This is a genomic window from Amycolatopsis azurea DSM 43854 (assembly GCF_001995215.1).
Lineage (GTDB): Bacteria > Actinomycetota > Actinomycetes > Mycobacteriales > Pseudonocardiaceae > Amycolatopsis > Amycolatopsis azurea.
Genome location: NZ_MUXN01000022.1, coordinates 170115 through 226235 on the forward strand (window position 1 = coordinate 170115; position 56121 = coordinate 226235).

Below are 56121 nucleotides of genomic sequence, written 5' to 3' on the forward strand. Positions count from 1 at the left end.
AGTTCGGCCTCCTCGGCGGCGACGATCTCCAGCGCCTGCTCGACTTCGCCGCGACGCTGACGGGCGACGCGCTCGTCGGCCTCTTCCTTGGCGATGCCCGCGCGCTGGGTGACCAGGTCGTGGGCGAACAGCCGCAGCCGGGCGTCCCGCAGTTCGGACTGCACCCACTGTGCCTTGCGGGCGATCTCGGCCTGCTTGCCCAGCGGTTTGAGCTGACGGCGGAGCTCGGTGGTCAGGTCGCCGAGGCGGTCGAGGTTGCCCTGCATGTTCGCGAGCTTGCGCAGGGTCTGTTCCTTGCGCTTGCGGTGCTTGAGGACACCGGCCGCCTCTTCGATGAAGGCGCGGCGCTCCTCCGGCTTGGATTCGAGGATCGCCGAAAGCTGGCCCTGCCCGACGATGACGTGCATCTCGCGGCCGATACCGGAGTCCGACAGCAGTTCCTGCACGTCCATCAGACGGCAGCGGTCGCCGTTGATCTCGTATTCGCTCGCGCCGTCACGGAACATCCGGCGGGTGATCGAGACCTCGGAGTACTCGATCGGCAGCGCGCCGTCGGCGTTGTCGATGGTGAGGGTGACCTCGGCGCGCCCGAGCGGGGCACGGCCGGCGGTCCCGGCGAAGATGACGTCCTCCATCTTGCCGCCGCGCAGGTCCTTCGCGCCCTGGGTGCCCATGACCCAGCGGAGCGCGTCGAGGACGTTCGACTTGCCGGAACCGTTCGGTCCGACCACACAGGTGATGCCCGGCTCGAAACGCAACGTCGTCGCCGAGGCGAAGGACTTGAAGCCCTTGAGCGTCAGGCTCTTCAGGTGCACGTCGTGCTGACCCCTCTGGCTGCGGGAACCGGTCGTTCAATCGGTCCAGGCTACCTGTGTGCTCACGGTGATCGTGGGACGCGGGGCCTCAGCGCTCCACGAACCCGCTGATGCCGCCTTTCGCGGGCGACCAGCGCTCGACCACGTGATCCACACTTCCGGGTGATTCGCCGGATCTCAAAGCCGCCAAAAGCCGCTCACAGTGGTCCCGAACACCCTCCGCTACCACCTCGACACGCCCGTCGGGCAGGTTGCCCGCGCTGCCGACCAACCCCAGCTCAAGCGCCCGGCTGCGGGTCCACCAGCGAAAACCGACCCCCTGCACCCGGCCGTGCACCCACGCGGTCAGCCGGATCTGCGTTACTTCTTCACTCACGTCCCCCATCGTGCACCATGCGGATGAACGCGGAGGGTGAACACAACGTTCGCAGCGGTTCGCAGACAGTGAGGCCACGGTGATAATCTCCGCGCCGGGTCCCCACTTTGGGCTACCTCGCCCGGGTAGCCGGAAGCGTCTCGGTGTCTCTCACCAGTCGCTTCACTCCCCGAAGTCCCCCATCCGAGGAGCCAGCCCATGCCCCGTCCCGACGGGTCTGATCCGAGCGCACGCGTGTCCGTGGCACCCCCGCGCGGCGCCACCGGCAAGCTCAACCGTGCCGGCTATGCCGTACTCGGCGTCAGCGGCCTCGTGGTGGCGACGGCCTTCGCCGCGATCGCCGAACTCGCGGGCCCCGGCGTCTCCGCCACCGCGGGCGGTACCGGCGTCCCCGGCGGCGGGCAAGGTGTCGCCCCCGCCGGTGCCCAGATGGTCCCGGGCAACGCCGTCCCCGGCGGCCCGATGACCGTCAGCGGCTCGCCGATCCCCGGCGCGTCCTCCAGCTCCACGGCGCCGCCGACCACGGTGACGTCGGTCGGCCCGGACGGCAGGCAGACGACGAGCGTCGTCACCCCGCCGCCCGTGGTGCCCCCGCCGGGTGGCGGCGAGCCGCCGGTAGTGGTGCCGCCGGTGACGCAGCCGACCAGGCCGTCGAGCCCGCCGCCGACCACTCCGACCACGCCGACGCCGACGAAAACGACCACCCCGACCACGCCGACCACGCCGGAGTCGTCGACTCCGCCCGGCGGTGGCTCCAGCACCAGTGGCGCCCCGGGCTCGTCGCCGGGCGGGTCCAGCACCTCCGGCACCGACACCTCGACCAGCGGCGCCCGGTAAGACCAAGAATCCGTGAAGGCCCCCTTCCTTGCTCTAGGCGCAAGGAAGGGGGCCTTCATGTACTTCAGGACCTCACCGGTCACATCTCGAAGCGGTAGCCCATGCCGGGTTCCGTCAGGAGGTGCCGCGGCCGCGAGGGTTCCGGTTCCAGCTTCCGCCGCAGCTGCGCCAGGTACACCCGCAGGTAGTGCGACTCGGTCTCGTAGGTCGGCCCCCACACCTCGTGCAGCAGCTGTTTCTGCGCCACCAGACGGCCCCGGTTGCGCACCAGCAGTTCCAGCACGCCCCATTCGGTCTTGGTGAGATGTACTTCCTTGCCGTCCCGGCGCACCTTCTTCGCCGCCAGGTCGATCCGGAACGAGCCCGTGTCCACCACCGCGTCCGCACCGTCCACACTGGACGTCGCCGAGCGTCGCACGGCCGCGCGGAGCCGCGCGAGCAGTTCGTCCATGCCGAAGGGTTTGGTGACGTAGTCGTCGGCGCCGGCGTCGAGGGCCTGCACCTTGTCGGCCGAGTCGCCGCGCGCGGACAGCACGATGATCGGCACCGTGGTCCAGCCGCGGAGCCCGGCGATCACCTCGGTGCCGTCGAGGTCGGGCAGGCCGAGGTCGAGCACGACGACGTCGGGTTTGGTCTCGGCCACGGCCTTCAGCGCGGCCGTCCCGTCGTGCGCGGTGATCACCTTGTAGCCGCGGGCGGACAGGTTGATCCGCAGGGCTCGCACGATCTGCGGTTCGTCGTCGACGACCAGAACGGTCGCCGACGCGGTGTCGGCGCTCATCGCACTCGCTCCTCCTCTTCGTTTTCCAGGCCCTCGTCGTCGAAGGCGAGGAGGCTCTTTTCCGGATCCTGACCAACATATGCGGGCAGCGAGATGACGACGGTGAGCCCGCCGCCGGGCGTGTCCTCCGCCCGGATCCGCCCGCCCATCGCCTCGGTGAACCCCTTGGCGACCGACAGCCCCAGTCCCACGCCCGGCACGCTGTCCCGGTCTCCCCCGAGCCGCTGGAACGGCGCGAACGCCGAGTCCGCGGTGCCCTTCTTCAGCCCGCGCCCGTGGTCGATGATGCGCAGTTCGACGTGTTCCGAATGCGTGCTGGCCCGCGCCGAGACCGGCTCGCCGGACGCCCCGTGCCGCAGCGCGTTGTCGACCACGTTCGCCACGACCCGCTCCAGCAGGCCGGGGTCGGCGCACACCGACGGCAGCCGCGAGTCGATCGCGACCACGACCGACTCCGAGTTGTCCACATTGGACAGCGCGTGCGAGACGACCTCGTCGTAGCCGACCGGGCGCAGGAGCGGGCGGACGGCGCCGGTCGCCAGCCGCGACGAGTCGAGCAGGTTGTCGATCAGCCCGGCGAGGCGGTCCGACGATTCCTCGATCGCTTCGAGCAGCTCGTCGGTGTCCTCTTCGGACAGTGAGATGTCGGTCGCGCGCAGGCTGCCGATGGACGCCTTGATGGACGTCAGCGGGGTCCGGAGGTCGTGTCCGACCGCCGACAGCAGGGCCGTGCGCAGTTCGGTCGCCTCGGCCTTGCGTTCGGCGCGGACGGCCGCCTTCGCCGTCCGCTGCTGCCGCAGCGCGAGCAGGGCCTGCCCGGCCACGGCTTCGAGCACTCCCCGGTCCGACGCGGGCAGCGCGCGGCCCCGCAGCGTCAGGTGGACGTCGGCGGTGACCGCGATGTCGGCGTCGGCCTGATCCGGGTCGGCGCAGGGATCCGTGCCGGCGTTCGCCACCCGTTTCCACTTCCCGTCGCGCTTCTCCAGCAGGGTCACCGAAGTCATCCCGAAGTTCTCGCGGACCTTCTCCAGCAGCCGCTCGATCGGGTTGGTGTGCGTGAGCACCGTCCGCGCGTAGGAGGCGAGCAGCGCCGCCTCGGTCCGCGCCCGCGCGGCCTGCGTCGCGCGCCGGGCGGCGGTGTCGACGACCGCCGCGACGAGGATCGCCACCAGCACCATCGCGACCAGCGTGATCACGTTGCGCGGTTCGTGGACGGTCAGGTTGTACAGCGGTGGGGTGAAGAAGAAGTTCAGCAGCCCGGCCGAGACCACCGCCGCGAGCAGGGCGGGCCCGAGCCCGCCCACGAGCGCGACCAGCACCGTCGCGAGGACGTAGTCGATCACGTCGGTGGAGAAGTCCAGCTGATCCCTCAGCACGACACCGAGCAACGTCGCGAGCGCGGGCAGCACCAGCGAAAGCGCCCAGCCGGTCAGGCGGCGTGATGGCGTCAAAGGGCTCCGGTTGAACCGGGCGCGCAGGCGCCCGCCCGCCTGGGCGTGCGTGACCATGTGGACGTCGATCGGGCCGGACCGCTGGACCACGGCCGCGCCGATACCTTCGTCGAACAGCCGCGCCACCCGCGACCGCCGCGAGGTCCCGACGACCAGCTGGGTCGCGTTCACGCCCTGGGCGAAGTCGAGCAGGGCCGTCGGCACGTCGTCGCCGACGACGGTGTGGAAGGTCGCGCCGACCTCTTCGGTCAGCTTCCGGTACCTGCCGACCGCCGTCGGCCCCATCCCGGCGAGCCCGTCCCCGCGCAGGATGTGCAGCACCTGGAGTTCGGCGCCCGCGCGGTTCGCGATGCGGCTCGCGCGGCGGATCAGCGTCTCGCTCTCCGGGCCGCCGGTGATCGACACGACCACCCGTTCGCGTGCTTCCCACGTGTCGGTGATCTTCTGCTCGGCCCGGTACCGCTGCAGCGCCACGTCGACCTGGTCGGCGACCCACAGCAGCGCGAGCTCCCGCAGCGCGGTGAGGTTGCCTGGTCGGAAGTAGTTGCCCAGCGCCGCGTCGATCCGCTCCGCCGGGTAGACGTTGCCGTGCGCCAAGCGCCGCCGCAGTGCCTCGGGCGTGATGTCGACCAGCTCCAGTTGCCCGGCCCGCCGCACGACCTCGTCGGGCACCGTCTCCTGCTGGGTGACACCGGTGATCCGCTCGACGACGTCGTTGAGGCTCTGGAGATGCTGCACGTTGACCGTGGACAGGACGTCGATCCCGGCGGCGAGCAGTTCGTCGATGTCCTGCCAGCGCTTCTCGTTGCGCGAACCCGGCACGTTGGTGTGCGCGAGTTCGTCGACCACGGCGACCTCGGGGGCGCGGGCGAGCAGCGCGTCGAGGTCCATCTCCTCGAACTCGTGGTCCCGGTGCTCGGACCGGCGGCGCGGCACGGTCTCCAGCCCGTCGACGAGCTCCGCGGTCTTCTTGCGCCCGTGCGTCTCGACCAGGCCGATGACCACGTCGGTACCCCGGTCGAGGCGGCGTCGCGCCTCGCCGAGCATCGCGTAGGTCTTGCCGACGCCCGGGGCCGCGCCGAGGTAGATCCTCAGCTCGCCCCGGCGCGGCTTGGTCGTGTTCTCGTCCACGTCTGTCAGTGTGCTCCTCCGGCCGCGTCGCGCACGGCCAAGTTGACCTTCAGCACAGTGACCCCTGGCGCACCGATCCCGGCGCCGCTCGTGTTGTCGGCCACGAGCTGCCGGACCTTCTCCTCGGACAGGCCGGTGTTCCGCGCCACCCGCGGGATCTGCAGGTCCGCGTAGGCGACGCTGATCGCCGGATCCATCCCCGATCCCGACGCCGTCACCGCGTCGGCGGGCACCTGTAACTCCTGGACACCCTCACGGGTGGCGATGAGCTTCTTGCGCTCACCGATCGCGGCGACCAGGTCCTCGTTGTAGGGACCCTTGTTCGACGGACCGGACGACGACGGATCGCCGGGACCGAGGACGTCCTTCGAACCCGCGGACGGGCGGTTGTGGAACCACGGATCCTTGGCCGGGTCGGCCGCGACCGGGTCGACACCGATCAGCGACGAGCCGACGGCCTGCCCGTCCTGGGTGATGATCGAGCCTTCGGCGTTGCCCTCCAGGCCGGGGATCCGGGAGACCGCCCAGACGCCGAGCGGGTAGACCACACCCAGCAGGACCGTGAAGACGAGCAGGACACGCAGCCCGGCGAGGGTCTGCTTCAGCAGTGCGTTCATGGCGTTACCCGATTCCAGGGATGAGACGGACGAGCAGGTCGATCAGCCAGATCCCGAGGAACGGGCTGACGATCCCGCCGAGGCCGTAGACCAGCAGGTTCCGGCGCAGCAGCGCCGAAGCGGACGACGGCTTGTACCGGACGCCCCGCAGCGCGAGCGGGATCAGCCCGACGATGATCAGCGCGTTGAAGATGACCGCCGACAGGATCGCCGATTTCGGCGTCGCCAGCTGCATGATGTTGAGCGCGCCGAGCTGGGCGAAGATGCCGGTGAACATCGCGGGCAGGATGGCGAAGTACTTCGCGAGGTCGTTGGCGACGCTGAAGGTGGTCAGCGCGCCGCGGGTGATCAGCAGCTGCTTGCCGATCTCCACGATCTCGATCAGCTTCGTCGGGTCGGAGTCGAGGTCCACCATGTTCCCCGCCTCCTTGGCGGCGGAGGTCCCGGTGTTCATCGCGACGCCGACGTCGGACTGCGCGAGCGCGGGGGCGTCGTTGGTGCCGTCGCCGGTCATCGCGACCAGCCGCCCGCCCTCCTGCTCCTTCTTGATCAGCGCCATCTTGTCTTCGGGTTTGGCCTCGGCGAGGTAGTCGTCCACGCCCGCGTCCGCGGCGATGGCCTTCGCCGTCAGCGGGTTGTCCCCGGTGATCATGACGGTCTTGATGCCCATCGAGCGGAGCTGGACGAACCGCTCCTTCATCCCGGGTTTGACCACGTCGGACAGCCGGATCACGCCGCGCACGAACGCTTTCGCGCCGTCGTACTCGGCGACCACCAGCGGGGTCCCGCCCTGCTGGCTGATCTCGTCGACGACACGTTCGGTCTCGTCCGGCATGTCGCCGCCGCGTTCGCGGACCCACTCCCGCACGGCGGCGGTGGCCCCCTTGCGGACCTGGCGCTCACCGATGTCGATGCCGCTCATCCGGGTCTGCGCGGTGAACTCGACGAAGTCCGCGAGCTTCTCGTCGTCGGACGCCGTCGCCGCGAGACCGTGCTCCCTCGCGACGAGTTCGACGATGCTGCGGCCTTCCGGGGTGCCGTCGGCGAGACTGGACAGCCTGGCAGCCTTGGCGATGTCGTCCATAGTGGACGTTCCGACCGGGATCAGCTCGGTGGCCTTGCGGTTGCCGAAGGTGATCGTGCCGGTCTTGTCCAGCAGCAGGGTCGAGACGTCGCCCGCGGCCTCGACCGCGCGGCCGCTCGTCGCGAGGACGTTGCGCTGAACCAGCCTGTCCATCCCGGCGATGCCGATCGCGGACAGCAACGCGCCGATCGTCGTCGGGATCAAGCAGACCAGCAACGCGGTCAGGACGATCACGGACTGCTGACTGCCGGAGTAGCCCGCCATCGGCTGCAGCGCCACGACGGCGAGCAGGAAGATGATCGTGAGCGTCGAGAGCAGGATCGTCAGCGCGATCTCGTTCGGCGTCTTCTGCCGGGAAGCACCCTCCACAAGCGCGATCATGCGGTCCACAAAGGACTCACCGGGTTTGGTGGTGATCTTCACGACGACGCGGTCCGAGAGCACCGTCGTCCCGCCGGTGACCGCGCACCGGTCGCCGCCCGATTCCCGGATGACCGGGGCCGACTCGCCGGTGATGGCCGATTCGTCGACGGTCGCGATGCCTTCGACGACGTCGCCGTCACCCGGGATGACCTGTCCCGCCTCGACGACCACGAGATCGCCGACGCGCAGGTCGGCACCCGGCACGTTCTCCTCGTCGCCGTCTTCGGTGAGACGACGCGCGACGGTCTCCTTCTTGCTGCGCCGCAGGGTTTCCGCCTGCGCCTTGCCCCGGCCCTCCGCGACGGCCTCGGCGAGGTTCGCGAACAGGACGGTGAACCACAGCCAGATCGTGATGAGGATGGTGAACACGCTCGGGTCGGTGATCGCGAAGACGGTGGTCAGCGCCGAGCCGATCCACACCACGAACATGACCGGGTTGGCCAGCTGGTGCTTGGGGTTGAGCTTGCGCAGCGCCTCCGGCAGCGAGGTCAGCAGCTGCCGCGGGCTGAAGATCCCCGCGCCGACCCGGCCGGCGTTCTCGCTGTGGTGCTGCGCCGTTTCTTCCGGCGTGCGTTCTTGTGTGACGGTCATGCGAGTGCCTCTGCTATGGGCCCGAGCGCGAGCGCCGGGATGAAGGTGAGGGCCGCGACGAGCACGATCGTGCCCGCGAGCATCGTGCCGAAGAGCGGTCCGGTGGTGGGCAGCGTGCCCGCGGTCTCCGGAACCTTCCTCTGGGAGGCAAGGGATCCGGCGAGGCACAGCACGGCGAGAATCGGGATGAACCGGCCGAGCAGCATGGCCACCGACAGCGAGGACTGGAACCAGTCGTTCGTCACGGTGAGCCCGCCGAACGCGGAGCCGTTGTTGTTGCCTGCCGACGCGTAGGCGTAGAGGACTTCGGAGAGGCCGTGCGCGCCCGAGTTGGTCATGGCGGCCGGGGTGTCGGCCAGCATCAGCGCGATCCCGGAGCCGAGCAGCACCACGGTCGGCATCGCCAGCATGGCGACCGCCGCGCAGGTGACCTCGCGTTTGCCGAGCTTCTTGCCCAGGTACTCCGGTGTCCGGCCGACCATCAGCCCGGCGAGGAACATCGCGATCACGGCCATCACGAGGATGCCGTAGAGACCGGTGCCCACCCCGCCCGGCGAGATCTCGCCCAGCAGCATGTTGAGCAGGACCCCGCCGCCGCCGAGCCCGCTGTAGCTGTCGTGCGCGCCGTTGACCGCGCCGGTCGACGTGCCGGTGGTCGCGGTGGCGAACAGCGAACTCAGGCCGATGCCGAACCGCTGTTCCTTGCCCTCCAGGTTCGCCCCGGCGGCCAGCGAGGCGGGGCCGCTCGCGTGGGCTTCGGAAAGCCACGTCACCGCGAGCATGGCGGTGAACAGCGTGGCCATCACCGAAAGCAGGACGTAACCCTGTTTGGTGTTGCCGACGAGCTTGCCGAAGGTGCGCGTGAGCGAGACCGGGATGACCAGGATCAGGAAGATCTCGATCAGGTTGGTCCAGGCGTTCGGATTCTCGAACGGGTGCGCGGAGTTGGCGTTGAAGATGCCGCCGCCGTTGGTGCCGAGTTCCTTGACGGCTTCCTGACTCGCGGCGGGCGCCAGCGCGATCTTGCTGGTGCTACCGTCGGGATTGAGGACGTCGACGCCGCTCTTGAGGCTCTGGACGACGCCGAGCGCGATCAGCACGATGGCCGCCACGAACGCGATCGGCAGCATGATCCGGATCGTGCCGCGGGTCAGGTCCACCCAGAAGTTGCCGAGGCGGTCGGTCTTCGCGCGCACGAAGCCGCGGACGACCGCGACGGCGACCGAAAGGCCGACGGCGGCGGACAGGAAGTTCTGCACCGTCAGTCCGGCCATCTGCACGAAGTGACCCATGGTCGCTTCGGGGCTGTAGGACTGCCAGTTCGTGTTGGTCACGAAGCTGACGGCGGTGTTGAAGGCGACCGCCGGCGAGACCGGTTCCTTGCCGAGGCTCCACGGCAGGATCGCCTGGAGCCGCTGAAGCAGGTAAAGGAACACGACGGAGACGAACGAGAAGCCGATCACGGCGGACGCGTAGGTCTTCCAGTGCTGTTCCGAATCGGGGTTCACCCGGAACAGGCGGTACAGGCCACGTTCGGCCTTGGTGTGCTTCCCCGTAGAGGACACGGAGAAGACGCGCGCCATGTAGTCGCCCAGTGGCCGGTAGACCACGGCGAGCGCGACGAGGAGGAGGCCGGCCTGCAGGAGGCCGGCCGCGGTGTCTGACATCAGAATTTCTCCGGCCTGACCAGTGCGATGAACAAATAGACGATCAGCCCCAGCGCCAGCAGTCCGCCGACGACGTTGGCCACGGTTCCCGTGCCGGTCACAGCTTTTCCAGACCGCGAAGGGTCAGGGCGAGAACCACGAATACGCCGATCAGGAGCACGGCGTAGAGCAAGTCGGCCACTAGGCACCTCTCAGGACAGGTCACCCCATCGGTGACCAGGACTCCGCAACACTGCGCCTGGTCAGCCCGTTTCCGGTGATCGACTGACGGCCTCTTGATGCCCCGATCGGGTGCCTTTACGACTTCTTGATGCCCGGTGACGTGTCCCACAGACGGTGACGCACTGCGGACGGAGCGTGCAATTCGGGCAGACAAGCCGCACGAAGCGTGTTACACCAGTGTTACGGATAGTTGTATGCGCTAACTAATCACCAGGAGGTAGCGATGTGCGGAATCGCAGGGTGGGTCTCCTTCGACACGGATCTCACCCAACGCCGTGAAGTCGTCGACGCGATGACCGCGACCATGGCGTGCCGCGGACCGGACGACTCGGGCACCTGGGTGCGGCCGAGCGTGGCGCTGGGTCACCGCCGGCTCGCGATCATCGACCTGCCAGGCGGCAGGCAGCCGATGGCCGAGGCCGGGCTGGCCGCGATGGTCTACAGCGGCGAGGCGTACAACTTCACCGAGCTTCGCGAGGAACTTCTCAAGCGGGGCCACAAATTCGAGACCGACAGCGACACCGAGGTCGTGCTCCACGGCTACCTGGAGTGGGGCGACGAGGTCGTCGACCACCTCAACGGGATGTACGCCTTCGCGATCTGGGACGAGCGCGACGAGAAGCTCGTGATGATCCGCGACCGCATGGGCATCAAGCCGTTCTACTACTACCCGACTCCGGACGGCGTCCTCTTCGGCTCCGAACCGAAGGCGATCCTCGCGAACCCCTTGGCGCGCAAGGTGGTCGACACCGACGGCCTGCGCGAGCTGATGTCGATGACCAAGACTCCGGGCTGGTCGCTGTGGAAGGGCATGCACGAGGTCGGGCCGGGCACCATCGTCACCGTCGACCGCTCCGGGATCCGCACGCGGACGTACTGGAAGCTCGACGCGAAGCAGCATACGGACGACCAGGAGACCACGGTCGAGCGGGTCCGCGAGCTGATGACCGACATCGTGCACCGCCAACTGGTCGCCGACGTGCCCCGCTGCGTCCTGCTGTCCGGCGGCCTCGACTCCAGCGCCGTCACCGGTCTCGCCGCCGCGCGGCTGGCCGAACAGGGCGAACGGCTGCGCACGTTCTCGGTCGATTTCCAAGGCCAGGAAGACAACTTCCAGCCGGACGAGATGCGGGACACCCCGGACTCGCCCTTCATCCGCGATGTCGCACAGCTGGTCGGCTCCGACCACAAGGACGTCGTGCTGAACCCGGCCGAGCTCAGCGACCCCGAGATCCGCCGCAAGGTGCTGACCGCGCGGGACATCCCGGCCGGACTCGGCGACATGGACACGTCGCTGTACCTGCTGTTCAAGGCGATCCGCGCGGAATCCACGGTGGCGCTCTCCGGCGAGTCGGCCGACGAGGTCTTCGGCGGATACCGCTGGTTCCACGACGATGCCGCGGTGAACTCGGGGACCTTCCCCTGGCTCGCCTTCCGGACGGGGCTCACCAGCGAGCGCGGCGCGCTGCTGCGCGGCGATGTCCGGGACAAGCTGGACCTGCCCGGCTACATCGCCGACCAGTACGCCACCGCCGCCGCCCAGGTCGAGCACCTCGACGGCGAGAGCGAGCAGGACCGGAAGATGAGGACGGTCTGCAACCTCCACCTGACCCGGTTCGTGCGGATGCTGCTGGACCGCAAGGACCGGGCGTCGATGGCGGTCGGGCTCGAGGTGCGGGTGCCGTTCTGCGACCACCGCCTCGTCGAGTACGTCTACAACACGCCCTGGTCGCTGAAGACGTTCGACGGCAGGGAAAAGAGCCTGCTGCGGCACGCCACGAAGCATGTGCTGCCCGCGTCGGTGCGCGACCGGGTCAAGAGCCCGTATCCGTCCACTCAGGACCCCGGCTACGCGGCGGCGTTGCAGCAGCAGGCCAAGGAGGCCCTGAGCGAACGGGGCAACCCGGTGTTCTCGCTGATCGACCGGGACTGGCTGCACCGGGCGTCCGAAGTGGACCCGGCGACGATGCCCTCGGTCCAGCGCACCGGGATCGACCGGGCGCTGGACCTCTACCACTGGTTCGACCTGTACCAGCCGGAACTGCAACTCGACTGATCACCTGGTCCGCCGCCGTCTCAGCGACGGCGGCGGACCGTTCCCCCTATCGCGATCCCCCCGAGGACCGCGGTCGCCGCGAGCAGGATTCCCGCCTCCGTCCATTGGAACCGCCAGAACCGGCTGGACGGCTGGTAGACGGTGAAGTCCTGATAGCCCGCCGCCTGGATACAGGCGTTCATCCCCTTGCCACGAGGGCATTCGGGCACCTCGTCCAGCAAGCGCAGCTCACGTCCGTCCGGCGCGAGCCTGCCCGACCGGACGATCAGGGCATCCTTTGTGGACGGATCGATGCCGACAGTGCGGACCGGATCGGCGTACTGCGGCCGCAGGAGCATCAGGGCGATCGAAGCCGCGACGAACACCGCGACCGTGATCGCGATGGCCGGCAGGGTCTTGCGCACCAGCACCCCCGCCGCGCTGCCGAGCGCGAAGGCGAACAGCCACCACGCGGCCGGCGCGACGCCGACGGCGCCGAAGTACGACGTCTCGCTGAGCGTCCCGGCCTTTCCGGGGAAGATCTCCAGCCACCGGCCGAACATCTGGCCCGACGCGAGCCCGGCGAGCGCCGCGGCGACGGCGAGAACACCGAACTTGACGCCCAGCCAGCGTCCGCGGCTCACCGACTGCGTCCACACGAGCTGGTTCGTGCCGCGTTCGTATTCCCTGGCGAGCAGCGGCGCGCCCCAGAAGACACCCGCCGGCAACGGGACGAACGGCAGCGTCACGATCAGCGGGTAGATCTTCTGATAGAGGTCCTCCAGCCCCGCGTCGTACTCGCGGCACGGCACGCCGCCCCCGTAGCAGTACGAGGAGATCTCGCCGTTCGCGGCGCCGAGCGCGGCCTGCCCGGACACGAGCAGGATCACGCCGAGGGCGACCAGGAATCCCAGGGTGACGAGCAGCTGGGTACGGTGCTGCCGCCAGGTGAGCCAGAGCAAGAACGTGTGCCTTTCTAGGAGCGGCGTCGGATGGCGAAGGTCGCGGCGACGGCGAGCAGGAGCGAGACGCCCGCCAGGATCGCGGCTTCGGTCCATTGGAAGCGCCAGTACCAGTCGTGGGGCAGGACCTTGAGCGCGGTGATCTCCCCTGCGGCGTCCCTGATCATTTCGAGGACCCGGCCGGTGGGCTCCTTGCCGGTGCCCAGGGTGACGAGTTCCGGTTCGGCGTAAAGGTCACGGAGGTTGGTCACGCCGATCATCAGGCCGACGGTCACCGCGATGGTGACGGCGATGGCGGGCAGGGTCTTGCGGACGAGCGCGCCCGCGGCGGTGCCGAGCACGAACCCGAAGAGCCACCACGCGCCGGGCGCGACCCCGGTCATCGCGAACAGGACCGGATTGTCGAAGCGGCTGGTGAACGAGGTGTCGCCGCGATCGGTCGGGAAGACGTCCACCCAGCGCTGCATCATCGTGCCGAACGCGAGACCCGCGAGCGTGGCGAGGACGGCGAGGAACCCCAGTTTCACGCCGAGCCAGCGGAACCTCGAGATCGACTGGGTCCAGACGAGTTTCGTGGTGCCGCGTTCGTATTCGGCCGCGACCAGCGGCGCGCCCCAGAAGACGCCGATCGCCACCGGGACGACCTGGAGCCAGGAGAGATAGGTGTACAGATCCGAGAACAGCTTGGCCGGGTCCGGACTGTCCGCCGCGGCGTTTCCGTTGATCAGCAACAGGATCCCGACGGCGACGAGCAGGCCCGCGGTGATCAGCAGCTGCATCCGGTGCTGGCGGTAGGTGAGCCAGAACATCGTTCCCCCTTACGCCGAAGCCAGTGTCGGGCGAGGCAGGCTCGCGGATTCGGGTCGCCGCAGGTAGGCGAGCATGAGCTCTTCCAGGTTCACCGGCCGCTCGGTCCACTGTGGACCCAGGGGAACCGGTTCGGTGCGGGCGAAGACGGTCGCCTGCCTGCCCGCCCTGGCCTCGTCGACGACCGCGACCCGCTTGGCCAGCGCGTCGGCTTCCTCGACGGGTCCGGAAAGGATCCGGTGCCCGGCGACGAGGTCGTCGATGTCGCCGCTGACCTGGACGCGGCCGCCGTTGAGGACGATCAGCCAGTCACAGGTGTTCTCCAGATCGGAGACGACGTGCGAAGAGAGCAGGACGGTCATGCCGGTTTCCGCGACCGCCTCCATCAGCCCGCGCATGACCTCGTGCCGGGCCAGCGGGTCGAGGTTCGCGAGCGGCTCGTCCAGCACCAGGAGATCCGGGCGTTTGGCGAGCGCGAGGGTGAGCGCGACCTGCGCGCGCTGCCCGCCGGACAGCTTGCCGACCTTGTGTTTCAAGGGAAGCCCGAGCGAATCGATGCGCTTGAGCGCGAACTCGTCGTCCCAGCCGGGGTTGAGGCGCCTGCCGAACTTGAGCATCTCGGCGATGCTGAAGCCGGGGTACAGCGGCTTGTCCTGGGCGAGGAACGCGGCGGTCCCCCGGATCGAGACCGAGCCGAGGGTCGCTTCGAGCAGCCCGACGGCCAGGTGCAGGAAGGTCGTCTTGCCCGCGCCGTTGGGTCCGACAAGGGCGACGACGCGTCCTTTCGGGACGGACAGTGAGCAGTCGCGCAGCGCCCATTTGCGGTGGTAGCGCTTGCCGAGTCCGGTCGCTTCGATGATGGTTTCATCGGTCATGCCGTTCGCTCCCCTCGAAAGCCATCGACCACCACCGAGGTGAACAGCGCCTCGACGTCTTCCTGGTCCAGTCCCGATTCCCGCGCGTCGCGGACCCAGACCCCCAGGCTCTTCCGCAACCGCGTGCGCTCGGCGAAGGAAGCCCCTCCGAGCGTCTTCTGGACGAAGGTGCCGAGGCCCGGCCTTCCTTCGACGAGCCCTTCGCGTTCCAGCTCGCGATAGGCCTTGAGGACGGTGTTGGGGTTGATCGCCAGCTCGGCGACCACTTCCTTCGCCGTCGGCAGCCGATCCCCCGGCTCCAGCAACCCCAGGCGGAGGGCGTTCTTGACCTGCTGGACGAGCTGGACGTACGTCGCTACGCCCGAGCCCTTGTCCAGATGGAAGGTGACCACTGGCAACACCCTTTCACTATTTAAGTAGTGAAAGGGTGCAGGCAGGCGGGTGCGCTTGTCAAGTGATCAAGGAGCGCCGAGAACAGTGAAGGCCTCCCCGATGGAGTCCATCGAGGAGGCCTTCACGGAAAACCCCAGCCCCAGCAAAGAAGAAGCGCCAGTTCGACGACACTGGGGGAAGACGTCGAGCTGGCACTACCCCCAACCCCCACCGCCGTCAGAAGGCGGTGCCTGTGCAAGGTGAAGGTGCCCACCGTCGTACCGGAACCGAATGGGGGGTCCTGCCCGTCTTGTTGGTTGGGCACGGTTCCGGCGACGGGTCCTCGGTGGACACCCCTTGAGGATCACGGCGTCCGGATGCAGGGCGCTTGCACTACGCTTGCAGGCTCTGACGAGGGTGAGCGGAGGTGGCCGGGTGGAGTTCCGCGTCCTCGGCGCCGTCGAGGCGTGGGCCGGTGGCGATCCGGTCGATCTCGGCTCGCCCAAACAACGGCTCGTGCTGGCGGTTCTGCTGCTGGAGGCGGGCAAGCCGGTCCCCCGCGACCGGATCATCGACCTGCTCTGGCCCGAAGAACCGCCGGCGAGCGCCCGGAACACCGTTCAAGCGCTCGTGTCCAGGCTACGCGCGGTGTTCCGCGGCGCGGGCGGGCCGGAGATCGTCTCCGAGGGGACCCGGTACCTGCTCAGGGTCGACCCGCGCCGGGTCGACGTGCACCGCTTCACCGAACTGACCTCGCAAGCGCGCGAAGCCGACGACGAAACCGCCGTGGAACTCCTCGACGAGGCGCTCGGCCTGTGGCGGGGCGAGGCGTTGTCCGACGTCGTGAGCGGCGAGGTCGCCCAGCGGCTCCGCGGTGGGATGAACGAGGAACGCTGGACGGCGCTGGAGGATCGCGCCGACGCGCAGCTGCGGCTCGGCCGCGGGAGGCAGGTCCTCGCGGAACTGACCGAACTGGTCGCCGCACATCCCCTGCGGCAGCGGTTCGTCGGCCAGCTCATGCTCGCGCTGCATCGCGAAGGCCGCACCGACGACGCTCTGGAGGCCTTCCGCGCGTTGCGGGACCGGCTCGGCACCGAACTGGGTCTCGATCCCTCGCCCGAGCTGCGACGGCTGGAAGCCGCCATCCTCGCCGCCGACCCCGCCCTGGAACCCCTGGCGGCGGTGACCAAACCCGAACCGATCCGCCCGGCGCAGCTGCCGCACGACGTCCGCGGGTTCGCCGGACGGGCTTCCGAGCTGGAGCGGCTCGACGAGGCGACCCGGCACGCGGGCGAGGGCACCGACATCTGGGTCATCAGCGGGACCGCGGGCGTCGGCAAGACCGCGCTCGCCGTCCGGTGGGCCCACCGGGTCCGCGACGCGTTCCCCGACGGCCAGCTCTATCTGGACCTGCGGGGTTTCGATCCCGACCACGAACCGCTCACCCCGGCCGTCGCGCTCACGCAGCTTCTGCAGGCGCTCGGCACCGCGCCCAAGGCGATCCCGCCGGACACCGACACGCGGGCCGCGCTGCTGCGGTCCCTCCTCGCCGACCGCCGGGTCCTCCTGGTCCTCGACAACGTGCGCGACACCGGCCAGGTGCTGCCGCTGCTGCCGCCATCGGGCACGGTCCTGGTCACCAGCCGCCAGCGGCTCGGCGACCTCATCGCCCGCACCGGCGCCCGCGCGCTCCCGCTGTCCGTGCTGCCCGCCGAAGACGCGCGGCATCTGCTGGAAGCCGTGCTCGGCAGCGAGACCGTCGCCGCCGAGGCCGTCGCGGCCGCGGAACTGGCCCGGCTCTGCGGTCACCTCCCGCTCGCCCTCCGGATCGCGGCGGCCAACCTCGGCGCGAGCGGCGAACCCGAGATCGCCGAACTCGCCCGCGAGCTCGCCGGTGGCGACCCACTTGCGGAACTGACCGTCGACGGCGCCGAGGAAAGTGCCGTGACCACGGCGTTCGGCGTCTCCTACCGCGCACTTCCCGAGGAGCACCGGCTGCTGTTCCGGCGGCTCGCGCTCGTCCCCGGCCAGACGTTCACCGCCCCCGCCGCGCAAGCGCTGACCGGCGCCCCGCATTCGAAGGCGAACCAGCAGCTCAAAGCGCTCGCGGCGGCACACCTGGTCGAGCGCTACACGCCGGGCCGCTACCGGTTCCACGACCTTCTCCGCAGCTTCGCGGCGGGACGCACGTTGTCGGAGGACGCGAAGTCCGAACGCGACACCGCGGAGAGGCGGCTCTTCGAGAGCTACCTGACCACCGCCGACGCCGCGGGCCGCGTCCTCATCCCGCACTTCCTGCGCCTGCCGCGCGAAGAACCGGAAGACAAGCCCTTCGGCGACACCGAAGAGGCGCTGGCCTGGCTGGACGCCGAGTGGCCGAACCTCGCCGCCGCGGTCGAGCACAGCGCCGAACACGGTCCGCCGGAGTTCTCCTGGCACCTCGCCGACGCGCTCCGTGCCTTCTTCCACCAGCGCGGACATCACGCGGAATGGATCGACACCGCGTCGACGGCGCTCAAGGCCGCCCGGCGCAGCGGCGCCGGGCAGGCACAGGCCGCGATGCACTTGAGCATCGCGCTCGCCTGCGTGAACAGCGGCCGCTACGACGAGGCCCGTGAACACCTGACGAGCGCCCTGCGCGGAGACCTGCTCGACGGCTGGGACGCCGGTCGCGCGGCCGTGCTCAACAATCTGAGCGCGGTGCACCAACGTCTCGGCGCCCCGCAGGAAGCGATCCGCTGCGGGCTGGAATCCCTGCGGCTGTGCGAAGAACTGAACCTGCCGGGGATCTCGATGGCGTTGGCGAACCTCGGTTTCCCGTACTGGCAGACAGGTCAGCTCGACGAGGCGCTCGCGAACTTCACCCGCGCCCTGACGGTCGCCGAACGGGACGGCGCGCGGTTCAGCGTCGCGGTGCTGCTGGTCGACCTCGGCAACGTGCACCGCGATCTCGGTCTTCCCGACGGCGCCTACGACTTCTACACCCGGGCGCTCGCGGCCAACCGCGAACTGGGCTACACCTACGGCGAAGCGACGGCACTTTCCGGCCGGGCCGTGCTCGAGAGCAAGCGCGATCCGAGCGAGCAGAACCGTGCGGACGCGCTGGAAGCCGTCGAACTCACCCGCAAGATCGGCGACCGGGGCACCGAAGCCTGGACACTCGTCGGGCTCGGCGAGGTCTGCCTGCGGCTCGGCCTGCCCGAGGAGGCCGCCGAACATCACCGGCTCGCGCTGTCGATCGCGCGGACGACCAGCTTCTTCTGGTGTGAGGCCGCCGCGCGGACCGGACTCGCGGAAACCCTGCTGACGCTGGGAAAGCGCGCGGAAGCCCGGACGCACGGGGAACTGGCGCTGGAACTCGCCGCGCGCTCCGGCTACCGGCTCGTCGAGGAACGCGCGAAGCTGATCTTGGACGAGCTTTAGCCGCGCGCCTTCACACTGCCGGCGATCGCCGCCATGATCGCTGTAAGTATGCCGAAGATGCTCGCCAGCGCCGTCGCGACGCCGTTGCTCTTTTCGAAGCCGAAGATCCACTTGAGATGAATGCTGAGGGGTGTGCCCCATACCAGCGGCGTGGCCACGAAGACCGCCATCACGTAGAACAGGCAGAGCCCGAACAGCGTCCACGCGCCGGGAATCCTGCGGGCGAAGGTGAATCCCGCCGCGATCGCCAGCAACCCAGCCGTGACGATGCCGCCGACCACGTTCTGCGCCACCGGGCCGGACCAGCCACCGTCCGGATCGAGGGCGTAAACGACGTTATACAGCGCGAACCAGACGATCATGGCGGCGGTGAGCAGCCCCAGGAACCCGGCGGTCATCGCCGCCCCGGTGTTCGCCCTCGGCTTGGGCGGCAGTCCGTACTGGGGAAACCCGGGCTGCGGTGGATTCGGGTACATCCGGGCTCCTCGCGCGTTCCGGCGGCACGCGGCGGCCACCTGTCATGGTCGGCGATCACTGTAGCGACAGTTCGCGAAGAGTGGCCGGGCGTTGGCAGGAACCTGCCGTCGCGGCAAAAGGTGTCCTGTCAGGTGCCAAGTCCGTGAAGGCCTCCTTGAGGGACTCTGGGTCTCTCAAGGAGGCCTTCACGGACCGGTGTTCGGTGGCGATCAGCGTTGCGAAAGCCACTTTCACAACCTTCAACGTTGCGGAAGTGGCTTTCGCGACACCCGAGGCCAGCGTCCGGGCGGGCGACTGAACACGCCACACTTGCCTTACCCCTCAATAGAACCGGAACTCGCGTGATCAGACGGCGAACTCACGTGATTGGAGGGACGACGCCTGTGACGGGATGGACGACACGCGTGATCCGGCGGACGACTCACGGCGGGGGCGGCGTCAGGCGCGGACCTCGTCCACGCGGACCGGGCGGCGTTCGCGCCGGGAGACCTCGCAGGCTTCGGCGATGTAGAACGCCTCGAGTGCGTCCGCCGCACCGCACGGGCTCGGCGCGCGACCGGCGGCGACGTCGAGGAACGCCTGCAACTCACTGATGTACGCGGGACGGAAGCGCTCCATGAACCCGGGATAGGCCGGGCCGGGCAGCGGCTGGACGCCGGGTTCCACCGAAGTCAGCGGCGCCCGATCGTCCAAGCCCACCACGGCGTTCCCCGACGAGCCGAGGACTTCCAGGCGGACGTCGTAGCCCGCGCCGTTGTAGCGCGTCAACGAGACCACCGCGAGCGTTCCGTCGTCGAGGGTCAGGGTCGCGGCCGCAGTGTCGACGTCACCGGCGTCGACGAAGAACCGCTCGCCCTTGTTCGCCCCGACGGCGTAGACCTCGACGACCTCGCGGCCGCTGACGAACCGGACGACGTCGAAGTCGTGCACCCCGCAGTCGCGGAACAGGCCGCCGGAATGCGCGACGTACTCCGCGGGCGGCGGCGCCGGGTCGAGCGTGGTCGCGCGCAGGGTGTGCAGCCAGCCGAGCTCGCCCGAGGCCACCGCGGCCCGCGCGGCCGCGTACCCCGCGTCGAACCTGCGCTGGAAACCGATCTGCACCGGTACGTCCGAACCGGAGATCTTGTCGATCACCGCGAGGGTACCCGGGATGTCGGCGGCGACCGGCTTCTCGCAGAACACCGGGATCCCCGCGTCGACGGCCTTGAGGATCAGCTCCGGATGCGCGTCCGTCGCCGCCGTGATCACCAGTCCGTCCAAAGAGGACGCGAACAGCGCGGGGAGGTCCACGGCCGCTTCGACGCCGATCTTGGCCGCGGCCGCCTCCGCGCGCCCGGCGTCGACGTCGGCGACGACCACGGACGAAACCTCGTCGAAGCTCTTCAAGGTTTCGGCGTGCGAAGTGCCGATCCGGCCGGTGCCGGCGAGTCCCAACCTCATGTCGTTACCTTTCCAGAGCGGCGGTGGTCGAACGGACCACCAGCGACGGGTGCAGCAGATGCCGGACCGGTTCGGCGCGTTCCCCCCGGACCCGTTCGAGCAGCGCTTCGACGGCCAGCCTGCCCATTTCGGTACGCGGCTGGTCCACAGTGGTCAGTGAGATGTGCTTCAGCGCGGCAAGCGAGGTGTTGTCGTAGCCGACGACGGAGACGTCTTCGGGGACCCGCAGGCCCGCCTCCTCCAACGCGGAGATCGCGCCGACGGCGTTGAAGTCGTTACCCGCCAGCAACGCTGTCGGCATTCCCCCGAGCGGCGGGTCGCCGAGCAGCTCGTGCACGGCCTTCTCCCCCGCGGTGTCGGTGTGCTCGCTGCGCACGATGTGCGGGTGCAGCAGATGCCGTCGCATGGCCTGCAGATACCCCCGGCGCCGGGCCGCCGCACCGGCGGCGACCCCGCCGTCCAGATGGGCGATCCTTCGGTGTCCCAAGGAGACCAGGTGCTCGACGGCGAGCGCGGCCCCCGCCTCGCCGTCGTCGTTCACCGTGTCCACCCCCGGCACCCGCGAAGTGCGCGACACCAGGACGACCGGGCCTTGCGCGGCCGCCTCCTCGATCGCCGACGCCGGAACCACCGGCGACAGCAGGATCACTCCGGCGGGCCGGAAGGACAGCAGGCTCTTGAGCGCGGCGCGCTCGCGCGCGGGACTGCGGCCGCCGGTGTTGAGGATCAGGTGGAATCCTGCCGCTTCGGCCGCCGCGTCGAGCCCTTCGACGACGTCGGCGAAGAACGCGTTGCGGAGATCGGAGACCATCACGCCGAGGACGGTAGACGTCCGACTGGCCAGCGACCTGGCCATCGCGTGCGGCTCGTAGCCCAGTTCGTGCGCCGCGCACAGCACCCGGGTCCGCCGTTCGTCGGAGACGTTCGGCGCGTTCCGCATCACCAGGGACACGAGCGCCCGGGACACCCCCGCTTTCGCGGCGACGTCCTCCATGGTCGGTCGTGCCATTTCCATCCTCCCCCTGCCCTTGACTTTGCTGTGACGGACGTTACATGATTAGAGCGCTCTAATCAATAGAGCGCTCTAACCCCGATCCCGCAGCCCGCCCTGCCCACTCCCCATCCCGCCCTGGAGGCCGCCGATGACAGCGCCGACGTCCCGGATCCGAATCGCCGCCGCCCCGATCTCCTGGGGCGTGTGCGAAGTCCCCGGCTGGGGCCGTGTACTCGACGCGGGGACCGTGCTGGGCGAGATGGCGGAGCTGGGGGTCCGCGCGACCGAACTCGGCCCACCCGGATACCTGCCGCGAGACCCGGCGGAGCTGCGTGAACTGCTGAGCGGCTACGAACTCGACCTGGTCGGCGGCTTCCTCGCCGTCGTCCTGCACGAAAGCCCCGGTGCCGCGCTGGCGGCGGCCGAAGAGTCCGCCGCCTTGTTCGCCGCCTGTGGTGGCGACATGCTCGTGCTCGCCGCCGCGACCGGCCTCGACGGTTACGACGACCGCCCAACGCTGACCGACGCCGAATGGTCCACCCTGATCGAAACCTCAAGGGAGATCAGGGAAATCGCCGCGCGCCACGGACTTCGCACGGTGCTGCACCCGCACGTCGGGACGCACGCGGAGACTGAGGAGGAGGTCGAGCGCTTCCTCACCGATTCCGATCTCCCGCTGTGCCTGGACACCGGGCATCTCCTGATCGGCGGGACCGACCCGGTCGCGCTGGCCGAGCGGCATCCCGGACGGATCGGTCACCTGCACCTCAAGGACGTGCGCGGCGAAATCGCCGAAGACGTCCGCGCCGGAAGGCTTCCCTACGCCGAAGCAGTGGGCAAAGGTCTGTATGTCCCGCTCGGCGACGGAGACGTCGACATCGAAGCGATGGTCAGGTCCGTCGACGAGGCGGGCTATGACGGGTGGTACGTCCTGGAACAGGACACCGCGCTGAGCGAGGGGAGTCCGGAGGATCTGCCCAAGCGGGACGTGGCCAGGAGCCTGGCGCATCTCGACGGAATCATCAGCCGGCTCCCGGCTGCCAGGTAACGGAAGAAGCGAGGAGAGACGACGATGTCCCATCGCTTGAGGAAGGTTCTGGTCGTCGCGGCAGGGTTCCTGCTCCTGTCCGCGTGCACCGGGCCGAAGGCCGAGGAGAAACCCGCCGCGGGCGCGGGCCCGGCGACGACCCAGCCCAGCGGGCCGCTGCGGGTCGCGGTCATCTCGCACGGCACGGCGGGTGACGCGTTCTGGAACGTGGTCAAGAACGGCGCGGAGGAGGCGGGCAGGCAGCTCGGCGTCCAGGTCGAGTACAACTCCGACGGAGACCCCGGCAACCAGGCCAAGCTGATCGACAACGCGGTCGCGCAGCAGGTCGGCGGGCTGGTGGTGTCGATGGCGAACCCGGAGGCGCTCAAGACCTCGATCGAGAACGCGGTCCGCGCGGGGATCCCGGTCATCACCATCAACTCCGGTGAGGACAAGAGCGCGGGCTACGGCGCGCTCACCCACGTCGGGCAGAACGAGACCATCGCCGGCGAAGAGGCCGGGAAGAAGTTCCGGGAACTGGGCAAGAAGAAGCTGCTCTGCGTGGTCCACGAAGCGGGCAACGTCGGACAGGCCCAGCGCTGTGACGGCGCCAAGACCGGCTTCGCGGGCGACGTGCAGACCCTCCAGGTCGACATCAGCAACCCCACCGACGCCGAATCCCGGATCAGGGGCGCGGTGCAGACCGACTCCTCCCTCGACGCCGTCCTGACACTGAACTCGCAGGTCGCCGCACGGGCGGTGAGCGCGATCAAGGCGGTCGGCTCGCGGGCGCAGGTCGGCACGTTCGACCTCAACACCGACGTGGTCGGCGCGATCAAGGCGGGCGACGTGGTCTTCGCGGTCGACCAGCAGCAGTACGAGCAGGGCTATCTCCCGGTGCAGTTCCTCAAGCTCTACCGGGACAACGCGAACGTCGTCGGCGGCGGGAAACCGGTGCTCACCGGACCCGACCTGGTCGACAAATCCACTGTGGACACCGTCGGCCAGTACGTGCAAAGGGGCACGCGATGACAACCACCACCCTCGACGAACGCGTCGCGAAACCGCGGCTGCTGGACAGGCTGGTCGTCCGGCCCGAGATCGGCGCGCTGCTCGGCGCCGTCGTCGTCTTCCTGTTCTTCACCGTCGTCACCGACCAGTTCTTCAGCGGCAGCGGCGTGGCGACCTGGCTGGACGACGCCTCGACGCTGGGCATCATGGCGGTCGCCGTGTCCCTGCTGATGATCGGCGGCGAGTTCGACCTGTCGGCGGGCGTGATGACCGCGTCCACCGCGCTCGTCACCGCGACCCTGGCGACGCAGGCGGGCTGGAACGTCTGGCTCGCGCTGTTCGCGTCCCTGGTCTTCGCCCTCGCGGTCGGCGCGTTCAACGGCTGGCTGGTGCTGCGCACCGGGCTGCCCAGCTTCATCGTCACCCTGGGCACGTTCCTGGCGCTGCAAGGACTCAATCTCGGCGTCACCCGCCTGGTCACCGGCACCGTCCAGGTCTCCGGGATGCGCTCGACCGACGGTTACGAGTCCGCCGGTTTCGTCTTCGCGTCCACAGTGGACATCGGCGGGACGGCGTTCCAGATCTCCATCGTCTGGTGGATCGGGTTCGCCGCGCTGGCGGCCTGGCTGCTGGTCCGGACCCGGCTCGGCAACTGGATCTTCGCCGTCGGCGGCTCCGCGCAGAGCTCGCGCGCGGTCGGGGTCCCGGTGGTGCGCACCAAGATCATGCTGTTCATGACCACCGCGCTCGCCGCGTGGCTGGTCGGCTCGATCAACATCCTGCGGTTCGCGAGCGTCCAGGCGAACCAGGGCATCGGGCTCGAGTTCCAGTACATCATCGCGGCCGTGATCGGCGGTTGCCTGCTGACCGGCGGGTTCGGTTCGGCGATCGGCGCCGCGATCGGCGCGCTGATCTTCGGCATGGCGCGCCAAGGCATCGTGTTCGCCCGCTGGGACAGCGACTGGTTCATGCTGTTCCTCGGCGTGATGCTGCTGTCCGCGGTCCTGGTCAACAACGCCTTCCGGCGGCGCGCGGAAAGGGTCCGGCGATGAGTCATCTCCTGGAGGTCAAGGACGTCGGCAAGACCTACGGCAGCGTGATCGCGCTGCGCGACGTCTCCACGGTGGTCAACGCGGGCGAGGTGACCTGCGTGCTCGGCGACAACGGGGCAGGCAAGTCCACGCTGATCAAGATCCTGGCCGGGGTCCACCAGCACGACCAGGGCGAGTTCCTCGTCGAAGGCGAACCCGTCAAGTTCGCCTCGCCCCGCGAGGCGCTCGATCGCGGCATCGCGACGGTGTACCAGGACCTGGCGGTCGTGCCGCTGATGAGCGTGTGGCGGAACTTCTTCCTCGGCTCCGAACCGACGGTCGGCTTCGGCCCGTTCCGCGCGCTGGACCGGAAGAAGGGCCGCGAGACGACCAAGAAGGCGTTGTCCGACATGGGCATCGACCTGCGGGACGTCGAGCAGCCGGTCGGCACGCTGTCCGGTGGCGAGCGGCAGTGCGTCGCCATCGCGCGGGCGGTGCACTTCGGGGCGAAGGTGCTGATCCTCGACGAGCCGACGGCCGCGCTGGGCGTGAAGCAGGCCGGTGTCGTGCTCAAGTACGTCGCGCAGGCCCGTGACCGCGGGCTCGGCGTCGTGCTGATCACGCACAACCCGCATCACGCGTATCCGGTGGCCGATCGCTTCCTGCTGCTCAAACGGGGCGCGCCGCTCGGCGCCTACGAGAAGTCCGGGATCGACCTGGCCGAACTGACCCGGCAGATGGCGGGCGGCGCGGAACTGGAAGCCCTCGAACACGAATTGCGAGCCGCGGAGTCCCCTTCATGACCGTTCTCGAAGCACTGACCGTCGGCCGGGTCGGGGTGGACCTCTACCCCGAACAGAGCGGCGTGCCTCTGGCCGGGGTCAGCACCTTCGCCAAGTCGCTCGGCGGCACCGCGACCAACGTCGCGGTCGCCGCCGCGCGGCTCGGCCGCTCGACGTCGGTGCTGACGAAGGTCGGCCCGGACGGCTTCGGCGACTACGTGCGCCAAGCCCTACGCGAGTTCGGTGTCTCTCCCGATCACGTCGGGACGTCGGCCGGGTTGCAGACGCCGGTGGTGTTCTGCGCGCTGGACCCGCCCGCGGATCCGCCGCTGCTGTTCTACCGGTCCCCCATCGCGCCGGACCTGACCCTCGGTGAGGCCGACGTGCCCTGGGACGTCGTGGAAACGGTGCCGCTGCTGTGGGTCACCGGGACCGGTGTCTCGGTCGAGCCGTCTCGCGGCACCCAGCGCGAGATGCTCCGGCGTCGCGGACGCCGCGCGCACACCGTGCTGGACCTCGACTTCCGGCCGATGTTCTGGCCCGACACCGAGACCGCGCGCGAAGAGATCGGCTGGATGCTCGACCACGTCACGGTCGCGGTCGGCAACCGCGCCGAGGCCGAGGTCGCCGTCGGCACGGCGGATCCCGACGAGGCCGCGTCCCGGATGCTGGCCAGAGGTGTCGAACTGGCGGTGATCAAGAAGGGCGCCGAAGGGGTGCTGGTGGCCACCGCCGAGGGCCGCTGGACCGTGCCTCCCCAGCGGGTCGAGGTCGTCTGCGGGCTCGGCGCCGGGGACGGTTTCGGCGGCGCGCTGATCCACGGCCTGCTCTCCGGCTGGGATCCGGTGCGCATCGCCACCTACGCCAACGCGGCGGGCGCGCTCGTCGCGTCCCGGCTCGCCTGCGCCGACGCCATGCCCACCGCCGACGAGATCGAGGAGTTGCTGTGAGCAAGCTGCACCGTCCACTCGGGACGCTTTCGGACGAGCGGGACCCGGTCCGGCTCACCCCGGATTCGGCGGGCTGGACCTACAGCGGCCTGAGGGTGCTCTCGCTGGCCGCGGGCGAGTCCCGGATCGTGCGCACCGGCGAGTACGAAGCGTTCGTACTGCCGCTGGCGGGAGCGTGCACCGTCCGGGTCGACGGCCAGGTCTTCGAACTCGCCGGCCGCGATTCGGTGTTCACCCGGGTCACGGACTTCGCCTACGTCCCGCGCGACGCCGAAGTCGAGTTGTCGACAGTCGAGGGAATCGAGGTCGCGCTGCCGATGGCGCGCTGCGCACGCCGTCTCGAACCGCGCTACGGGCCCGCCGAGAACGTGCCGGTGGAGGTACGCGGCGCGGGACAGGCCACGCGGCAGGTCACCAACTTCGGCGTGCCCGGCGTCTGGGACCACGCGGACAAGCTGAACGCGTGCGAGCTGATCACCCCCGGCGGCAACTGGTCGTCGTACCCGCCGCACAAGCACGACGAGGCGTCCGGATGCGAGGTCGTCAACGAGGAGATCTACTACTTCCGCGTCGCCGGTCGCGACGGGGTGACACCTTCACGCGAAGGATTCGGCCTCCATCGGACGTACACCTCGGACGGCGAACTGGACGAGGACGTCGCGGTCCGGGACGGGGACGTCTTCCTGATCCCGCGCGGCTATCACGGGCCTTGCGTCGCCGCGCCGGGCTACCCGATGTACTACCTGAACGTCCTGGCGGGGCCCGCCGACGAGCGGTCGATGGCCTTCTGCGACGACCCCGCGCACGGCTGGGTCCGCGAGACCTGGGCCGATCAGGAACTCGACCCCCGCTGCCCGGTCACGAGCCACGAAGGACGGGTGTCATGAAGCTGACCACGGCGCAGGCCCTGGTGCGCTGGCTGCTCGCGCAACGGTCGGAAACCCTCGACGGGCGGGAAGTCCCGTTGTTCCCCGGGGTGTTCGCGATCTTCGGGCACGGCAACGTCCTCGGGCTCGGAACCGCGCTGGAGGAGCGACGCGAGGAGCTCCCCCTGTGGCGCGGGCAGACCGAGCAGGGCATGGCGCTCGCCGCGGTCGGCTACGCGAAAGCGACGCACCGGCGGCAGGTCGGCGTGGTGACGTCGTCGATCGGGCCCGGCGCGCTGAACATGGTCACCGCGGCCGGGGTCGCGCACGCCAACCGGCTGCCGGTGCTGCTGCTCCCCGGGGACACCTTCACCAGCCGCGCCCCGGATCCGGTGCTGCAGCAGGTGGAGCACTTCGGTGATCCGACGGCCACGGTCAACGACGCCTTCCGCGCGGTGAGCCGGTACTTCGACCGGATCACGCGGCCAGAGCAGCTGCTTTCGACGCTGCCGCAGGTCGCCAGGGTGCTGACCGATCCGGCGGACGCGGGCCCGGTGACGCTGGCGCTGCCGCAGGACGTCCAGGTGGAGACCTACGACTTCCCGGACTCGCTCTTCGAACCGGTGACTCATCGCCCGCTGCGCCCGCGGCCCGATCGCCGGTCCCTCACCGAAGCGGCGGGCGCGCTGCGATCGGCGCGGAAACCGTTGCTGGTCCTCGGCGGCGGTGTCCGGTATTCCGGCGCGGGCGTGCGCGCGTTGGCCTTCGCCGAGCGGCACGGGATCCCGGTCACGGAAACCACGGCGGGCCGCACCCTGGTCCCGCACGGGCATCCGCTGCACGCCGGTCCGCTGGGCGTCACCGGTTCGGCGTCCGCGAACGTCCTGGCCGCCGAGGCGGACGTCGTGCTGGCCGTCGGCACCCGCTTGCAGGACTTCACCACGGCGTCCTGGACGGTGTTCTCGCCCGATGTCCGGCTGGTCACCCTGAACGCCGCCCGGTTCGACGCGGTCAAGCACGGCGCGCTGGCCGTCGTCGGCGACGCCGAGGCGGGTCTCGCGGATCTGGCGGCCCAGCTGGAGAGCTGGCGGGTCGATCCTCTGTGGACGGAGCGCGCGGCGGCGGAACGCGGCCGGTGGGACGCGCACATCGACACCTTGCGCGCCGTTTCCGGCCCCGAGAGGTCGTTGACCGTGCCGACCTACGCTCAGGTCGTCGGCGCGGTCAACGACCTCTCCGAACCGCACGACTACGTGATGACCGCGTCCGGCGGGATGCCGGGGGAACTGATCGGCGGCTGGCGCGGATCGGGTTCGGTCGGCATGGACGTCGAGTACGGGTTCTCGTGCATGGGTTACGAACTCGCGGGCGCGTGGGGCGCGGCGATGGCGCACACCGGCGGCCTGGTCACCACGATGCTCGGCGACGGCTCGTACCTGATGCTGAACTCGGAACTGTTCTCCGCCGCCTTCGCCGGGCATCCCTTCGTCGCGGTGGTCTGCGACAACGACGGTTACGCGGTCATCGCCCGTCTCCAGGAGGGCCAGGGCGGCAAGCCGTTCAACAACTTCCTCGCCGACTGCCGGAGCTCGCACACCTCGCCGCCCCGGGTCGACTTCGCGAAGCACGCCGAATCGCTGGGGTGCGCGGTGTTCACGGCGTCCTCTTCGGACGATGTGCGGACGGCTTACGCGAAGGCGAGGGAAGCGGCGGTGGCCGGGAAACGACCGGCGGTGGTCGTGGTGCGGACCCAGCCGTCCTCGTGGACCGAAGCCGGTGCCTGGTGGGAGGTCGGTGTCCCGGAGCACCTGTCCGGCCGGGAGGGCTTCGAGCAGGGGAAATCGGGGCAGGTGCGGTATGTACAGAGCTAGGGCCGTGAAGAGCTAGGGCGCGGCTGCGTCCAGCAAGGTGGACGCAGCCGCGCCGACTCCCGCCCTATTTGTCAAAGCTGGCGAAGTAACCGGCCGCCATGTCCTCGTCGCCGTGCCCGGCTTCGGAAGCGCGGGCGAAGCGGGCCTGCCCGGCCTCGACGGCGTCCATCCGGACACCCGCTCGGGCCGCGGCCGCCAGCACCAGCCGGGCGTCCTTCTCGGCGTTGTCGACCGAGAAGGCGGTGGTGTAGTCGTTCTTGAGGATCGCGGCGGATTTCGCCTGGAAGTAGCCGTTGTCCATGGGGCCGCCGGTGACGACGTCGACGAAGTGCTTCGGGTCGACGCCGAGTCCTTCGGCCAGCGCCAGCGCCTCGCCGACGCCGTGGGTCAGCGCGATCACCCACGTGTTCAGCACCAGTTTGAGCCGGCTCGCCGCGCCGGAGCGGCCGTCTTCGCCGACCCACAGCGTGCGCTTGCCGATCGCGTCGAACAGCGGCTGGACGGTCTCGCGCGCGTCGGCCGCGCCCGCCGCCAGCACGATCAGCTGGCCCTGTTCGGCGGGCTGGCGGGTGCCCTGCACCGGCGCGTCGACGAAGACGAGGCCCTGCTCGCCGGCGTGCGCGATCAGCTCGTCGACGGCTTCGCCGACGGTGCTGAGCTGCACCCAGATCGTGCCGGCGGCGGGGGCGGCCGCGCGGATCGCCTCCAGCACCGCCTGGCCGTCCGTGAGGACCGTGATCACCACCTTCGCGCCCTCGACGGCTTCCGCAGCGCTCGACGCGACCTGGACGCCGTCCCCGGCGAGGGCTTCGGCCTTGGCCGCGGTGCGGTTCCAGGCCCGGACCGCGAACCCGGCCTTGCTCAGGTTGCGGGCGACCGGGGCACCGATGATCCCGGTGCCGAGCACAGCGACGGTTTCCGTCATGACTTGCCTTCACTCCTCGTCTCGTTAGTGGAATGATCGTTAAAGAACGAGCGCGAAGAAAATCGGCTCGAACGCTGGGGTCTGTTACGAAACCTGGAACATCAGAACGCCTCGATGGTGGTTTCGACGACTTGGGTGAGTGCCTGCCGGTCCGCGGTCTTGCCCAGTACCCGCAGGCCGTACATCGCGGCGAGGGTGAACCGCGCCAGCGCGCGGGGGTCCCGGCCCGCGCCGATCTCGCCCGCGTGCCGGGCGGCGGCGAATTCGGCGTGGAACGCGTTCTCCACCCGTTCGAAATTGTGGCGGACGCGAGCGGTGACCTCGTCGTCGACGCCGCCGAGTTCCAGGGCGGCGTTGACGGCCAGACAACCTCGATGCGTGGCCGAGGTGTCCATCTCGTCGTGGACCACGTCCATCAGCACGCGCCGGATCCGCTCCCGGATGGTTCCCGGGGCGACCAGCATCTCCTCCACCCGCGTGGCGGACGTTTCCTCGTACCGGCGCAGCGACTCCTTGAACAGCTGCTGCTTGCTCGAAAACGTGTTGTACAGGCTTCCCCGGCCGAGGCCGGTGCCGTCGACCAGGTCCTGGGCCGACGTCGCCGCGTATCCCTTCCGCCAGAACGTGCCGACCGCGGCGTCGAGCACCTCGGTGGGATCGAATCCCTTCGGACGGGGCATGCCGACCAGCATCGCACGTTCTGTAACGATCAGTCAAATACCGGTGGTCAATGCTCGGACAGCAGCGACCCGAAGCCGCGCACACTGTCGGTCACGCCGTTGCGGCGCAGGGCGTGCCAGTACAGGACGACGTTGTTCGAAAGGACCGGTTTGCCGAGCCAGAACTCGGCGGCCGCCGCGACCCGCGCCATGGCGACGTTCGTGCCGACCTGGACGATGGCCTCGACGTCGGCGCTGTCGATCTCCTTGACGGCGTCCCTGAGTTCGGGCTCGGAGACGTGCGAGATCCGGGCCGGGCTCGGCATGCCGAGACCATGGAGGCCCAGCAGGTCGTAGCCGCTGTCGGTGAAGAACCGGCTCACCGAATCGTCGCCGACCGGCAGATACGGCGTGATGACCGCGACCCGGCGGGCGTCGTGCGCGGCGAGCGCGGCGGTGATCGCGTCCGGGCTCATCGTCACCGGCAGGCCGCCCGCGGCGTCCCGCATCGAATCGAGGACACGGCCGTGCGAAGCCGTCCCCTCCCAATAGCTTTCCGGTGACACGCCGACGATCACGCAGTCGGGTCCGCAGCCGGTGACGCTCCGGATCGCCGGATGCGTCGACAGCCGGATGCTGTGCATGACGTGGCCGAACCCGGGCTCGTCGACCATCGGATCGTCGCCGATGACCATCCGGCCGGTGTGGTTGGTGACGCCGTCGGGGCGCAACGCGTCCAGCTCCGGCTGGGCCGAGGTGTTGGTGGACGGGACGACGACGCCGACCTTGAGGCGGGGACCGAGGGAGTCGGGCACTACGGGATCTCCTTAGCTCAGCGGGATTCGAGCCGGGCGCGGATCGCCGACACCAGTTCGGCGACGCCGTTTTCCTTGAGGACGCTGTAGTGATCGCCTTCGAGCGTGACCACCTCCGGCGGCGTGGCCGAGTACCCGGAGCTGTTCTCGACGAACGAGTAGTCGTCGCCCGCGGCTTTGAACAGCGTCACCCGCGCCGCGATCCGCCGCCGCGCGAGTTCACGGAAGGTGTAGTCGAACTCGTAGGTCTCCTCGACGATCCGGACGATCCGCCGGATCAGCTGTTCGCCGAGGGCGGGCAGCAGCTCCGCCACGAAGTCGACGAAGCCGTCTTCGTCGCGGACGGTCTCCTTGCAGGCCAACGGTTCCGGCCCGGAGATCGACCCGAGGAAGACCGACAGCAGGATCGTCAGGTACGCCGGGTTCGTGTAGCTCGCCACCCGCTCCCCACCGCCCTCGACCTCGGGGTTTCCCGGGCAGATCAGGAGCAGGTCGGCCACCCGTTGTCCCTGTTGTTCCAGCTGCCACGCCGTTTCGAACGCGACCCGCGCGCCGAACGAGTAGCCCCACAGCGTGTACGGGCCCTCCGGCTGGACACGCCTGATCTCGGCGACGTCGGCCTTCGCCATCTCCTCGACGGTGGCGTACGGCGTTTCGCCCGCGTTGACGCCGTGGGCCTGCACCCCGTAGAACGGCCGCCCCAGGCCGCTTTCCGAAGCCAGCGACCGCAGGTTCATCGGATAGCCGCCGAGTCCGGGCCAGCAGAACACCGGGTCGCCGCCACCGGTCGCCAGCGGGACCAGCCGCGACGAGGGCCGGACGGAATCCTCACCGATGCGGGCGGCCAGATCGGCCAGCTTCGGGCACTCGAAGACGACCTGCAGCGGCAGCCTGGCGCCGTACTCGCGGTTGATCCGGTTCACCAGGGAGACCGCGGTCAGCGAGTTGCCGCCGGAGGCGAAGAAGTCGTCCCGTGCCGAGACGTCGTCGTACTTCAGCGCCTTGCCCCACACCCCGGCCAGCCATCGCTCGTGGCTCGTCGAAGGCGCGACATACGGCGCGCAGTTGGTGGCGCGGACGGCGTCGGTCCGGGCCAGCGCGTGCGCGTCGACCTTTCCGTTGGCGGTCAACGGCAACTCGTCCAGCACCAGCACCCGGTTGGGGATCATGTAGTCGGGCAGGGTGGTCGCGAGTTCGTCGCGGATGAGCTCCGCGGGGCCCTTCATGTGCACGGCGTCTTCGTGCATCCCCTCGCTGCGCCGCTGCTCCTGGCTCACCTTGCCGCCGACGAAGAAGTACGACGGCCCGGGCGCGATCCCCTGCCCGGCGAGGATGTCGTCGATCCGCCGGGCGGCGGGCAACGGGTTGCCGCTCTTGGAGCTGTAGCCCGACGACATCAGGCCGATCCCCAGATCGTTGCGCTGCAAGTGATGCAGCTCCGTACCGAGCCCGATGTACTCGAGCCACTCGTCGGCCGTCCGGCTGACCGCGGTGATACCGAAGGCCGCGCGTCCGTACACCTGCTGGTTGATCGCGATCACGTGCTTGGCTTCGATCAGCTTGCCGGAGACGCGCTCGAAATCCCCGTCCCGCCAGCGATAGGTGCCGGCGGGCAGGCCTTCGACCCGATCGGGATGCGCCTGCACGAACAGTTCGATGTCGTCCCGGTGCGGCTCGCCGTCGTCGGCGTGCAAGGAGAACGTACCGAGGTAGTGGTCTTCGGCGGCGGCACCGGCGCGGACGGCCACCGCGGGGTCGAACCCCGACGGGCTGATGGTGAGGCCGTATCCGGGCAGGACGTCCTCGAAGACGCCGACCATGTGACCGGCCTCGAATTCGAGGACCTCGCGGATGTTGTTCTTGTAGACCGGTTCGATGGCCCCGGTGCGCCCGATGAAGTGCACCGAATGCCCGGTGCCCGTGTTCGCGCCGAGCAGGACCAGCGTGTGGTCGACCGGGTGGTAGTAGTAGATCCCGGCATCGAGGCCGTCGAGACCGCTGGTCTCCAGATACAACTGCGTCGCGTACAGCGCGCCCGGCGAGGCGTACGAGTACTTCGGCAGCAGCCGCTCCTCGCTGCGGAAGCCGCCGAACCAGCGCAGCAGCCCGCCCAGTTCGGCGAACGTGAGCTCTCCGGGTTCGCGGGAGTACGTGCCGGCCGGACGCGGTGCCAGGAGCGCGGCCAGGTCATCGCGGGTGACCGGGCCGCCCTCGTAGTGGCGATAGGTCTTGCGCGCGAACACTTCCCGCCGCTGACGGGCGGTCTCCCGCCTGCCCTCCAGCGCGACGACGGGGCGGCCGTCGAGATCGGCGCGCACGCCCGGATCGGACAGCTGCGCCTTGACCTGCAGCTTGCTGGCCTTCGACTGGTGGTGCCCGCCGTGGTTGCCCTGATCCATCACCGCGGCTTCGCGCGGGTTCAGCTCCACACAGGCGACGAGCGACTTCGACCCGGTCCGCACGTCGTCGGTCACCACCGCGGCGGCCCGGCGCACCCACGTGTGCTCTTCGATCGCCACCGCGATCTCGTCCAGCTCGACTCGGTACCCGCGCAGCTTGACCTGGTTGTCGGCGCGGCCGACGAACTGGAGGGTGCCGTCGGGGTTCCAGTAGGCGAGATCGCCGGTGCGGTACAGCCGTTCGGTCGGCACGAACGGGTTCGGCACGAACTTCTGGCTCGTCTGCTCCGGCAGGTTCAGGTAGCCGCGGGCCAGCTGGACCCCGCCGATGTACAGCTCGCCCGTCTCCCCGATGTCGACCGGGGCGAGCTCGGCGTCGAGCACGAAGCACTGCGTGTTGTCGGCGGGCACGCCGATCGGGACCGTCCCGGCGCTCTCGCCGATCGTCTCCGGGTCGACGACGTGGGCGGTCGCGTTGATCGTGCATTCGGTCGGCCCGTACAGGTTGACCAGCCGCGCCGACGGCAGCTCACGGGCGAGTTCCCCGGCCAGCTGACGCGAGAGCGCCTCCCCGCCGGAGAACAGTTTCCGCAACGAGACGCAGGTCCCGAAGCGTTCCGTGTCGAGCAACGCTTGCAGCAGCGTCGGGACGCACTGCAGGGTGGTGACGCCGTGCTCGGTCACCGTGTCGATCAGGACTTCGGGGTCGCGGAAACTTCCCGGCGCGCTCATCACCACGCGGGCGCCCGCGGCGGGCGCCAGGATCTCCCATTGCGCGGCGTCGAAACTCATCGGCGTCTTCTGCAGGACCGTGACGCTCGCGTCCAGGTGGCCGCAGGCTTGCAGCCAGCGCATCTGGGATACGACGCTGTGCTGCTCGATCATCACGCCCTTCGGCTTGCCCGTGCTGCCGGAGGTGTAGATGACGTAGGCGAGCGAGTCCGGCCGTGGCCCGCGCGGGGCCTCACCGGCCGGGCCGCGGACGTCGGCCACGGACACGATCCGGGTCCCGGCTGGCACCAGCCCGGCGAGCCTCGCGGCGAGGTGCGGCTGGGTGACGACGACCCCGGCGCCGCTGTCTTCGAGCATGTACCGCAGCCGGTCTTCCGGGTACTCCGGGGACAACGGCAGATAAGCGGCACCGGCGGCGAGCACGCCCCACGCGCCGACCATCAGATCCGCGGAAGGCTCGACATGAAGGCCGACGAGATCGTCCGTGCCGATCCCCAGAACGGCGAGACGCGCGGCGAGTGCCGCACTCGCCTCTTCGAGTCCGCGAAAGGTCAATTCGCGGTCACCGTCGACGACGGCGATCGCTTCCGGCCGTGTCCCTGCCCAGTGCCCGAGCAGATCCGGAAGGCAGGTACTGGAGCGCATCCGATGATGCGGTGTGACGTTGTCGGCGGGCATCGTGATCTTTTCCCCTGGCAAAGCCATCCCCCATTACGAATTCCGTGGCCGCGCACCGTGTCGACGCGCTGCCTTGAACCTCGAAGCACAGGAGTGGCCCGGGACGGCCCGAGATACGGGCCGACGTGAGAACGGCCCGAAAGTTTCCCCGACTGGAATTTCCTTGACAAACGGGAGAACCGTATTCACGGAGCGGAAATTCGTTTCTCGTGGGCCGATAATCGATACGGACTCCGAACTGCGCCCCGCCGATCGTTCTTTTCTTCCCTTTGGGGCCGAGGTTCTCGCCCAGCCCGCCGGATCCGCCACACTCGAAGGCATGATTCCCACTTTCGTCTTCGTGCACGGTTCGGGAAGTTCGGCACACGGCTGGTCGGCCACCCAGCGGGAGATGGCGGCACGCGGGCATCGGACGCTCGCGCTCGATCTCCCCGGCCGGGGCGCGGGATTCACCCGGGCCTATCACGAACAGGACCTCGAAACCTTCGCGGCCGAGCCGTCGGCCGCGAGCGGCTTCACCGCGGACGACTTCACCGGGGCGGTCGTCGACGCCGTCCACCGGGTGCGTCACCACGGCCCGGTCGTCCTGGTCGCGCACAGTTTCGGCGGGCTCCCGGTCACCGCCGCCGCCAACGCGATCCCCGAACTGATCGACCGGGTCGTCTACATCGCCGCCCAGTGCCCGGTGGAGCGCCATCCCGGGGAGTACCCGGCGCTGCCCGTGTGGGCGTCCAGCGCTCTCTTCACCGCGACGGCGCCGCTCATGGTCGGTGACCCGGCGCGCCAGGGCTTCATCCGGGTCAACTGGCGTGGTGCCGACCGGGCGCAACGAGCCGCGCTCCGGGACGCCATCTCCGGTGAACTCACCGAAGAGGAGTTCCTCCAGGTCGTCGTCACGGCCCAGCCGGACGAGGTGTTCTGGCTCGCCGACCCCACCTGGGATCTTCGCGCCGACAAGGACTCCTGGGGACGGATCCCGCACACCTTCGTCAAACTGACCAGGGACCGCTCCATGCCGCTCCCCGCTCAGGAGCTGTACATCGCCGAGGGCGACGCGCTCACCCCGGACAACCCGTTCGACGTCCGCGAACTCGAAAGCAGCCACGCCGGGTTCTTGCGGAACCCCGCCGCGCTGGCCGGGATCCTCGACGACCTCAGCGTCCGAGCAGCCGCCGGATCTCGGTGACGGCGGCGCGGCCCGCCCGGTTCGCGCCGACGGTGCTGGCGGACGGGCCGTAGCCGACCAGATGCAGCCGCGGTTCGGCGACGACGCGGGTGCCGTCCATCCGGATGCCGCCCCCGGACGCGCGCAGGCGCAGCGGCGCGAGGTGGTCGATGGCGGCGCGGAAACCGGTGGCCCACAGGATGACGTCGGCGGGCTCGAAGGTGCCGTCCGACCACTGCACACCGTCCGGGGTGAGCCGCTCGAACATCGGGTGACGGTCGAGGATGCCCGCGTCCAGCCCCGCGCGGACCTCGGGCGTCACCGCCAGATCGGTCACGCTGACGACGCTCTTCGGCGGCAGGCCCTCGCGGACCCGCCTGTCGACCTTGGCGACGGCCTCGCGGCCCCAGTCCTCGCTGAACGGCTCGTCGCGCCACACCGGCGGGCGTCGCGTCACCCAGCGCGTCGAGCGCGCGAAGGGCGCGATCTCCAGCAGCAGCTGCACGGCCGACGCGCCACCACCGACCACGACCACGCGCTTGCCGCGGAAGTCGCCGACGCCGGTGTAGTCGGCGGTGTGCAGCTGGCGGCCGCGGAAGGTCTCCTGCCCGGGGTAGTACGGCCAGAACGGCCGGTCCCAGGTGCCGGTCGCGCTGATCACCGCACGGGCGGCCCACGTTTCCGCCGCGCTCGCGACGACCAGCCGGTCGTCCTCCGCGCTCACCGACAGGACGTCGACGGGGCGATGGACCGGGAGGTCGTAGGTGCGCTCGAAGCGGCCGAAGTACTCGGAGACGACGTCGGCGGCGGGCAATTTCGGGTCCGGGGTGCCGAAGGCCATCCCGGGAAGGTCGTAGATGCCGTGGACCTTCTCCACGATCAGCGAGGGCCAGCGGTACTGCCACGCGCCACCGGGCCGTTTGCCGTGGTCGAGCACGACGAACCCCGCCTCGTTGGCGAATCCCGCGCGGCGCAGGTGATACGCGGCCGACAGACCGGCCTGACCCGCCCCGATCACCGCCACGTCGACTTCGTGATCCGCCTTCATACCGGGTTCAACGGCTGACGGAACTCTCTATTTCGTCCGCTGCGTCACAGCACGCACGATCGCGACGACCAGGAGCACACCCGCGAGCGCCACCAGCACCGGTGCCACCCGTTTGACCACGGATTCGCCCGCGTACTCCATCAGGTCGATGGCCTCGCCGTCCGCGACCGGCTTCACCGCTTTCAACGGCGGCCGCTCCTCCGGCTTCTCGGGTTCGGGCGTGGTGGCGAGCTTGCCGGAAAGGCAGTCCGCGAACGAGTCGAGGATCTTGCCGCCGACCTCGGAGATCATCCCGCGCCCGAACTGCGCCGGTTTGCCGGTGACCGCCAGTTCCGTGGCGACGGCGCCGTGGGTGACGCCGTCCTTCTCGGACAGGGTGAGCGTCACCGTCGCCGACGCCGTACCCGCGCCCCTGGCGTCCTTGCCGGAGGCCTTGATCACCACCTTCTTCGCCTCGGCGTCCTTCTCGACGAAATGGCCGGCGCCCTTGTAGAGCAGGGAGATCGGCCCGAGCTTGACCTTCACCGTGCCTTTGAAGGCGTCCCCGTCGACTTCGGTGACGGTGGCGCCCGGCATGCACGGCGCCACCCGTTCCGGGTCGACGACGGCCTTCCAGACCTCGCCGATCGGGGCGGGAACGGTGAATTCGTGGTCGAGCCGCACGGGCCGACCTCCCTTCTCTCTAGGCCCCTGCCGCGGCGAGGACCGCCCGGCCGGTCAGCACCCGCGCGAGGTGCTGCCGGTATTCGACATCGGAGTTCCCGTCGGCCGTCGGGTTCGTCCCCTCGGCCGCGTGTTCCGCCGCGCCGCGGATCGCCTCGGCGGTGGCCGCGCAGCCGACCAGCGCCGCTTCGACCGCACTCGCCCGCACCGGCGTCGAGCCCATGTTGGTGAGCGCGACCCGCGCCTCCTCGATGCTGCCCGCCTCGGTGCGGACGCAGGCCGCGACCGCGACCATCGACCACGCCTGCGCGACCCGGTTGAACTTCTCGTAGTGGGCGCGCCAGCCGGTGTGCTTCGGCACGCGGACCTCGACCAGGAGTTCGTCCGCGGCGAGCGCGGTGGTGAACATGTCCTGGAAGAAGTCCGCCGCGGCGACCGTCCGCCGCCCGCCGGGCCCGGCGACGACGAGTTCGCAGCCGAGCGCGAGGACCGGGGCCAGCAGGTCACCGGCGGGATCGGCGTGCGCGATGGCGCCGCCGAACGTGCCGCGATGGCGGATCTGCGGATCGGCCACCGTGTCGGTGGCGGCCTTGAGCAACGCGGCGTGCTCGGCGATCAGCGCGTCCCGCTGGACGTCGTAATGCGTGGTCATCGAGCCGATGACCAGTGCGTCGCCCTCCTCGCGGACGCCGCGCAGCTCGCCGACCTTCCCGAGGTCGACCAGCGTGGTCGGTGTGGCCAGCCGCATCCGCAGCACCGGCAGCAGGCTTTGCCCGCCCGCCAGCACCTTGGCGTCCTCGCCCGCTTCGGCGAGGGCGGCGATCGCCTCGTCCACTGTGGACGGTGCGACGTAGTCGAACGGGGCCGGGATCACTGGGCACCTCCGGTGGCGTCGATCGAACCGAGTCCGCCACCGGATTCGGAGCCGAGCCCGCCCGCGGCGGACGACCCGTGCCGGACGGCGTGCCAAACCCGCATCGGGGTCAGCGGCATTTCGATGTCGTTCACCCCGAAGTGCCGGACGGCGTCGACGACGGCGTTGACCACCGCCGGGGTCGAGGCGATCGTGCCCGCCTCGCCGACTCCCTTGGCGCCCAAGGGGTTCGTCGTCGACGGCGTCTCGGTGCGGCCGGTGGTGAAACTGGGCAGATCCGCCGCCGACGGCAGGAGGTAGTCGGCGAACGTCCCGGTGGTCAGCGTCCCGCCTTCGTCGTGGACGGCCTCTTCGAACAACGCTTGCGCGATGCCCTGCGCGAGCCCGCCGTGCACCTGGCCTTCGACGATCAGCGGGTTGACGACCACGCCGACGTCGTCGACGCAGACGTAGGAACGCAGCTTCACGCGTCCGGTCTCGGTGTCGACCTCCGCCGCGCACAAATGGGTGCCGTGTGGGAAGGAGAAGTTCTCCGGATCGAACGTGTCCGCCGAGTCCAGCGAGGGTTCGACGCCGTCCGGCAGGTTGTGCGCCGAGAACACGGCCCACGCGATGTCCTGGATGGACGTCGAGGAATCCGTGCCCTTGACCGAGAACTTGCCCGCCTCGAATTCGAGGTCGTCCTCGGAGCACTCCATCAGATGCGCCGCGATCGGCTTGGCCTTGGCGAGCACCTTGTCCGCCGCGTTGACCACCGCGATCCCGCCGACCACCAGCGACCGGGAGCCGTAGGTGTCCATGCCCTTGTGCGAGGACTGGGTGTCGCCGTGGATGACCTCGATGTCCTCGAACGGGACGCCGAGTTTGTCGGCGACGATCTGGCTCCACGCGGTTTCGTGGCCCTGGCCGTGCGCGGAGGCGCCGGTGATCACCTCGATCTTGCCGGTGGGCAGCACCCGGATCTCCGCGTGCTCCCAGCCGCCCGCCGCGTAGTCCAGCGAGCCGAGCACTCGCGACGGCGCGAGACCGCACATCTCGGTGAACGTCGAGATGCCGATACCGAGCTGGACCGGGTCACCCGAGTCCCGCCGCTCCTTCTGCTCGCGGCGAAGGCCGTCGTAGTCGAAGAGTTCCTTCGCCTTCCGGGTCGCGGCCTCGTAGTTGCCCGAGTCGTAGGTCAGCCCGGCGACCGTGGTGAACGGGAACTCCTCGTGCTTGATCCAGTTCTTCTCGCGCAGCTCCATCGGGTCCATGCCCAGTTCGACGGCGAGTTCGTCCATGATCCGCTCGATGCCGAACGTGGCCTCCGGCCGCCCGGCGCCGCGATAGGCGTCGGTGAGCGTGGTGTTGGTGAACACGTTGGTGCAGGCGAAATGGTACGCCGGGAACTTGTAGATCGCGTTGAACATGAACGCGCCCAGGATCGGTACGCCGGGGCCGACGAGGCCGAGGTACGCGCCCATGTCGGCGAGCAGTTCGACCTTGAGGCCGGTCACCGTGCCGTCGCGGTTCGCGGTGATGGTGAGGTCCTGGATCTGGTCGCGGCCGTGGTGCGCGGCGACCATCGTCTCCGAACGGGATTCGGTCCACTTGACCGGTTTGCCGAGCCGTTGCGCGATCAGCGTCGCCATCATCTCTTCGGGCAGCACGGCGATCTTGCCGCCGAAGCCGCCGCCGACGTCCGGCGCGATCACCCGCACCTTGTGCTCGGGCAGGCCGAGCGTGGCCGCGGTCATGGTCTTGAGGATGTGCGGGACCTGGGTGGCCGACCACATGACCAGCTGGCTGCCGGTCGGGTCGACGACGCACGCCCGCGGCTCCATGAACGCCGGCACCAGCCGTTGCTGGCGGAACCGGCGCTTGAGCACGATCCCCGACTTCTCTGCGTTCGCGATCGCGTCCTCGACGTCGGATCCCGTTCCCGCACCGGCGGAATCGAAGACCCAGACCGCGTTCTGGTTGGTGCCGAGTTCCTCGTGCACCAGCGGCGCGCCCTCCGCGAGCGCGTTCTCGAGGCCGAGGACGACCGGCAGTTCGTCGTAGTCGACGTCGATCGCTTCGAGCGCGTCGTGCGCTTCGGCCGACGTCCTGGCGACGACCACCGCGACCCCTTCACCGGCGAAGTTCACCGTGTCCGAGGCGAGGATGGGCCGCCTCGGCGATTTCATCTCCGGGGTGATCGGCCACGCGCACGGCATGCCGATGGCGCTTTCCGGGTCGAGGTCCTTCCCTGTGAGCACCGCGACGACACCCGGCGCCGACTTGGCCTCGGTGACGTCGATCGAAACGATCTTGGCGTGCGCGAAAGGACTGCGGAGCACAGCGAGGTGCAGCATGCCCGGCAGGCTCAGATTGTCGGTCCAGCGGGTGCGGCCGGTGATGAGGCGCTCGTCCTCCTTGCGGCGGCGGGCCTTCCCGACCTCCGGTTCGATCGTGGAGGTCATCACTCACCACCCGCGCCGACACGGGAAGCGGTGTCCGAGGCGAGCCGCTCGGCTTCGGGACCGGCGCCGGGCCGCATCTGATGGGCGGCGTCCCGCACCGCGCGGACGATGTTCTGGTAACCCGTGCAGCGGCACAGGTTTCCTTCGAGTCCTTCCCGGACGGCCTGTTCGTCCGGATCGGGGTTGTCGGCGAGCAGATCGATCGACTGCATGATCATTCCGGGGGTGCAGAACCCGCACTGGAGCGCGTGGTTCTCGTGGAAGGCCTTCTGCACCGGATGCAGTTCGCCGTCGCGGGCCAGTCCCTCGATGGTGGTGACCTCGCAGCCGTCGGCCTGGACCGCGAGGACCGAACAGGATTTCACGCTGTGCCCGTCGAGGTGGACGGTGCAGGCCCCGCAGTTGCTGGTGTCGCAACCGACCACGGTGCCTACCTTCCCGACTCGTTCGCGGAGATGGTGCACGAGGAGGGTCCGGGGTTCGACGTCGTCTGTGTAGGGGGTGCCGTCGACGGTGACGGTGATGCGCATCAGGCCTCCAAAAGCAAGAGAAACCCCGCGCTGGTCCGGGGTCGTTCGGGAGCGGCCGGTCATTGAAGTTGTCACGGACCGATCCCGGAGCGACCGTGATCGGACTCACAGTCGAGCGTGCTACTTCTGATCGACTGGGACAACCCCCACCAGGGGGTGACTCGACCGTGAGTCCGCAGAAGCGCTGATACAGCGAGGCTTTCTCCGCAGATGCGGTTTTGCCAGGACTACTTCAAACGCTCGAGAAAGCCGTTGGCGATCAACCACCCGACGTTGACCGGACCCGGTGCGCCGGGCAACAACGCACCGTCCACTTGATACTGGAATCCCCCACCCGGCTGGGCGAACCAGGCCGCGATCGGACCGGAGTGCACGGCGAACGACTTCTTGACCTGATAGGCGTGGTAATTGCAGCTCGCGCCCGGTGTGGAGTCGAGGCTTTGCGGCGGGATCGCTCTCGACGCGTACGGGGAGCCCTTCGGCGCGAGGAAGCTGCCGTACTCGCTGCCGTACCGGTCGATCCGCTTGCCCGGCGTCAGCGTGACGACGTACTGGATGGGCGTTCCGTCGGACCGCAGGACGTAGCCGTTCTTGGGCGGGTAGCGCCAGGAGGCGGCCGCCGAGTCGTAATAGGTGTCGAGGAAACTCTGCTGGGGCAGGGACCCGGTGCGGCGATAGCCGATGAGCTGGAAACCGACGTCGCCCAGCACCGGCAGTTTCTCCGGGCCGAGCCGTTTGTCCCCGTGGTGATCGGCGTCCGAACATTCGGTGAGCCGACCGGCTTGTCGTTCGGGGTTCTGTTCGGTGGCGGCTTGCGCGGTGGCCGGGGCGAGGAGCAGTCCGATGGCGGCGAACACCGTCAAGGTGCGTCTCAGCAACATGTTCCGAGCACACCAGCCGCCGCCCGGGGCGGGCAGCGGCTGATCGACTGACATCACTGAGCCGACCGGCTGGTGATCGCTCGCGGCTGATGCTCCCAATGCCGCATTGGGGACGCTGAGCGTCTCCAATGCCGCATTGGGGACACGCGTCGGCTCAGCCCGTCATGCCCAGCACCGAGAGATCCGCGTTCGCGCCCGTGATCACGGTGGCGGCGAAGTCGCCGGGGATGTCGTGCACGGTCAGCGCGGCCAGGCCGGCGGCGCCCGCGGGTTCCGGGAGGACGCCGAGGGTTTCCGCGCCCAAGCGCATGGCCGCGCGGAGATCGTCGTCGCTCACCAGCACGAAGTCGTCGACCAGCGACCGCAGCCGCCGCACGGATTCCGGCTCCGGGGACCTGATCGTGATACCGGCCGCGAACGAACTGGTCCGATCGATGGTGACCGGCTCGCCCGCCCGCCAGCTCTTCGCCATCGCCTGCGCCGATTCGGTCCCGACGCCGACGATCCGGACGTCCGGCGAATGAGCCTTGAGCCAGAGCGCGACACCGGCGATCAGCGCGCCGTCGCCGACCGGGAGCACGACCGTGTCGATCCCGCTCTCCCGCGCCAGTTCCAGTCCGATCGTGCCCGCCCCCTCGGAGATCGCGGGCTCCCGGCCGTCGACGGCGAAGACGCGGTCCGGAGCTTCGGCGGCGAAGGCGGCAGCGGCGTCTTTCGCCTCGCCGTCGACCCGGCGCACGCGTGCGCCCAGTGCCTTCATCCGCCGTAGTTTGACCGGGGAGATGTCGGCGGGGACGAACACTTCGGCCCGCAGGCCGTGCTTCCGGGCGGCGAACGCGAGGGCCTGCCCGAAGTTGCCACTGGTCCCGCACACCATCGTGGTGCCCGGCTCCAGGCGCGCGGCGAAGTAGTCCGCGCCCCGGCCTTTGAAGCTGCGCAACGGGTTCAGCGTCTCGACCTTCACCAGCACACGCCGTCCGAGCCGTTCGTTCAGCTGTCCGTCTTCGTACTGCGGCGAGTTCAGGAACACGGGGTCGATCACCTTCGCCGCCTCGGCGACGTGGTCCGGCTTCAGGTCGATGTCGGTCATGAAGCCCAAGCTAAAGCGGAAGTCGATCACGGCGATTGTAAATTTTCCCGTCCGCGCGCAAGATTGTTGCGTGACCTTGGACGAGATCGACCACCTGCTGCTCGACCTGGTCCAGGCCGACGCGGCCCGTCCGCTGCACGACCTGGGCGACGCCGTCGGCCTTTCCCCGAGCGCGGTCCAGCGGCGGCTGACCCGGCTGCGTGCCGCGGGGGTGATCCGCGCCCAGGTCGCGGTGCTCGATCCGGAGGCGATGGGCGCCGGGATGACGTCGGTCATCCTGGTCGCGCTGACCGACGACGACGAGAAGAGCCACCAGGCGTTCCGCGAGCGCATGCTGGCCGAACCCCGGGTCCAGCACTGCTACAGCATCGTCGGGCAGTGGGACTACGTCGTCGTCCTGCTCACCGCGGATCTCAAGGCGAGCCGGTACCTGGCCCGGAAACTGTTCGACGAGCACGTCAAACGGTTCGAGACGCTGCCCGCCTTCGAAGTGGTCAAGTCCAGCCAGGCCGTGCCGGTGCCGGGCGTCAGCCGTGGATCCGGCCGGTGAGTTCGGCCAGCCGCGACCCCGAACCGCTCCACCGCAGCGCGATGATCTCCGCCGCGATCGACACCGCGGTCTCCTCGGGGGTGCGGGCGCCGAGGTCGAGTCCGATCGGCGAGGACAGCCGTTCGAGTTCAGCCTCGGTGACCCCGGCCTCGCGCAGCCGCGAGAACCGGTCGTCGTGGGTCTTGCGCGAGCCCATCGCGCCGACGTAGCCGACGTCGAGGCGCAACGCGACCTCCAGCAGCGGCACGTCGAACTTCGGGTCGTGGGTGAGCACGGCGATCGCGGTCCGGCGATCGATCCGGCCGGCGTCGGCTTCGGCCTTGAGATAGCGATGTGGCCAGTCGACGACGACCTCGTGCGCGTCCGGGAAGCGACTCTTCGTCGCGAACACGGGCCGCGCGTCGCAGACCGTCACCTGGTAGCCGAGGTACGCGCCCATCTTCGCCATCGCGGCGGCGAAGTCGATCGCGCCGAAGACCAGCAGGCGCGCGGGCGGCTCGAAGGAGTTGACGAAGACCGTCATCCCCTCGCCGCGGCGCTGCCCGTCCGGTCCGTAGTGGAGCGTGCCGGTGCGGCCGGCGACGAGCATGCCGCGCGCGTCGTCGACGACGGCGTCGTCCATCCGCGACGAACCGAGCGAACCGGCGACCCGGTCCGGCCAGACGATCAGATGCTCGCCGACCAGGCCTTCCTGGTCGTGCTCGATCACCGTGACCACGGCGACCGGTTGTCCACTGTGGACCGATTCGACGACGTCGCCGAGTTCCGGCATCGAGTCGCGGTCGACGTGCTGGACGTAGATGTCGATGATCCCGCCGCAGGTCAGCCCGACGGCGAACGCGTCGTCGTCGCTGACGCCGTAGCGCTGGAGCACGGGCGCGCGCTCGGCGACCACCTGCTGCGCGAGTTCGTAGACGGCGCCCTCGACGCAGCCGCCGGAGACGCTGCCGGTGACCGTGCCGTCCGGGGCGACGAGCATCGCGGCGCCGGGGCTGCGGGGCGCCGACGAGAACGTCGCCACCACCGTGCCGACCCCCACCGTTTCGCCTGCCGCCCAGCGGCGGTGCAGTTCGTCCAGTACGTCACGCATCGGCGATCTCCACCAGCAGTCGTTCCAATGTGGCCATGCTGTGCCCGGCGAGCAGCCGATCGAGGTACGGGAGCGCGGCCGCGATGCCGGACTGCACGGGAGCGTAACCTGCGCGCCCCGCGTGCGGATTCACCCAGAATACGACGTGCGCGAGCCGTCGCAGCCTGGCGAGCTGTTCGCCGAGCAGCCCGGGGTCGCCCCGTTCCCAGCCGTCGGAGAACACGGTGACCACGGATCGCCTGGCCACGCCGCGTTGTCCCCAGCGGTCGAGGAAGGCCCGCAGGGTCTCACCGAGCCGGGTCCCGCCCGCGAAATCGGGGACCGCGGCGGCCGCGGCGAGCATCGCGTGCTCGGGATCGCGCAGCCGCAGCTGACGGGACACCCTGGTGAGCCGGGTACCCAAGGTGAACACCTCGACACGGCCTGGAGCGTGCCGGGCGACGACGTGCGCGAACCGCAGCAACGCGTCGGCATACGGCCCCATCGAGCCGGAGACGTCGATCAGGAGGACGAGGCGACGGGGTTTGGTGCCTTTCCGCCGGTACGCCAGGCGCACGGGCTCGCCGCCGCCCGCCAGCATCGCGCGGAGCGTGCGCGACGGATCGAGGGTGCCCCGCCTGGCCGCGCGGCGACGTGGCGATGGCCGCGGCGGGAGGACAGGGCGCAGTTTCGCGAGCAGTTCCCGCAGGTGAGCGCGTTCGGCGACACTGAGTTCCGCGAGGTCACGATGTCGCAAGAGCTCGTCTTCGCTCGCCGCCACGCGGAGCTGATCGGGTTCCCTGCCGGACTCGCCCTGTCTCGGGGCTTGTGCGAGTGAGGCGATCTTCGCGCGCTTCGGGGGCGTCTGCCGCCCTCGCCGTCGTGGTCCGGCCTTCTTCTCGGTGAACCAGCCGTCGAAGGCGGCGTCGTAGCGCGGGAGGTCGTCGGGGTCGGCGCAGAGCGTCAGCCGTCCGGCCCAGTAGAGCTGCTCGGGATCGGTGAGGTCGACCTCCCCGACGGCCGCGAGGTACGCCTGGATCCGGTGCGCGTCGCACGGCAGACCGGCTTCGCGCAATGCCTCCGCGAAGCCGACGAACCCCGGCAGTGGATCGCTCACCCCTCCATTGTGCCTCGGCGCGCGAAGACCGGGGTTTCCTCGCGAAGGGGACCAATGCCGCCCAGGAACGCGCCCACGGCCGTGAGCATCGGGAACCGGTCCGAGATCCGGAGGAGCAGGGGGATGGTCCGCTCGTTCAGCGTCCCGTCGAGGGCGGGCTCGATGAGCATCTTGTGCTCCCCCAGCTGCTGCATCTGGATCAGCGTGACGGCGAAGTTCCTCTTTCGCTGTACGCGAGCGAGGTCTCTCGCGGTCAGCGTGCCGCGCAACAGCGGGGCGGCGAGGAATCGTGCGGCCGCCACCGCGTCCTGGATCGCGACGTTGACGCCCATCCCGCCGGCGGGCGACATCGCGTGCGCGGCGTCGCCGATGCAGAGCACCCGCTCGGAGTACCAGTGCGGAAGTTTGGACATCCGGACCTTCAGCAGTTTGACGTCGTCCCAGTCGCGGATCTCGGCGAGTTCGCGCTCTCCCCAGCCGAACAGGCCGCCGATCCGTTCGCGGAACTTCTCGATGCCCTCGGCCCGCAGCGCCTCGTCCTGTCCCTTCCTGATCAGGTACGACGTCTGGTAGTAGTCGCCGCGGTCCATCGTCATCCCGGCGAGGCCGTTCGCGAAACAACCGAAAACCTCGGCCGCTTCACCCGTCTCCTCGAATTTGGGCACGCGGACCCACCACACGTCCATCGGCACGTCGTACTCGTGGGGCACGAGTCCCGCTTCCGCGCGCACCAGGGAATCCCGGCCGTCGCAGCCGACCACGAGCGTGGCGGCCAATTCCCGCTCGACGCCGTCGGAATCGCGGTAACGCACACCGCCGCCCTCGCGCAGACCGGTCACCTCCGCCCCCATCTTCAGGGTGAACGTGGGTTCGTCGGCGGCCGCTTGGGCGAGCAGGTTCAGGAAGTCCCACTGCGGAACCATCTCGATGTACTTGTGCGGCCCGGGAACCCGGCTGAAATCGGCGGCGACGATCGACGCGTCGCCGAACACCATCCGCATCTTCTCCAGCCGTTTCGACGGGAGTTCCGCGAATCGTTCGCCGAGCCCGAGGTCGTCGAGCAACATCAACGTCGGCGGATGCACCGTGTCACCGCGGAAATCGCGGAAGAAGTCCTTGTGCTTTTCGAGAACGGTGACCTCGACCCCGGCTCGCGCCAACAGGAGCCCGAGCACCATCCCCGCCGGACCGCCCCCCACCACACAACACTGTGTACGTTCCATATTCGAGTTGTAGCGCGCCCGATGGGCCCTCGCCACGTAATCGGTGCGGAAGAGGACCTAGGTCCTGCCGGAAAACCTCGCTACGGTGACGCCATGTTCTCGTCCCGTGCCGTGGTGGCCGTCCTGCTCGCCTGCGTCGTCGGCGCGGCGGCCGCCCCCGCCGCCTCGGCGGCCCCCGCCTCTTCGCCGGTCCCGGTCGTGTACGACGGCGACTCCGATTTCGCCGACATCGCGACGCTCGCGTATCTCTGCCAGGCGCACAAACAGCGCCGCATCGACCTGCGTGCGGTCACCGTCACCAACAACGGCGCCGGAATCCCGGGGCGCGCGCTGACCCACGTGCGGACGGCGCTCGGGAAATGCGGCCTCTCCGGCATCCCGGTCGCCGACGGCTCCGACACCGGCGTGAACCCGATGCCCGCCGATGGCCGCGCCTGGACCGAAAGCATCCTCAACGGCGCGCTCGGCGACGCGAGCGTACCGGATCGCCCGTCACCTGTCCGGGCCTCGACGCTGCTCGCGGCGACGGTGCTCGAGTCCGCCCGGCCGGTCGTCGTGATCGCGACCGGACCGCTCACGAACGTCGCGAAGGCGATGGACGTTCCCGGTGTGGCCCAACGGATTTCGCGGCTCGCGGTGATGGGCGGCGCGTTCGACGTCCCGGGCAACGTGTTCGGCCCCGACGCGGGGAAGTTCGACGGCACCCAAGAAGTCAACATGTGGCTCGACCCCGCTTCGGCGGACAAGGCCTTCGCCGGGCTCCGCCGCGTCGACATCGTGCCGCTGGACGCCACGAACGACGTCCCCATCACACCATCCTATGTGGAGCGTCTCGGCCGGGAAGGCCGGACGGTGGAAGCGAAACTGGTGCACGCGATCGTCACCCAGCCCGATCTCGCGCCGTACGTCCAGGACGGGTCGGCGTACTGGTGGGACGCGCTCGCCTCGTCCGAGGTGCTCGACGCCGTGAGCCCGGTGAAGCTGCGGCGGGCGAAGGTCGACGTGCGGCAGGACGGCGCCGCGGCCGGACGTACTTTCGTGACCCCCAAGGGAACTTCGCAGTACGTCGGCTACGACGCGGACCCGGTCGCGTGGGAGAACGGGTTCCTGAAGATGCTGAACGGTCAGGGTTTCAGGCCGGCGATGAGGACCCCGACCATCTTGCGCGCGTTGTAGCGGGGATCGCTGTCGGCACCGATGCAGAGGTTCCCGACGCCGCGCATGACTTCGAGTGCCTCCAGGTCGGACCGGATCTCGCCGGCCTTCGCCGCGGCGTCGAGCAGCCGGGCGCACACCGGCAGGAGCGTGTCGAGGAAGTAGGTGTGCAGCGTCTCGAACCCGGCGTTGTCCGATTGCAGGACCGCGGCCAGGCCGTGCTTGGTGACCAGGAAATCGACGAAGAGGTCGATCCAGCGCCGTAGTGCCTCGTACGGGGAATCGCTCGACTCCAGCAGTTCCGGCCCGGCTTGGGCGCAGGCGTCGACCTGGTGCCGGTAGACGGCGATGACGAGGTCCGCCCTGGTCGGGAAGTGCCGGTAGATCGTGCCCATCCCGACGCCCGCCTTGGCGGCGATGGCCCGGACCGGCGCCTCGACGCCCGAAGTGATGAAGACGGCGGCGGCCGCGTCGAGCAGGGTCTTCTCGTTGCGCCGGGCGTCCGCGCGTTTGCTCTTGGTGCCCTCTTCACTCATCACACCGCTCCTTGTAGCTGTGCCTCGCCGCCCGGGGTTGCCAAACGGAACAGTGCTCCGTATCGTTAGCGGAGCAACGTTCCGCTTGCTCATCTTGCCATGGAGGACACCGTCATGCAGTACCGCACCTTGGGCAGGACCGGTGTGCAGGTCAGCACCCTCGCGCTCGGCGCGATGAACTTCGGCGCGATCGGGCGCACCACCCAGGACGAGGCCACCGCGATCGTCGACGCCGCGCTGGCGGGCGGGATCAACGTCATCGACACCGCCGACGCGTACAGCGCCGGGGAATCGGAGAAGATGGTCGGCAAGGCCATCGCGGGCCGCCGCGACGACATCGTGCTGGCCACGAAGGCCGTCCTGCCGATGAGCGACGCGCGCAACCATCAGGGCGCTTCCCGCCGATGGCTGGTGACCGAACTGGACGACAGCCTGCGCCGCCTCGGCGTCGACCACGTCGATCTCTACCAGATCCACCGCTGGGACCCGAAGACCAGCGACGAGGAAACCCTCTCGGCGCTGACCGATCTCCAGCGCGCGGGCAAGATCCGGTACTTCGGTTCGTCGACCTTCCCCGCCTACCGGATCGTGCAGGCCCAGTGGGCCGCCCGCGAACACCACCTGAGCCGGTACGTCACCGAACAGCCGGGCTACTCGATTTTGCAGCGCGGTATCGAAACGCATGTCCTGCCGGTGACCGAGGAATACGGGATGGGTGTGCTGGCGTGGAGCCCGCTGGCGTCCGGCTGGCTGTCCGGCGCGATCCGGGAAGGCCGTGAGATCACCACGAATCGCTCCGCGGTCCTGCCGCAGCGGTTCGACCTGACCCGGCCGGGCAACCGGGCCCGGCTCGAAGCCGTCGAGCGGCTGGCCAAGGTCGCCGACCAGGCGGGACTGAGCCTGATCCAGCTCGCGCTGGGTTTCGTCGTCGCGCATCCGGGCGTGACGAGCGCGATCATCGGCCCGCGCACGCTGGCGCATCTGGAGTCGCAGCTCGCCGCCGCGGACACGGTGCTTCCGGCGGACGTCCTGGACGCGATCGACGAGATCGTCGCCCCGGGCACCGACCTCGCCCCGGAGGAGAAATACGACACCCCGCCCGCGCTGCTCGACGCGTCGCTGCGACGCCGCTGATCTTCAGGCGAGCAGTTTGTCCAATGTGGCGCGGACCCGGTCGAGGTCCTCGCTGTACTTGAGCACCGAACCGAGCGTCCGCGCGCCGGCCGCGGCGTCCAGTTCGGACATTCCCAGCGCGAGGAGCGCCTGAGCCCAGTCGAGGGATTCCGCCACCCCGGGCGGCTTCAACAGCTCCATCCCGCGGAGCCGGTGCACCGCCGCCGCGACCTGTGCCGCGAGTCCTTCGCCGAGGTCCGGGATCTTGCGGCGCAGGATCTCGATCTCGCGGCCGAGGTCCGGGTGTTCGAGCCAGTGGTAGAGGCAACGGCGCTTCAGCGCGTCGTGCACCTCCCGCGTCCGGTTGGAGGTGAGCACCACGAGCGGTGGGTGCTCGGCTCGCACCTCGCCGAACTCGGGGATGGTCACCGCGTTCTCGTCGAGGAGTTGCAGCAGGAGGGCTTCGAACTCGTCGTCGGCGCGGTCGATCTCGTCGACCAGCAGGACACAGGGCGCCGTCTGCAACGCCTTCAGCAGCGGCCGGGAAAGCAGGAAGCGTTCGGTGTACAGGGACTGTTCGGCGGCCTCGACGTCGAGGCCGCCGCCACCGGCCGCTTCGAGCGTCCGCAGATGCAGCAGCTGGCGGGGGAAGTCCCATTCGTACAATGCCTGCGCCGCGTCGATCCCTTCGTGACACTGGAGCCGGATGAGCGGCATGCCGAGCGCTTCGGCCAGTCCCAACGCGAGCGAGGTCTTGCCGGTGCCCGGTTCGCCCTCACAGAACAGCGGGCGGCCGAGCCGCAGCGCGAGGAATCCCGCCGTGGCGATGCCGTCGTCGGCGAGGTAGCCGACCGATACGAGGGCTTCGGCCAGTTTCTCCGGCGATTCGACGGTCACTTCCCGATCGTAAGCCTCGCGGAGCGAGAGATCAGCCTGGAAGATCCTCGCGGCGGTCCACGTCGTGTCCGGTGCCGAGGTCGCCGCATTCGACGAGCCGCAGGTCCGGGCGGCCCTTGAGCCAGTCCCGCGCGCCCTTGTCCCCGGACGCGCCCGCCACGATCTCCGGCCACCAGCGGCGGCCGAGGACGACCGGATGACCGGGGACGCCGTCGTAGGCGGCACGCGCGACGGTGTTCTCGCCTGCCCCGGCCGCGACCCGGCGCACCACTTCGGCGCCGACCCCGGGCAGATCCACGAGATGCACGACGGCGGCTTCGGCGCCGGTCGCTTCCAAGGCCTTCAGTCCCGCGCGCAGGGACGCGCCCATGCCGGACTCCCAGTCTTCAGCCACGACCGCGGACCCGGGTTCGGGCAGCAGCGCGCGGACTTCACCGGCCGAAGCACCCAACACCACCCGGACCGGCGTGCAACCGGCGTCGGCGAGCACCCGCAGCGCCCGGACGACGAACGGCTCGCCGTCGAGGACGGCCAGCGCCTTCGGCCCGCCGAACCTGCGCCCCGCTCCGGCCGCGAGCAGCAGCCCGGCGACCTCAGCCATGCCCTGCCTTCGTGTGCCCGGCCTTGGTCGGTGGCGCCGAGGCCAGATCGGCTTCGATGGCGCGGGCCGTCTCGAGCAGCGACGGCAGTAGTTCGTGCTCGACCGACTCGGGCGTCGTCCGGCTGGCATGGGTGGAGAGGTTGACCGCGGCCACGACCTTGCCCCGCCGGTCCCGGATCGGCGCGGCGATCGAGCGGAGACCCTCTTCGAGTTCTTGGTCGACCATCGCGTAACCCTGCCGGTAGACCTTCTCCAGCTCGGCCTTCAGCTCCTTCTGCCTGGTCAGCGTGCGCGCGGTCAGCTTTTCGAGCTTGGCCGCGTCGAAGTAGCCGTGCAGGTCTTCGCCTTCGAGGTCGGCCAGCAGCACGTGTCCCATCGACGTCGCGTGGGCCGGGAAGCGGGTGCCGACGTTGATGCTGACGGTCATGATCCGCGAGACGGCCACGCGGGCGACGTAGACGATGTCCAGGCCCTCGAGCACGGATACCGAACTCGACTCGTGCACCTCGGCGGACAGCCGTTCGAGGTGCGGCTGGGCGACCTCCGGCAGCGACAGGCTCGACAGGTACGAGTAGCCGAGTTCGAGGACTCGCGCGGTGAGCGAGAAGTACTTGCCGTCCGTGCGCACGTATCCCAGGTCGACGAGGGTGAGCAGGAACCGGCGGGCGGCCGCCCTGGTCAGCCCGGTGGACCGGGCGACGTCGCTCAGCGTGAGTTCCGACGCGTCCGCGTTGAACGCCTTGATCACGGCCAGCCCGCGCTCCAGCGACTGGACATGGTGCGCTCCGCGCTCGGTCACCTCGCCTTCGTCCATAGGAGAACCCTAACCGTCACCCTCTTCCTTGGCGGCAGGCTCACCGAGTTCGGCCAGCACCCGCTGCGCGACGGCGAACGCCGCGTTGGCGGCCGGGGCGCCAGTGTAGACGGCGGTGTGCAGCAGGACTTCGGAGATCTCCTGCGCGGTGAGTCCATTGTGGACCGCTGCCCGGACGTGCATCGCGAGCTCGTCGTGGGCGTGCAGCGCGGTGAGCGCGGCCAGCGTGACGCAGCTGCGGGTCTTGCGGTCGAGCCCGTCGCGCGACCAGACCGAGCCCCAAGCACCCCGGGTGATGTAGTCCTGGAACGGGCGGCTGAACTCGGTGGTGCGGGCCACCGCCCGGTCCACGTGCGCGTCGCCGAGGACTTCGCGGCGCACCCGCATGCCGGTCTCGTAGGTGTCTTCGCTCATCGGACCGCCTCCAGGTGTTCGAGGATCAGCGCGGTGAACCGCTCCGGCTGTTCGAAGCTTCCGAGGTGCGCGGCGCTTTCGACGACCTCGAGCCGCGCGTCCGGGATGCCGCCCGCGATCACCTCGGCGTGCTCGACCGGGGTGGCCGGATCCTCGGCCCCGGCGATCACCAGGGTCCTGGCCACGATCTTGGGCAGATCGCCGACGAGATCCATTTGTTCGATGGCCTGGCAGGACGACGCGTATCCCTCGGCGGGGACGCTCGCGATCATCTCGCGCAGGTACCCGGCCCGCTCGGGGTAGGCGGTGGCGTACCCGGCTGTCACCCAGCGGCCGACCCCGGCCTCGGCCACCGATCCGGTGCCGTTCTCGCGGACCGTCTTCGCCCTGTCCGCCCACATGCTCGGCGGCCCGAGCTTCGCGGACGTGCAGCACAGCACGAGGCTCTCGATCCGGTCCGGCGCGTTCACGCCGAGCCACATCCCGGTCATGCCGCCGAGCGAGAGCCCGACGACGTGGGCGCGTTCGACGCCGTGCTCGTCGAGCAGCGCGAGCAGGTCGCCACCGAGATCGTCGAGCGAGTACGGCCCCGGAGGCACCGGGGACGCGCCGTGCCCGCGGGTGTCATACCGGATCACCCGGAAACCCTTTTCCACCAACGGTTTCATCTGCGGATCCCACATGCGGTGATCGCTGCCGAGCGATCCGCTGAACACCACGACAGGGCCGTCCGTGGGCCCTTCCGCGACGCTGTGCACCGTTACTCGCTCAGACATCGAAGAACACCGTCTCCCCCTCGCCCTGCAAGCGGACGTCGAACCGGTAGCCCTCATCCGTCTTGGTGGCGATCAGCGTGCCCCGGCGGGTCTCCGGGACCGAGGCCAGCACCGGATCCTGGGAATTGTCGTTGTCCTCGAAGTAGATCCGGGTGACGACGCGGTGCAGCAGGCCGCGGGCGAGCACCGAGACGTCGATGTGCGGTGCCTGTGTGCTGCCCGCCGGACCGGGCAGCGAGCCGGGCATGATCGTCCGGATCTCGTAGTCGCCACCCGGATCGGTCGGGCAGCGGCCGAAGCCCCGGAACCCGCTCGCGACCGCTCCGCGCGGGTCGTCGGGGTGGTCGAACCGGCCGTCGGCGTCGGCCTGCCAGGTCTCGATCATCGCGTCCGGGACCGGGTCACCGGCGCCGTCGAGGACCCGGCCGCGGATCCGGATCGCGGCAGGCTCGTCCGCGGGGACGACGTCCGGCCCGTCCGGCCAGGGCAGGCCGATGGACAGGTATGGGCCGACGGTCTGGGAAGGCGTCGTCTCCGGCATCAGTGCTCGTCCTCCTCGTCTTCGAAGACCGACGCCTCGCGGCCACGCACGACGATGTCGAACTGGAAGGCCAGTGCCCATTCGGCTTCGGTGCGGTCCAGGTCGAACCGCGCGATCATCCGCTGCCGCGCCTTCTCGTCCGGGATGGAGTTGAAGATCGGGTCCTGCGAGAACAGCGGGTCTTCCGGGAAGTACATCTGGGTGACCAGCCGCTGGGTGAACGCGCTGCCGAAGACGGAGAAGTGGATGTGCGCCGGCCGCCAGGCGTTGTCGTGGTTCTTCCACGGGTACGCGCCCGGTTTGATGGTGGTGAAGGTGTAGCGCCCGTCGCCGTCGGTCAGCGTCCGGCCCGCGCCGTCGAAGTTGGGGTCGATCGGCGACGGCCAGCGGTCGCCGGTGTGCCGGTAGCGCCCGCCCGCGTTCGCCTGCCAGACCTCCACGAGCGAATCCCGGATCGGCCGCCCGTCACCGTCGAGCAGCCGCCCGGTGACGATGATCCGCTGTCCCTGCGGCTCCCCCTCGTGTCCCTTCGTGAGGTCGTTGTCGAACTCGCCGATCCGGCCCGGTCCCAGTGCGGGTCCGGTGACCTCGGTGAGCAGATGCGGGAGCACAATCAGCGGTTCCTTGGGGTGCCGCAGCGCCGTCGACCGGTAACCGGCGTGGTCGAGCGGCGGATGCGTGCCCTCCGGGTCGCGCCGGTAGCGCGGGAGCCTCAGTTCTGCGGGTGCGGACATACTGTTTCCCTCCAGCGCGGGTCAGTGGGTCACTGGGCTTCGAGGACGACGGCCAGCCCCTGGCCGACGCCGATGCAGATGGCCGCCAGTCCCCACCGGCCGCCGGTGCGGCGCAGGTGGTGGGCCAGGGTGCCGAGGATCCGGCCGCCGGAAGCGCCCAGCGGATGCCCGATCGCGATCGCGCCGCCGTTCACGTTGACGATCTCCGGGTCGAGTTTCGACCAGTCGCGCAGGCAGGCCAGCGACTGCGCGGCGAAGGCCTCGTTCAGTTCGACCGCCGCCAGGTCCTCCCAGCCGATTCCCGCCCGTTCCAGGGCGATCTCGGCCGCGCGGACCGGGCCGATGCCGAAGACGTCGGGCTCGACACCCGCGGCGCCACGACCGGCGATCCGGGCCAGCGGCGCCTTGCCGAGCCGGTTCCCGGCCGCCTCGTCGCCGAGCAGCAACGCGGAGGCGCCGTCGTTGAGCGGTGACGCGTTCGCCGCCGTGACCGTCCCTTGTGGACGGAAGACGGGCTTGAGCTTCGCGAGCTTTTCCGGGCTGGAGTCCGGCCTGATGCCTTCGTCCCGCTTGAGTTCGACGCCCTCGACGGGGACGACGTGGTCGTCGTAGAACCCTTCGTCCCAGGCGCGGGCGGCGTTGACGTGACTGCGGACGGCGAACGCGTCCTGCTCGTCGCGGCCGATGCCGTAGCGCTCGGCGAGCAGCTCGGTGGACTCGCCGAGGGAGACCGTCCACCGCTCGGGCATCGCCGGGTTGA

General features: G+C 69.7%; 52 protein-coding genes (2 of these 52 running past the window's edge). 13 read left to right on the forward strand and 39 right to left on the reverse strand.

Features of this window, described 5'->3' with window-relative positions:
- The 9 genes from smc to kdpF form a co-directional block, all read right to left on the reverse strand.
- Positions 1–815 carry the beginning of a chromosome segregation protein SMC gene (smc, locus tag B0293_RS28030; RefSeq protein ID WP_005154838.1) on the reverse strand. The gene continues 2785 nt to the left of window position 1, outside the view, so the window shows 815 of its 3600 coding nt (coding positions 1–815); it begins with the start codon at positions 813–815; the stop codon falls past the left edge of the window.
- 88 nt (positions 816–903) lie between these two features.
- On the reverse strand, positions 904–1200 hold the full coding sequence (locus tag B0293_RS28035) for an acylphosphatase (RefSeq protein WP_005154849.1): 297 nt from the start codon (positions 1198–1200) through the stop codon (positions 904–906).
- Between the two features lie 275 nt (positions 1201–1475).
- On the reverse strand, positions 1476–2000 hold the full coding sequence (locus B0293_RS28040; protein ID WP_052014385.1) for a hypothetical protein: 525 nt from the start codon (positions 1998–2000) through the stop codon (positions 1476–1478).
- 107 nt (positions 2001–2107) lie between these two features.
- Positions 2108–2809, reverse strand: a complete 702-nt coding sequence (locus B0293_RS28045) for a response regulator (RefSeq protein WP_005154857.1) — start codon at positions 2807–2809, stop codon at positions 2108–2110.
- Positions 2806–5391 carry a sensor histidine kinase gene (locus B0293_RS28050; protein WP_005154858.1) on the reverse strand — a complete coding sequence of 862 codons (2586 nt, stop codon included), beginning with the start codon at positions 5389–5391 and terminating at the stop codon, positions 2806–2808. The genes B0293_RS28045 and B0293_RS28050 overlap by 4 nt, the downstream gene beginning before the upstream one ends.
- A gap of 5 nt (positions 5392–5396) precedes the next feature.
- Complete coding sequence (locus B0293_RS28055; protein ID WP_005154859.1) at positions 5397–6008, reverse strand: potassium-transporting ATPase subunit C; 612 nt, start codon at positions 6006–6008, stop codon at positions 5397–5399.
- Positions 6009–6012: 4 nt separating this feature from the next.
- Positions 6013–8106, reverse strand: a complete 2094-nt coding sequence (gene kdpB, locus B0293_RS28060; protein WP_005154860.1) for a potassium-transporting ATPase subunit KdpB — start codon at positions 8104–8106, stop codon at positions 6013–6015.
- Positions 8103–9773 carry a potassium-transporting ATPase subunit KdpA gene (gene kdpA / locus B0293_RS28065; RefSeq protein ID WP_039916804.1) on the reverse strand — a complete coding sequence of 557 codons (1671 nt, stop codon included), beginning with the start codon at positions 9771–9773 and terminating at the stop codon, positions 8103–8105. Before kdpA ends, kdpB begins: the two co-directional genes overlap by 4 nt.
- Positions 9773–9874 carry a K(+)-transporting ATPase subunit F gene (gene kdpF / locus B0293_RS28070; protein ID WP_020630647.1) on the reverse strand — a complete coding sequence of 34 codons (102 nt, stop codon included), beginning with the start codon at positions 9872–9874 and terminating at the stop codon, positions 9773–9775. Before kdpF ends, kdpA begins: the two co-directional genes overlap by 1 nt.
- Before the next feature lie 344 nt (positions 9875–10218).
- Between kdpF and asnB the strand changes: the two genes are divergently transcribed.
- A complete protein-coding gene (gene asnB, locus B0293_RS28075) occupies positions 10219–12051 on the forward strand; it encodes an asparagine synthase (glutamine-hydrolyzing) (RefSeq protein ID WP_005154867.1) in 1833 nt (610 codons plus the stop codon).
- 20 nt (positions 12052–12071) lie between these two features.
- Here the strand turns inward: asnB and B0293_RS28080 are convergent, their stop codons facing one another.
- From B0293_RS28080 to B0293_RS28095, 4 genes are read right to left on the reverse strand one after another with little or no spacing between them, the layout of a single operon-like run.
- Positions 12072–12992, reverse strand: a complete 921-nt coding sequence (locus B0293_RS28080; RefSeq protein WP_005154868.1) for a hypothetical protein — start codon at positions 12990–12992, stop codon at positions 12072–12074.
- Positions 12993–13006: 14 nt separating this feature from the next.
- Positions 13007–13801: a transporter gene (locus B0293_RS28085; RefSeq protein ID WP_005154870.1), complete on the reverse strand. Its 795-nt coding sequence runs from the start codon at positions 13799–13801 to the stop codon at positions 13007–13009.
- 9 nt (positions 13802–13810) lie between these two features.
- A complete protein-coding gene (locus tag B0293_RS28090) occupies positions 13811–14674 on the reverse strand; it encodes an ABC transporter ATP-binding protein (protein WP_005154879.1) in 864 nt (287 codons plus the stop codon).
- Positions 14671–15066 (reverse strand): GntR family transcriptional regulator, encoded by a 396-nt coding sequence (locus B0293_RS28095; protein ID WP_005154882.1) that lies wholly within the window; start codon positions 15064–15066, stop codon positions 14671–14673. Before B0293_RS28095 ends, B0293_RS28090 begins: the two co-directional genes overlap by 4 nt.
- 415 nt (positions 15067–15481) lie before the next feature.
- On the opposite strand from B0293_RS28095, the gene B0293_RS28100 reads away from it, so the two are divergent.
- Entirely contained in the window at positions 15482–18469 is a 2988-nt protein-coding gene (locus B0293_RS28100) for an AfsR/SARP family transcriptional regulator (RefSeq protein ID WP_005154885.1), read from the forward strand.
- On the opposite strand, the gene B0293_RS28105 is transcribed toward B0293_RS28100, so the two are convergent.
- The 3 genes from B0293_RS28105 to B0293_RS28120 form a co-directional block, all read right to left on the reverse strand.
- The gene (locus B0293_RS28105) at positions 18466–18945 is read right to left on the reverse strand and encodes a hypothetical protein (RefSeq protein ID WP_005154886.1); all 480 of its coding nucleotides are present in this window, start codon (positions 18943–18945) and stop codon (positions 18466–18468) included. The genes B0293_RS28100 and B0293_RS28105 overlap by 4 nt on opposite strands.
- 439 nt (positions 18946–19384) lie before the next feature.
- Positions 19385–20386, reverse strand: a complete 1002-nt coding sequence (locus tag B0293_RS28115; protein ID WP_005154889.1) for a Gfo/Idh/MocA family protein — start codon at positions 20384–20386, stop codon at positions 19385–19387.
- Between the two features lie 4 nt (positions 20387–20390).
- Complete coding sequence (locus B0293_RS28120; RefSeq protein ID WP_005154890.1) at positions 20391–21395, reverse strand: LacI family DNA-binding transcriptional regulator; 1005 nt, start codon at positions 21393–21395, stop codon at positions 20391–20393.
- Positions 21396–21528: 133 nt separating this feature from the next.
- Here B0293_RS28120 and B0293_RS28125 point away from each other — a divergent pair, with 133 nt between their 5' ends.
- From B0293_RS28125 to iolD, 7 genes are read left to right on the forward strand one after another with little or no spacing between them, the layout of a single operon-like run.
- Positions 21529–22428, forward strand: coding sequence for a sugar phosphate isomerase/epimerase family protein (locus B0293_RS28125; protein WP_005154892.1), 900 nt, complete (start codon positions 21529–21531; stop codon positions 22426–22428).
- Between the two features lie 24 nt (positions 22429–22452).
- Positions 22453–23439 (forward strand): sugar ABC transporter substrate-binding protein, encoded by a 987-nt coding sequence (locus B0293_RS28130; RefSeq protein WP_005154894.1) that lies wholly within the window; start codon positions 22453–22455, stop codon positions 23437–23439.
- The gene (locus B0293_RS28135) at positions 23436–24470 is read left to right on the forward strand and encodes an ABC transporter permease (RefSeq protein ID WP_005154901.1); all 1035 of its coding nucleotides are present in this window, start codon (positions 23436–23438) and stop codon (positions 24468–24470) included. The genes B0293_RS28130 and B0293_RS28135 overlap by 4 nt, the downstream gene beginning before the upstream one ends.
- Positions 24467–25252, forward strand: coding sequence for an ATP-binding cassette domain-containing protein (locus B0293_RS28140; protein WP_005154910.1), 786 nt, complete (start codon positions 24467–24469; stop codon positions 25250–25252). The genes B0293_RS28135 and B0293_RS28140 overlap by 4 nt, the downstream gene beginning before the upstream one ends.
- Positions 25249–26181: a 5-dehydro-2-deoxygluconokinase gene (gene iolC, locus B0293_RS28145; protein WP_005154913.1), complete on the forward strand. Its 933-nt coding sequence runs from the start codon at positions 25249–25251 to the stop codon at positions 26179–26181. Before B0293_RS28140 ends, iolC begins: the two co-directional genes overlap by 4 nt.
- Positions 26178–27068 (forward strand): 5-deoxy-glucuronate isomerase, encoded by an 891-nt coding sequence (iolB, locus tag B0293_RS28150; RefSeq protein WP_005154915.1) that lies wholly within the window; start codon positions 26178–26180, stop codon positions 27066–27068. Before iolC ends, iolB begins: the two co-directional genes overlap by 4 nt.
- Positions 27065–28918 (forward strand): 3D-(3,5/4)-trihydroxycyclohexane-1,2-dione acylhydrolase (decyclizing), encoded by a 1854-nt coding sequence (iolD, locus tag B0293_RS28155; protein ID WP_005154917.1) that lies wholly within the window; start codon positions 27065–27067, stop codon positions 28916–28918. The genes iolB and iolD overlap by 4 nt, the downstream gene beginning before the upstream one ends.
- A 64-nt stretch (positions 28919–28982) precedes the next feature.
- Here the strand turns inward: iolD and B0293_RS28160 are convergent, their stop codons facing one another.
- The 4 genes from B0293_RS28160 to B0293_RS28175 form a co-directional block, all read right to left on the reverse strand.
- On the reverse strand, positions 28983–29843 hold the full coding sequence (locus B0293_RS28160) for an NAD(P)-dependent oxidoreductase (protein ID WP_005153414.1): 861 nt from the start codon (positions 29841–29843) through the stop codon (positions 28983–28985).
- A gap of 101 nt (positions 29844–29944) precedes the next feature.
- Positions 29945–30523 carry a TetR/AcrR family transcriptional regulator gene (locus B0293_RS28165; protein ID WP_039916297.1) on the reverse strand — a complete coding sequence of 193 codons (579 nt, stop codon included), beginning with the start codon at positions 30521–30523 and terminating at the stop codon, positions 29945–29947.
- Positions 30524–30570: 47 nt separating this feature from the next.
- Positions 30571–31317: a maleate cis-trans isomerase family protein gene (locus B0293_RS28170; protein WP_005153412.1), complete on the reverse strand. Its 747-nt coding sequence runs from the start codon at positions 31315–31317 to the stop codon at positions 30571–30573.
- 17 nt (positions 31318–31334) lie between these two features.
- Entirely contained in the window at positions 31335–35126 is a 3792-nt protein-coding gene (locus B0293_RS28175) for a non-ribosomal peptide synthetase family protein (RefSeq protein WP_005153411.1), read from the reverse strand.
- Between the two features lie 319 nt (positions 35127–35445).
- On the opposite strand from B0293_RS28175, the gene B0293_RS28180 reads away from it, so the two are divergent.
- Positions 35446–36312 carry an alpha/beta hydrolase gene (locus B0293_RS28180; protein ID WP_005153407.1) on the forward strand — a complete coding sequence of 289 codons (867 nt, stop codon included), beginning with the start codon at positions 35446–35448 and terminating at the stop codon, positions 36310–36312.
- On the opposite strand, the gene B0293_RS28185 is transcribed toward B0293_RS28180, so the two are convergent.
- From B0293_RS28185 to B0293_RS28215, 7 genes are all read right to left on the reverse strand, one after another.
- The gene (locus B0293_RS28185; RefSeq protein ID WP_005153402.1) at positions 36281–37339 is read right to left on the reverse strand and encodes an NAD(P)-binding domain-containing protein; all 1059 of its coding nucleotides are present in this window, start codon (positions 37337–37339) and stop codon (positions 36281–36283) included. The two genes, B0293_RS28180 and B0293_RS28185, sit on opposite strands and share 32 nt — an antisense overlap.
- 27 nt (positions 37340–37366) lie before the next feature.
- Positions 37367–38002 (reverse strand): SRPBCC family protein, encoded by a 636-nt coding sequence (locus tag B0293_RS28190; protein WP_005153400.1) that lies wholly within the window; start codon positions 38000–38002, stop codon positions 37367–37369.
- A gap of 19 nt (positions 38003–38021) precedes the next feature.
- Positions 38022–38876 (reverse strand): FAD binding domain-containing protein, encoded by an 855-nt coding sequence (locus B0293_RS28195; RefSeq protein WP_005153398.1) that lies wholly within the window; start codon positions 38874–38876, stop codon positions 38022–38024.
- Complete coding sequence (locus tag B0293_RS28200; RefSeq protein ID WP_005153395.1) at positions 38873–41320, reverse strand: xanthine dehydrogenase family protein molybdopterin-binding subunit; 2448 nt, start codon at positions 41318–41320, stop codon at positions 38873–38875. Before B0293_RS28200 ends, B0293_RS28195 begins: the two co-directional genes overlap by 4 nt.
- Positions 41320–41850, reverse strand: a complete 531-nt coding sequence (locus B0293_RS28205) for a (2Fe-2S)-binding protein (RefSeq protein ID WP_005153393.1) — start codon at positions 41848–41850, stop codon at positions 41320–41322. The genes B0293_RS28200 and B0293_RS28205 overlap by 1 nt, the downstream gene beginning before the upstream one ends.
- A 227-nt stretch (positions 41851–42077) precedes the next feature.
- Positions 42078–42731: a TNT domain-containing protein gene (locus B0293_RS28210; protein WP_039916290.1), complete on the reverse strand. Its 654-nt coding sequence runs from the start codon at positions 42729–42731 to the stop codon at positions 42078–42080.
- A gap of 154 nt (positions 42732–42885) precedes the next feature.
- Entirely contained in the window at positions 42886–43821 is a 936-nt protein-coding gene (locus B0293_RS28215; protein ID WP_039916296.1) for a threonine ammonia-lyase, read from the reverse strand.
- Positions 43822–43891: 70 nt separating this feature from the next.
- On the opposite strand from B0293_RS28215, the gene B0293_RS28220 reads away from it, so the two are divergent.
- The gene (locus B0293_RS28220) at positions 43892–44371 is read left to right on the forward strand and encodes an Lrp/AsnC family transcriptional regulator (protein ID WP_005153386.1); all 480 of its coding nucleotides are present in this window, start codon (positions 43892–43894) and stop codon (positions 44369–44371) included.
- Here B0293_RS28220 and B0293_RS28225 read toward each other — a convergent pair.
- The 3 genes from B0293_RS28225 to B0293_RS28235 are packed head-to-tail and all read right to left on the reverse strand — an operon-like array spanning position 44349 to position 47780.
- Complete coding sequence (locus B0293_RS28225; RefSeq protein ID WP_005153384.1) at positions 44349–45461, reverse strand: XdhC family protein; 1113 nt, start codon at positions 45459–45461, stop codon at positions 44349–44351. The two genes, B0293_RS28220 and B0293_RS28225, sit on opposite strands and share 23 nt — an antisense overlap.
- The gene (locus B0293_RS28230; RefSeq protein ID WP_005153370.1) at positions 45454–46557 is read right to left on the reverse strand and encodes a vWA domain-containing protein; all 1104 of its coding nucleotides are present in this window, start codon (positions 46555–46557) and stop codon (positions 45454–45456) included. Before B0293_RS28230 ends, B0293_RS28225 begins: the two co-directional genes overlap by 8 nt.
- Positions 46554–47780 (reverse strand): FAD-dependent oxidoreductase, encoded by a 1227-nt coding sequence (locus tag B0293_RS28235; RefSeq protein ID WP_077241403.1) that lies wholly within the window; start codon positions 47778–47780, stop codon positions 46554–46556. Before B0293_RS28235 ends, B0293_RS28230 begins: the two co-directional genes overlap by 4 nt.
- A gap of 93 nt (positions 47781–47873) precedes the next feature.
- Between B0293_RS28235 and B0293_RS28240 the strand changes: the two genes are divergently transcribed.
- Positions 47874–48956 carry a nucleoside hydrolase gene (locus B0293_RS28240; protein ID WP_005153366.1) on the forward strand — a complete coding sequence of 361 codons (1083 nt, stop codon included), beginning with the start codon at positions 47874–47876 and terminating at the stop codon, positions 48954–48956.
- Here the strand turns inward: B0293_RS28240 and B0293_RS28245 are convergent.
- Complete coding sequence (locus B0293_RS28245) at positions 48905–49471, reverse strand: TetR/AcrR family transcriptional regulator (protein WP_039916287.1); 567 nt, start codon at positions 49469–49471, stop codon at positions 48905–48907. The genes B0293_RS28240 and B0293_RS28245 overlap by 52 nt on opposite strands.
- Positions 49472–49585: 114 nt before the next feature.
- On the opposite strand from B0293_RS28245, the gene B0293_RS28250 reads away from it, so the two are divergent.
- Positions 49586–50605: an aldo/keto reductase gene (locus B0293_RS28250; RefSeq protein ID WP_005153364.1), complete on the forward strand. Its 1020-nt coding sequence runs from the start codon at positions 49586–49588 to the stop codon at positions 50603–50605.
- A gap of 3 nt (positions 50606–50608) precedes the next feature.
- Here B0293_RS28250 and B0293_RS28255 read toward each other — a convergent pair whose 3' ends face one another.
- The 8 genes in view from B0293_RS28255 to B0293_RS28290 are tightly spaced (at most 31 nt apart) and all read right to left on the reverse strand, a layout consistent with a single transcriptional unit that may run on beyond the window.
- Positions 50609–51481: an AAA family ATPase gene (locus B0293_RS28255; RefSeq protein WP_005153362.1), complete on the reverse strand. Its 873-nt coding sequence runs from the start codon at positions 51479–51481 to the stop codon at positions 50609–50611.
- Positions 51482–51512: 31 nt separating this feature from the next.
- Positions 51513–52082: a nucleotidyltransferase family protein gene (locus B0293_RS28260; protein ID WP_005153359.1), complete on the reverse strand. Its 570-nt coding sequence runs from the start codon at positions 52080–52082 to the stop codon at positions 51513–51515.
- Positions 52075–52896, reverse strand: a complete 822-nt coding sequence (locus tag B0293_RS28265) for an IclR family transcriptional regulator domain-containing protein (protein WP_005153356.1) — start codon at positions 52894–52896, stop codon at positions 52075–52077. The genes B0293_RS28260 and B0293_RS28265 overlap by 8 nt, the downstream gene beginning before the upstream one ends.
- A gap of 9 nt (positions 52897–52905) precedes the next feature.
- Complete coding sequence (pcaC, locus tag B0293_RS28270) at positions 52906–53310, reverse strand: 4-carboxymuconolactone decarboxylase (RefSeq protein ID WP_005153343.1); 405 nt, start codon at positions 53308–53310, stop codon at positions 52906–52908.
- Positions 53307–54086 (reverse strand): 3-oxoadipate enol-lactonase, encoded by a 780-nt coding sequence (gene pcaD, locus B0293_RS28275; protein WP_039916286.1) that lies wholly within the window; start codon positions 54084–54086, stop codon positions 53307–53309. Before pcaD ends, pcaC begins: the two co-directional genes overlap by 4 nt.
- Positions 54079–54627 (reverse strand): protocatechuate 3,4-dioxygenase subunit alpha, encoded by a 549-nt coding sequence (pcaG, locus tag B0293_RS28280; RefSeq protein WP_005153337.1) that lies wholly within the window; start codon positions 54625–54627, stop codon positions 54079–54081. Before pcaG ends, pcaD begins: the two co-directional genes overlap by 8 nt.
- The gene (gene pcaH / locus B0293_RS28285; protein ID WP_005153335.1) at positions 54627–55361 is read right to left on the reverse strand and encodes a protocatechuate 3,4-dioxygenase subunit beta; all 735 of its coding nucleotides are present in this window, start codon (positions 55359–55361) and stop codon (positions 54627–54629) included. The genes pcaG and pcaH overlap by 1 nt, the downstream gene beginning before the upstream one ends.
- 29 nt (positions 55362–55390) lie before the next feature.
- A protein-coding gene (locus B0293_RS28290) for a thiolase family protein (protein WP_005153332.1) crosses the window boundary here: on the reverse strand, positions 55391–56121 show its 3' portion. 448 nt of this gene lie beyond the right edge of the window; only the last 731 of its 1179 coding nucleotides appear in the window; its start codon lies beyond the right edge, outside the window — the gene reads right to left on this strand; it ends in the stop codon at positions 55391–55393.

What these genes read in the sequence shown, in the direction of transcription:
- B0293_RS28035 (WP_005154849.1), bottom strand. Translation starts at nt 1,200, where the DNA reads ATGGGGGACGTGAGTGAAGAAGTAACGCAGATCCGGCTGACCGCGTGG.
- B0293_RS28045 (WP_005154857.1), bottom strand. Translation starts at nt 2,809, where the DNA reads ATGAGCGCCGACACCGCGTCGGCGACCGTTCTGGTCGTCGACGACGAA.
- B0293_RS28055 (WP_005154859.1), bottom strand. Translation starts at nt 6,008, where the DNA reads ATGAACGCACTGCTGAAGCAGACCCTCGCCGGGCTGCGTGTCCTGCTC.
- kdpB (WP_005154860.1), bottom strand. Translation starts at nt 8,106, where the DNA reads ATGACCGTCACACAAGAACGCACGCCGGAAGAAACGGCGCAGCACCAC.
- kdpA (WP_039916804.1), bottom strand. Translation starts at nt 9,773, where the DNA reads ATGTCAGACACCGCGGCCGGCCTCCTGCAGGCCGGCCTCCTCCTCGTC.
- asnB (WP_005154867.1), top strand. Translation starts at nt 10,219, where the DNA reads ATGTGCGGAATCGCAGGGTGGGTCTCCTTCGACACGGATCTCACCCAA.
- B0293_RS28085 (WP_005154870.1), bottom strand. Translation starts at nt 13,801, where the DNA reads ATGTTCTGGCTCACCTACCGCCAGCACCGGATGCAGCTGCTGATCACC.
- B0293_RS28090 (WP_005154879.1), bottom strand. Translation starts at nt 14,674, where the DNA reads ATGACCGATGAAACCATCATCGAAGCGACCGGACTCGGCAAGCGCTAC.
- B0293_RS28105 (WP_005154886.1), bottom strand. Translation starts at nt 18,945, where the DNA reads ATGTACCCGAATCCACCGCAGCCCGGGTTTCCCCAGTACGGACTGCCG.
- B0293_RS28115 (WP_005154889.1), bottom strand. Translation starts at nt 20,386, where the DNA reads ATGAGGTTGGGACTCGCCGGCACCGGCCGGATCGGCACTTCGCACGCC.
- B0293_RS28120 (WP_005154890.1), bottom strand. Translation starts at nt 21,395, where the DNA reads ATGGCACGACCGACCATGGAGGACGTCGCCGCGAAAGCGGGGGTGTCC.
- B0293_RS28125 (WP_005154892.1), top strand. Translation starts at nt 21,529, where the DNA reads ATGACAGCGCCGACGTCCCGGATCCGAATCGCCGCCGCCCCGATCTCC.
- B0293_RS28130 (WP_005154894.1), top strand. Translation starts at nt 22,453, where the DNA reads ATGTCCCATCGCTTGAGGAAGGTTCTGGTCGTCGCGGCAGGGTTCCTG.
- B0293_RS28135 (WP_005154901.1), top strand. Translation starts at nt 23,436, where the DNA reads ATGACAACCACCACCCTCGACGAACGCGTCGCGAAACCGCGGCTGCTG.
- B0293_RS28140 (WP_005154910.1), top strand. Translation starts at nt 24,467, where the DNA reads ATGAGTCATCTCCTGGAGGTCAAGGACGTCGGCAAGACCTACGGCAGC.
- iolC (WP_005154913.1), top strand. Translation starts at nt 25,249, where the DNA reads ATGACCGTTCTCGAAGCACTGACCGTCGGCCGGGTCGGGGTGGACCTC.
- iolD (WP_005154917.1), top strand. Translation starts at nt 27,065, where the DNA reads ATGAAGCTGACCACGGCGCAGGCCCTGGTGCGCTGGCTGCTCGCGCAA.
- B0293_RS28160 (WP_005153414.1), bottom strand. Translation starts at nt 29,843, where the DNA reads ATGACGGAAACCGTCGCTGTGCTCGGCACCGGGATCATCGGTGCCCCG.
- B0293_RS28165 (WP_039916297.1), bottom strand. Translation starts at nt 30,523, where the DNA reads ATGCCCCGTCCGAAGGGATTCGATCCCACCGAGGTGCTCGACGCCGCG.
- B0293_RS28175 (WP_005153411.1), bottom strand. Translation starts at nt 35,126, where the DNA reads ATGCCCGCCGACAACGTCACACCGCATCATCGGATGCGCTCCAGTACC.
- B0293_RS28180 (WP_005153407.1), top strand. Translation starts at nt 35,446, where the DNA reads ATGATTCCCACTTTCGTCTTCGTGCACGGTTCGGGAAGTTCGGCACAC.
- B0293_RS28185 (WP_005153402.1), bottom strand. Translation starts at nt 37,339, where the DNA reads ATGAAGGCGGATCACGAAGTCGACGTGGCGGTGATCGGGGCGGGTCAG.
- B0293_RS28200 (WP_005153395.1), bottom strand. Translation starts at nt 41,320, where the DNA reads ATGACCTCCACGATCGAACCGGAGGTCGGGAAGGCCCGCCGCCGCAAG.
- B0293_RS28205 (WP_005153393.1), bottom strand. Translation starts at nt 41,850, where the DNA reads ATGCGCATCACCGTCACCGTCGACGGCACCCCCTACACAGACGACGTC.
- B0293_RS28210 (WP_039916290.1), bottom strand. Translation starts at nt 42,731, where the DNA reads ATGTTGCTGAGACGCACCTTGACGGTGTTCGCCGCCATCGGACTGCTC.
- B0293_RS28215 (WP_039916296.1), bottom strand. Translation starts at nt 43,821, where the DNA reads ATGACCGACATCGACCTGAAGCCGGACCACGTCGCCGAGGCGGCGAAG.
- B0293_RS28225 (WP_005153384.1), bottom strand. Translation starts at nt 45,461, where the DNA reads ATGCGTGACGTACTGGACGAACTGCACCGCCGCTGGGCGGCAGGCGAA.
- B0293_RS28235 (WP_077241403.1), bottom strand. Translation starts at nt 47,780, where the DNA reads ATGGAACGTACACAGTGTTGTGTGGTGGGGGGCGGTCCGGCGGGGATG.
- B0293_RS28240 (WP_005153366.1), top strand. Translation starts at nt 47,874, where the DNA reads ATGTTCTCGTCCCGTGCCGTGGTGGCCGTCCTGCTCGCCTGCGTCGTC.
- B0293_RS28245 (WP_039916287.1), bottom strand. Translation starts at nt 49,471, where the DNA reads ATGAGTGAAGAGGGCACCAAGAGCAAACGCGCGGACGCCCGGCGCAAC.
- B0293_RS28250 (WP_005153364.1), top strand. Translation starts at nt 49,586, where the DNA reads ATGCAGTACCGCACCTTGGGCAGGACCGGTGTGCAGGTCAGCACCCTC.
- B0293_RS28260 (WP_005153359.1), bottom strand. Translation starts at nt 52,082, where the DNA reads ATGGCTGAGGTCGCCGGGCTGCTGCTCGCGGCCGGAGCGGGGCGCAGG.
- B0293_RS28265 (WP_005153356.1), bottom strand. Translation starts at nt 52,896, where the DNA reads ATGGACGAAGGCGAGGTGACCGAGCGCGGAGCGCACCATGTCCAGTCG.
- pcaC (WP_005153343.1), bottom strand. Translation starts at nt 53,310, where the DNA reads ATGAGCGAAGACACCTACGAGACCGGCATGCGGGTGCGCCGCGAAGTC.
- pcaD (WP_039916286.1), bottom strand. Translation starts at nt 54,086, where the DNA reads ATGTCTGAGCGAGTAACGGTGCACAGCGTCGCGGAAGGGCCCACGGAC.
- pcaG (WP_005153337.1), bottom strand. Translation starts at nt 54,627, where the DNA reads ATGCCGGAGACGACGCCTTCCCAGACCGTCGGCCCATACCTGTCCATC.
- pcaH (WP_005153335.1), bottom strand. Translation starts at nt 55,361, where the DNA reads ATGTCCGCACCCGCAGAACTGAGGCTCCCGCGCTACCGGCGCGACCCG.